The 57,148-nt window shown below is 53.3% G+C and carries 50 protein-coding genes and 3 pseudogenes (1 of these 53 only partly in view); 25 read left to right on the forward strand and 28 right to left on the reverse strand.

Annotated elements, in window-relative coordinates; genetic code table 11:
• From QJQ48_RS05220 to QJQ48_RS28360, 3 genes and pseudogenes are all read left to right on the forward strand, one after another.
• On the forward strand, positions 1–402 hold a 402-nt coding region (locus tag QJQ48_RS05220; protein WP_346290149.1), incomplete at its 5' end, for an anthrone oxygenase family protein.
• 58 nt (positions 403–460) lie between these two features.
• Positions 461–1,213: a DUF4386 domain-containing protein gene (locus tag QJQ48_RS05225; protein WP_346290150.1), complete on the forward strand. Its 753-nt coding sequence runs from the start codon at positions 461–463 to the stop codon at positions 1,211–1,213.
• Between the two features lie 263 nt (positions 1,214–1,476).
• Positions 1,477–2,168: pseudogene (locus QJQ48_RS28360) on the forward strand (IS110 family RNA-guided transposase); the annotation flags it as partial.
• Positions 2,169–2,220: 52 nt separating this feature from the next.
• Here the strand turns inward: QJQ48_RS28360 and QJQ48_RS28365 are convergent.
• Both QJQ48_RS28365 and QJQ48_RS05240 read right to left on the reverse strand, forming a co-directional pair.
• A pseudogene (locus tag QJQ48_RS28365) lies at positions 2,221–2,307 on the reverse strand (IS1 family transposase); the annotation flags it as partial.
• A gap of 17 nt (positions 2,308–2,324) precedes the next feature.
• Positions 2,325–3,869, reverse strand: a complete 1,545-nt coding sequence (locus tag QJQ48_RS05240) for a hypothetical protein (protein WP_346290152.1) — start codon at positions 3,867–3,869, stop codon at positions 2,325–2,327.
• Between the two features lie 797 nt (positions 3,870–4,666).
• On the opposite strand from QJQ48_RS05240, the pseudogene QJQ48_RS05245 reads away from it, so the two are divergent.
• The 3 genes and pseudogenes from QJQ48_RS05245 to QJQ48_RS05255 form a co-directional block, all read left to right on the forward strand.
• A pseudogene (locus QJQ48_RS05245) lies at positions 4,667–4,844 on the forward strand (phage integrase N-terminal SAM-like domain-containing protein); the annotation flags it as partial.
• Between the two features lie 475 nt (positions 4,845–5,319).
• Positions 5,320–5,565 carry a hypothetical protein gene (locus QJQ48_RS05250; protein ID WP_346290153.1) on the forward strand — a complete coding sequence of 82 codons (246 nt, stop codon included), beginning with the start codon at positions 5,320–5,322 and terminating at the stop codon, positions 5,563–5,565.
• A gap of 472 nt (positions 5,566–6,037) precedes the next feature.
• Positions 6,038–7,423, forward strand: coding sequence for an alkaline phosphatase family protein (locus tag QJQ48_RS05255; RefSeq protein WP_346290154.1), 1,386 nt, complete (start codon positions 6,038–6,040; stop codon positions 7,421–7,423).
• Between the two features lie 34 nt (positions 7,424–7,457).
• Here the strand turns inward: QJQ48_RS05255 and QJQ48_RS05260 are convergent, their stop codons facing one another.
• The 3 genes from QJQ48_RS05260 to QJQ48_RS05270 form a co-directional block, all read right to left on the reverse strand.
• Entirely contained in the window at positions 7,458–9,377 is a 1,920-nt protein-coding gene (locus tag QJQ48_RS05260; protein ID WP_346290155.1) for a GUN4 domain-containing protein, read from the reverse strand.
• 251 nt (positions 9,378–9,628) lie between these two features.
• Entirely contained in the window at positions 9,629–10,096 is a 468-nt protein-coding gene (locus QJQ48_RS05265; RefSeq protein WP_346290156.1) for a YaiI/YqxD family protein, read from the reverse strand.
• Positions 10,097–10,113: 17 nt separating this feature from the next.
• Complete coding sequence (locus QJQ48_RS05270) at positions 10,114–11,649, reverse strand: phosphomannomutase/phosphoglucomutase (RefSeq protein ID WP_346290157.1); 1,536 nt, start codon at positions 11,647–11,649, stop codon at positions 10,114–10,116.
• Between the two features lie 221 nt (positions 11,650–11,870).
• Between QJQ48_RS05270 and QJQ48_RS05275 the strand changes: the two genes are divergently transcribed.
• The 3 genes from QJQ48_RS05275 to QJQ48_RS05285 are packed head-to-tail and all read left to right on the forward strand — an operon-like array spanning position 11,871 to position 12,503.
• Positions 11,871–12,158: a YkvA family protein gene (locus tag QJQ48_RS05275; RefSeq protein WP_346290158.1), complete on the forward strand. Its 288-nt coding sequence runs from the start codon at positions 11,871–11,873 to the stop codon at positions 12,156–12,158.
• 15 nt (positions 12,159–12,173) lie between these two features.
• On the forward strand, positions 12,174–12,320 hold the full coding sequence (locus tag QJQ48_RS05280; RefSeq protein ID WP_346290159.1) for a hypothetical protein: 147 nt from the start codon (positions 12,174–12,176) through the stop codon (positions 12,318–12,320).
• A 21-nt stretch (positions 12,321–12,341) separates the two neighbouring features.
• A complete protein-coding gene (locus QJQ48_RS05285) occupies positions 12,342–12,503 on the forward strand; it encodes a hypothetical protein (protein WP_346290160.1) in 162 nt (53 codons plus the stop codon).
• Here QJQ48_RS05285 and QJQ48_RS05290 read toward each other — a convergent pair.
• From QJQ48_RS05290 to QJQ48_RS05300, 3 genes are all read right to left on the reverse strand, one after another.
• Entirely contained in the window at positions 12,488–14,320 is a 1,833-nt protein-coding gene (locus tag QJQ48_RS05290) for a peptide ABC transporter substrate-binding protein (protein WP_428843026.1), read from the reverse strand. The two genes, QJQ48_RS05285 and QJQ48_RS05290, sit on opposite strands and share 16 nt — an antisense overlap.
• A gap of 195 nt (positions 14,321–14,515) precedes the next feature.
• Complete coding sequence (locus QJQ48_RS05295) at positions 14,516–17,578, reverse strand: UPF0182 family protein (RefSeq protein WP_346290162.1); 3,063 nt, start codon at positions 17,576–17,578, stop codon at positions 14,516–14,518.
• Positions 17,579–17,649: 71 nt separating this feature from the next.
• Positions 17,650–18,474: a hypothetical protein gene (locus tag QJQ48_RS05300; RefSeq protein WP_346290163.1), complete on the reverse strand. Its 825-nt coding sequence runs from the start codon at positions 18,472–18,474 to the stop codon at positions 17,650–17,652.
• Positions 18,475–18,589: 115 nt separating this feature from the next.
• On the opposite strand from QJQ48_RS05300, the gene QJQ48_RS05305 reads away from it, so the two are divergent.
• The gene (locus QJQ48_RS05305) at positions 18,590–20,488 is read left to right on the forward strand and encodes a metallophosphoesterase family protein (RefSeq protein WP_346290164.1); all 1,899 of its coding nucleotides are present in this window, start codon (positions 18,590–18,592) and stop codon (positions 20,486–20,488) included.
• Here the strand turns inward: QJQ48_RS05305 and QJQ48_RS05310 are convergent.
• The 4 genes from QJQ48_RS05310 to QJQ48_RS05325 form a co-directional block, all read right to left on the reverse strand.
• Entirely contained in the window at positions 20,458–20,991 is a 534-nt protein-coding gene (locus QJQ48_RS05310) for a hypothetical protein (protein ID WP_346290165.1), read from the reverse strand. The genes QJQ48_RS05305 and QJQ48_RS05310 overlap by 31 nt on opposite strands.
• Before the next feature lie 196 nt (positions 20,992–21,187).
• On the reverse strand, positions 21,188–23,590 hold the full coding sequence (locus QJQ48_RS05315) for a CHASE2 domain-containing protein (RefSeq protein WP_346290166.1): 2,403 nt from the start codon (positions 23,588–23,590) through the stop codon (positions 21,188–21,190).
• Between the two features lie 53 nt (positions 23,591–23,643).
• Positions 23,644–24,909 carry a DUF1822 family protein gene (locus QJQ48_RS05320; RefSeq protein ID WP_346290167.1) on the reverse strand — a complete coding sequence of 422 codons (1,266 nt, stop codon included), beginning with the start codon at positions 24,907–24,909 and terminating at the stop codon, positions 23,644–23,646.
• A gap of 6 nt (positions 24,910–24,915) precedes the next feature.
• The gene (locus QJQ48_RS05325) at positions 24,916–26,253 is read right to left on the reverse strand and encodes a hypothetical protein (protein WP_346290168.1); all 1,338 of its coding nucleotides are present in this window, start codon (positions 26,251–26,253) and stop codon (positions 24,916–24,918) included.
• 424 nt (positions 26,254–26,677) lie between these two features.
• On the opposite strand from QJQ48_RS05325, the gene QJQ48_RS05330 reads away from it, so the two are divergent.
• Together QJQ48_RS05330 and QJQ48_RS05335 are read left to right on the forward strand one after the other, a co-directional pair.
• Positions 26,678–27,679 carry a sulfotransferase domain-containing protein gene (locus QJQ48_RS05330; protein ID WP_346290169.1) on the forward strand — a complete coding sequence of 334 codons (1,002 nt, stop codon included), beginning with the start codon at positions 26,678–26,680 and terminating at the stop codon, positions 27,677–27,679.
• 136 nt (positions 27,680–27,815) lie between these two features.
• Positions 27,816–29,261 carry a hypothetical protein gene (locus QJQ48_RS05335; protein WP_346290170.1) on the forward strand — a complete coding sequence of 482 codons (1,446 nt, stop codon included), beginning with the start codon at positions 27,816–27,818 and terminating at the stop codon, positions 29,259–29,261.
• A 41-nt stretch (positions 29,262–29,302) separates the two neighbouring features.
• Here the strand turns inward: QJQ48_RS05335 and QJQ48_RS05340 are convergent, their stop codons facing one another.
• The 4 genes from QJQ48_RS05340 to QJQ48_RS05355 all read right to left on the reverse strand — a co-directional run bounded on the left by QJQ48_RS05340 (position 29,303) and on the right by QJQ48_RS05355 (position 33,138).
• Positions 29,303–30,406 (reverse strand): protein kinase domain-containing protein, encoded by a 1,104-nt coding sequence (locus tag QJQ48_RS05340; RefSeq protein ID WP_346290171.1) that lies wholly within the window; start codon positions 30,404–30,406, stop codon positions 29,303–29,305.
• 78 nt (positions 30,407–30,484) lie between these two features.
• Positions 30,485–31,606, reverse strand: coding sequence for a sensor histidine kinase (locus QJQ48_RS05345; protein ID WP_346290172.1), 1,122 nt, complete (start codon positions 31,604–31,606; stop codon positions 30,485–30,487).
• Positions 31,607–31,659: 53 nt separating this feature from the next.
• On the reverse strand, positions 31,660–32,592 hold the full coding sequence (locus QJQ48_RS05350) for a cobalamin-binding protein (protein WP_346290173.1): 933 nt from the start codon (positions 32,590–32,592) through the stop codon (positions 31,660–31,662).
• A gap of 93 nt (positions 32,593–32,685) precedes the next feature.
• A complete protein-coding gene (locus tag QJQ48_RS05355; RefSeq protein ID WP_346290174.1) occupies positions 32,686–33,138 on the reverse strand; it encodes a DUF3531 family protein in 453 nt (150 codons plus the stop codon).
• A 305-nt stretch (positions 33,139–33,443) separates the two neighbouring features.
• On the opposite strand from QJQ48_RS05355, the gene QJQ48_RS05360 reads away from it, so the two are divergent.
• Together QJQ48_RS05360 and QJQ48_RS05365 are read left to right on the forward strand one after the other, a co-directional pair.
• Positions 33,444–34,208 (forward strand): ABC transporter ATP-binding protein, encoded by a 765-nt coding sequence (locus tag QJQ48_RS05360; RefSeq protein WP_346290175.1) that lies wholly within the window; start codon positions 33,444–33,446, stop codon positions 34,206–34,208.
• 21 nt (positions 34,209–34,229) lie between these two features.
• Positions 34,230–35,087: an inositol monophosphatase family protein gene (locus tag QJQ48_RS05365; protein ID WP_346290176.1), complete on the forward strand. Its 858-nt coding sequence runs from the start codon at positions 34,230–34,232 to the stop codon at positions 35,085–35,087.
• A gap of 124 nt (positions 35,088–35,211) precedes the next feature.
• Here the strand turns inward: QJQ48_RS05365 and QJQ48_RS05370 are convergent, their stop codons facing one another.
• Positions 35,212–35,775, reverse strand: a complete 564-nt coding sequence (locus tag QJQ48_RS05370) for a Uma2 family endonuclease (protein WP_346290177.1) — start codon at positions 35,773–35,775, stop codon at positions 35,212–35,214.
• Between the two features lie 51 nt (positions 35,776–35,826).
• Here QJQ48_RS05370 and QJQ48_RS05375 point away from each other — a divergent pair, with 51 nt between their 5' ends.
• Both QJQ48_RS05375 and QJQ48_RS05380 read left to right on the forward strand, forming a co-directional pair.
• Complete coding sequence (locus tag QJQ48_RS05375; RefSeq protein ID WP_346290178.1) at positions 35,827–36,003, forward strand: hypothetical protein; 177 nt, start codon at positions 35,827–35,829, stop codon at positions 36,001–36,003.
• Positions 36,003–36,668 carry an SDR family oxidoreductase gene (locus tag QJQ48_RS05380; protein ID WP_346290179.1) on the forward strand — a complete coding sequence of 222 codons (666 nt, stop codon included), beginning with the start codon at positions 36,003–36,005 and terminating at the stop codon, positions 36,666–36,668. Before QJQ48_RS05375 ends, QJQ48_RS05380 begins: the two co-directional genes overlap by 1 nt.
• Positions 36,669–36,704: 36 nt before the next feature.
• Here the strand turns inward: QJQ48_RS05380 and QJQ48_RS05385 are convergent, their stop codons facing one another.
• A complete protein-coding gene (locus tag QJQ48_RS05385; RefSeq protein WP_346290180.1) occupies positions 36,705–37,160 on the reverse strand; it encodes an EVE domain-containing protein in 456 nt (151 codons plus the stop codon).
• Positions 37,135–37,626, reverse strand: coding sequence for a tRNA (adenosine(37)-N6)-threonylcarbamoyltransferase complex ATPase subunit type 1 TsaE (gene tsaE, locus QJQ48_RS05390; RefSeq protein ID WP_346290181.1), 492 nt, complete (start codon positions 37,624–37,626; stop codon positions 37,135–37,137). Before tsaE ends, QJQ48_RS05385 begins: the two co-directional genes overlap by 26 nt.
• 110 nt (positions 37,627–37,736) lie before the next feature.
• On the opposite strand from tsaE, the gene QJQ48_RS05395 reads away from it, so the two are divergent.
• Both QJQ48_RS05395 and QJQ48_RS05400 read left to right on the forward strand, forming a co-directional pair.
• On the forward strand, positions 37,737–38,378 hold the full coding sequence (locus tag QJQ48_RS05395; RefSeq protein WP_346290182.1) for a nucleotide-binding protein: 642 nt from the start codon (positions 37,737–37,739) through the stop codon (positions 38,376–38,378).
• A 99-nt stretch (positions 38,379–38,477) separates the two neighbouring features.
• A complete protein-coding gene (locus tag QJQ48_RS05400) occupies positions 38,478–40,127 on the forward strand; it encodes a Ppx/GppA phosphatase family protein (RefSeq protein WP_346290183.1) in 1,650 nt (549 codons plus the stop codon).
• A 63-nt stretch (positions 40,128–40,190) separates the two neighbouring features.
• On the opposite strand, the gene QJQ48_RS05405 is transcribed toward QJQ48_RS05400, so the two are convergent.
• Positions 40,191–40,781: a chromophore lyase CpcT/CpeT gene (locus QJQ48_RS05405; RefSeq protein ID WP_346290184.1), complete on the reverse strand. Its 591-nt coding sequence runs from the start codon at positions 40,779–40,781 to the stop codon at positions 40,191–40,193.
• A 117-nt stretch (positions 40,782–40,898) separates the two neighbouring features.
• On the opposite strand from QJQ48_RS05405, the gene QJQ48_RS05410 reads away from it, so the two are divergent.
• From QJQ48_RS05410 to QJQ48_RS05420, 3 genes are all read left to right on the forward strand, one after another.
• Positions 40,899–41,453 (forward strand): phycobiliprotein lyase, encoded by a 555-nt coding sequence (locus QJQ48_RS05410; protein ID WP_346290185.1) that lies wholly within the window; start codon positions 40,899–40,901, stop codon positions 41,451–41,453.
• A gap of 164 nt (positions 41,454–41,617) precedes the next feature.
• Positions 41,618–41,755, forward strand: coding sequence for a hypothetical protein (locus QJQ48_RS05415; protein WP_346290186.1), 138 nt, complete (start codon positions 41,618–41,620; stop codon positions 41,753–41,755).
• Between the two features lie 116 nt (positions 41,756–41,871).
• Positions 41,872–43,248, forward strand: a complete 1,377-nt coding sequence (locus tag QJQ48_RS05420; RefSeq protein ID WP_346290187.1) for a PQQ-dependent sugar dehydrogenase — start codon at positions 41,872–41,874, stop codon at positions 43,246–43,248.
• Here QJQ48_RS05420 and QJQ48_RS05425 read toward each other — a convergent pair.
• The 3 genes from QJQ48_RS05425 to mnmA form a co-directional block, all read right to left on the reverse strand.
• Positions 43,245–45,563, reverse strand: coding sequence for a caspase family protein (locus QJQ48_RS05425; RefSeq protein WP_346290188.1), 2,319 nt, complete (start codon positions 45,561–45,563; stop codon positions 43,245–43,247). The genes QJQ48_RS05420 and QJQ48_RS05425 overlap by 4 nt on opposite strands.
• An 18-nt stretch (positions 45,564–45,581) precedes the next feature.
• Positions 45,582–46,760, reverse strand: coding sequence for a sulfate adenylyltransferase (gene sat, locus QJQ48_RS05430; RefSeq protein WP_346290189.1), 1,179 nt, complete (start codon positions 46,758–46,760; stop codon positions 45,582–45,584).
• Between the two features lie 160 nt (positions 46,761–46,920).
• Positions 46,921–47,991 (reverse strand): tRNA 2-thiouridine(34) synthase MnmA, encoded by a 1,071-nt coding sequence (gene mnmA, locus QJQ48_RS05435; protein WP_346290190.1) that lies wholly within the window; start codon positions 47,989–47,991, stop codon positions 46,921–46,923.
• Between the two features lie 126 nt (positions 47,992–48,117).
• On the opposite strand from mnmA, the gene QJQ48_RS05440 reads away from it, so the two are divergent.
• Complete coding sequence (locus QJQ48_RS05440; protein ID WP_346290191.1) at positions 48,118–49,017, forward strand: hypothetical protein; 900 nt, start codon at positions 48,118–48,120, stop codon at positions 49,015–49,017.
• 2 nt (positions 49,018–49,019) lie between these two features.
• A complete protein-coding gene (locus QJQ48_RS05445) occupies positions 49,020–50,615 on the forward strand; it encodes an NAD(P)H-hydrate dehydratase (RefSeq protein WP_346290192.1) in 1,596 nt (531 codons plus the stop codon).
• Between the two features lie 29 nt (positions 50,616–50,644).
• On the opposite strand, the gene QJQ48_RS05450 is transcribed toward QJQ48_RS05445, so the two are convergent.
• Positions 50,645–50,767, reverse strand: coding sequence for a hypothetical protein (locus tag QJQ48_RS05450; protein ID WP_346290193.1), 123 nt, complete (start codon positions 50,765–50,767; stop codon positions 50,645–50,647).
• A 145-nt stretch (positions 50,768–50,912) separates the two neighbouring features.
• Here QJQ48_RS05450 and QJQ48_RS05455 point away from each other — a divergent pair, with 145 nt between their 5' ends.
• Positions 50,913–52,301, forward strand: a complete 1,389-nt coding sequence (locus QJQ48_RS05455; protein ID WP_346290194.1) for a tetratricopeptide repeat protein — start codon at positions 50,913–50,915, stop codon at positions 52,299–52,301.
• 17 nt (positions 52,302–52,318) lie between these two features.
• Here the strand turns inward: QJQ48_RS05455 and pbpC are convergent, their stop codons facing one another.
• Positions 52,319–54,598, reverse strand: a complete 2,280-nt coding sequence (gene pbpC / locus QJQ48_RS05460) for a penicillin-binding protein 1C (protein WP_346290195.1) — start codon at positions 54,596–54,598, stop codon at positions 52,319–52,321.
• Between the two features lie 299 nt (positions 54,599–54,897).
• Complete coding sequence (locus QJQ48_RS05465; RefSeq protein ID WP_346290196.1) at positions 54,898–55,746, reverse strand: pentapeptide repeat-containing protein; 849 nt, start codon at positions 55,744–55,746, stop codon at positions 54,898–54,900.
• On the opposite strand from QJQ48_RS05465, the gene QJQ48_RS05470 reads away from it, so the two are divergent.
• The gene (locus tag QJQ48_RS05470) at positions 55,745–56,668 is read left to right on the forward strand and encodes a phosphodiester glycosidase family protein (RefSeq protein ID WP_346290197.1); all 924 of its coding nucleotides are present in this window, start codon (positions 55,745–55,747) and stop codon (positions 56,666–56,668) included. The two genes, QJQ48_RS05465 and QJQ48_RS05470, sit on opposite strands and share 2 nt — an antisense overlap.
• Here QJQ48_RS05470 and QJQ48_RS05475 read toward each other — a convergent pair.
• Entirely contained in the window at positions 56,655–56,846 is a 192-nt protein-coding gene (locus tag QJQ48_RS05475; RefSeq protein WP_346290198.1) for a hypothetical protein, read from the reverse strand. The two genes, QJQ48_RS05470 and QJQ48_RS05475, sit on opposite strands and share 14 nt — an antisense overlap.
• Positions 56,847–57,087: 241 nt before the next feature.
• A protein-coding gene (locus tag QJQ48_RS05480; RefSeq protein ID WP_346290199.1) for an MOSC domain-containing protein crosses the window boundary here: on the reverse strand, positions 57,088–57,148 show its final stretch. Its footprint extends 818 nt past the window's final position; 61 of the gene's 879 nt are visible here — the last part of the coding sequence; its start codon lies beyond the right edge, outside the window; it ends in the stop codon at positions 57,088–57,090.

Genomic DNA, 57,148 nt, shown 5'->3' on the forward strand with positions numbered 1-57,148 from the left:
GCGGTGAGTGCTTTTGTCCATCCCCAATTTCGTCGGTTAGACGATAAATGTCACGTAGCTGCATCGAAATCACTGGCGCTAATTTACGGTCGCATTATGCCATTTTGGTATGCCTTGACATTAGCGCTCACGATCGGAGTGGCTTTTACACTGCGCCAGAATCAACCGTCCTTCTTTTTTGCTGTGGTCGCAGCAATCCTGTGGTTTTCATTGATCCTTTTTTCCATCGTTAGATTAGTGCCGATCAACAATCAGATTGGTCAACTGAGATTAGAATCATTGCCCGATGATTGGAAAAATCTCAGACGGCGATGGGATCGACTTCACGCTATCCGAGTCGGTTTTCTCGTGATTGCACTTATTTGCCTAACGGTTGCTTGCCAACTTCCAGCACATTGTTAGCTCCAATATTTTATTTAGTGTCTTTCACCAACACGCATTCAATGGAGATAGTTTTCTTATGCGCCGCTTACAACTGATTCGGACTACGGGCATTTTATTGATCCTGCTGATCATCCTGTCAAATATCCCATACATGCTGCTGATTCAAACCTTCGGGTATGACGATATTCTGCGCGAGCCTGTTGATGTAGTGTTGACGAGGTTCCAAAGAGGGGGGACCGGGCTAATCCTCACCTGGTTCGGCTTTGGACTGTCAGCATTGCTGCTGATTCCGACCAGTTTTCTGCTGCATGTGGTGATGAAGCTGCCGACAAACCGCAATCCGTCGCCTTTTCTGCTGGTAACAATGCTAGCAGGGGCTTTGTCGGGTCTTTTGCAAGCGATCGGGTTGATGCGATGGGTGTTTGTAGTGCCGATGTTAGCCCATCTTTATACCGATCCCAATACTACTGTGATGACTCGCGAAGCCGTGGGCGTTGTTTATCAGGCCGTGCATCAGTACGGTGGAGTGGTAATTGGTGAGCATTTGGGGCAAACCCTACTCATAGGCTGGACGTTGGGGTTAGGGTGGGCGATGCGATCGTCGGTGCTATTTAAGTCCTGGGTTGCCTGGTGGGGCCTGTTCACCGTACCGCTGTTATTGATTGGACAAAGCGAACTGTTCGCCACTGTTATACCTGCAATGCCTGTGCTAGAAGCGACCCCCGTTGGCTTTATCCTGTGGGAAGTCTGGTTACTCATCGTTGGTGTTTCGCTACTGCGTGTACCGCAAAATAGGATTCTAGTTACATCAGTAGTTGAAAACCGTTAGATTCACTGGCAGAACCTTAGTCTAATCATTCAGCATTGAGTGTCAATTTGAGGGAGAGAAGTGCGATCGCGGATTTTGTAGGGTGCGTTGCTGAACAGCAAACGCACCATTTTGTCGAGCATCTTGGCAATTTTCAAGTGTGCATCGATTGATTATTGAAGGGATTTATTCGCCAAATTGGGGTGAATGCCCAGTTGAGTTTGGGCTGAATGGGCGATGGGAGTAATGGTGCGTTTGCTTGTCGCAACGCACCCTACAAAGTCCTGGTTCGCACCAAAAGTGATCGCGCCGATGCGAAGTTGATTGCTCAATTTTGCCGAGACCTCAAGCCTACGCTGTGGCAACCGTCAGAGGCTGAAGTTGTCACTTTACAAGCCTATACCCGTCGGCTCGATGCGCTGGAGCAAATGCTCACGCAAGAGAAAAACCGACTCAAGATTACTCCGGTGGAATTGAAGGCCGATATCGACGAGCACATTGCCTTTCTTAAGGAGCAAGTGACATCGGTAAAAAAGCGATGCTCGAACATATTGAGACCCATGACAGCTTGCAACATCAGCATCAGTTGCTCACCTCGATTGTGGGCATTGGCGATAGCAGTGCTGCTCGTGTCTTGGCTGAAATTGGTGCCATCCAACACTTCAGTTCGGCTCGGCAGTTGGCAGCCTTTGCCGGGTTGACTCCGCAAGAGCATGAATCGGGCACTTCTGTTCGAGGCAAAACTCGCTTGTGCAAGATTGGTAATCGACGCTTGCGTAAAACGCTCTACTTCCCGGCGTTGCATCTCATGCGACGTTGCCCACAGATGCAGCCGTTTTGTCAGCGCTTGCTGGCGGCAGGTAAGCCGAAGATGCAGGTCGTTGGCGCAGTCATGCATAAGCTGATTCGCATTATTTACGGCATTCTCAAATCGGGTCAGCCCTTTGACCCTGACAAATTACTTCCCTCTGCTTGACATGACTGTCTCAAAACAGTATCTACAAGATCCGCGATCGCACTGTCTCAAAACAGTATCTACAAAATCCGTGATCGCACTTACCTTTTCTCTTACCATTCTTACGGATGTGAGTGGCTCCACACTCTGGACATTGCATTGCAGATTACCTCTAATTCATCTTTTAATCATGCAACGCCAAAGAATCAATAAGTACTTATCTATTTTCACATCATTAATAAATGAATTCTCTAGAAAAGCTGATAGATCTTCTTCCGAACTGAACAAGGTTCCTAGAGTTGATACAGTACTCAAAAGTGCAAGTAGAATAGAAGCCTTCGCTCTTAGCACTGACAGTCCGCTTAAGTAAATGTTAAGGGGGGCAGAAATCTGAAGAGGATTCGGCATTGAAAAGCCCTTAAGCCACTCTATCAAGACTGATTCACTAAGCATAAACTGAAAAATTATCAGAGAAAACAGAAATACCAAAATAGGCAAAATAAAAATAAATAAAATTGATGAGAAAATAATCTTTCTGGAAATAACTTCAATATCGTTCTTCGTCAGTTTTTGTGAATTTAAATAAGTTAGATCTAGGTACTGATTAGTTGAGTCAGATATAACTAAAGGCTTCCAAAAGCTTGACTTTAGTGTTCTCATTTGAGATAAAAGCTCTTCCTTATTTACTTCAGTATCTAAATTCATCTCTGTTCGAAATCTTTCAAGTATTAGATTTTTACGAGAAAAAATGAACAGGAAAATTGGAAAGAAATAAATTATAAAAGCAACAAGAAGCATGTTTACAGGTCTTATCCCATTGACCATTTGCCAGCTATCAGAATTTAGAAAGGGTATTATGGCTGCCAAAAAAGTTAGCCCAAGAACATTAGATCTAATTTTGATGAAATTAGATCCCAGTATAGTTATACTAAGCATGCTTGAAAGAAAGAAGACACAAATTCTTTTTATTGGTCTGTTCAGCAACGCAACAACAAAAGCATAGTATATTCCTATCAAAATTAATAAAAGTCCTATCAAAGGATAGAACCTACAAATAATTATTCCTAGTGTCGTTAAAACGTATCCACGAATAGACCATATTAAAACCAAGTGAAAGTAGAAGACGATCCCCTTTAAAAAATCTTTTTTAAAGAAGAATATCTTTTCTGATTCTGTCTCAAAATCGTTTAACGAGTCGTCCCCTGTTTTCGTATAATCGATTAATAATATAGGTGTATAAGTCAAGATATAAGCCAAAAATATTATAGGTAAATATCTGCTGAATATTTCATGAAAATTTATTTCTACTAGCGAAGAGTTAAGTATGTCGCTCAGGCGACTTATATCGTATGTAAAGACTGTTTCGTCTAGTATATGTGTGTTTAGCCTAATCCAGCCCCACAAAAATGCTAGATCTAAAGAACTCCAAAAAAGTGATGGGATACTAAAAATACTCTTAGAGAATTCAAAAATTCTAAGAAGTTTAAAAGAAAGTATTTTTCTAAATATAGCAGATAAGTATCTGCTTGCTCTCTGTATAATTTTCCATACTTCGTTGATATATGAAGAGGCGAGGATATTTCTTGAAAAATTGCAAGAAATACGTTCAAGCAAGAAGTAGATAGCCGTATAGATTACCTTGCACGAATTTTGAAATAGTTGGACAACTATAATTTGAATTTTCTCATCTGCTAATCTCATTTTATCCTTAAACGAATCCATTGGATTCCTAAAATATCTCCGAACTATCTCGTCCATGAATATATCTTGAATGAACAGAGAAATTATAAGAGTAAAAGATAGAATTATAGAGGTGTCTAAATCTAATCTAATTAGCAAGTACAATATTGCTGCTATTAAACAAAAGTCAATTATGTATGAAAGCCATGTACTTCTGACTTTATCTTGATTAGCACTGACTAGAGTATTAAAGTTTCGCCAGTCCGGAAGCTTCAATGCCCTAACAGACATTAAATAATCAAGTTTCTCTCTAATTTCATCTTTTTTGGCTCTGTTCTTGTTCTCTGCTGAGTGAAGCTTATTCATTAATGATAAACCTGTATATATTTTCCATGCTTCTGCTGAATGGCAATCTGTGCTAATTGAGTTTTAAAGTTGTCAAAAATTCTTCAAGAAATTACTGACAACTGACAGATGATTCTCTTACGTCAGATACACTCAAGGCGCTGGTGCTAAGAACGGTAACAAGCATGAGAAACCATTAATAAAGACTTTTGAGTCAAACAAGCTATACGATGAAGGACGATCGCGCTACTGCAATGCTCTCTAACTATTATTAGAGGGAAAGTTTCCACCTAAGATCCCCATACGGGTAAATAGGTGGAATTATGTCTACCTAAAATTCCCATACGGGTAGATAGGTGGAATGATTCAGTATAATCATTCCTTTAGTTTCAGGTTAAATTTGCTTAGAGTTTATTCATCAGCTCTTTTCAGGCAGTCTACTCATGCAAGGAGAACCTCGTCCTAAGAAGCTACTCGACTAGGTTAAAAAGGCTATTCGTTTGAAGCATTATTCCTACCGCACGGAACAAACCTATGTGCAATAGATTCGCTGCTACATCTTGTTTCATGACAAGCGTCATCCCCAAGAGATGGATGTTCCTGTAAATAGAAGCCTTTCTCACCCATCTAGCGGTGCAAGAGCAGGTTGCAGCCTCTACTCAAAACCAGGCTTTTATACTCGCGTACTCAACCGAGGGGGACGCGGTCGAGAAGTCCTTTAGATGCATAGCTTCATGCCACTGTTGACGCCGATCGCCCAATGTCGTACACTCACCCATTAAGCTGTGGCAGTCCAAACGTTACAGCTTATTCACACAGACTCAAAAACTTAGCGCTCCCTAGAGGTGCTGGAAACACCGTCTAGAGAGCTAACCCCCAAACTGAAGGAGCAGTCTGGCGGCTAGTGGTGCAGTGTACCACCAGCCACCTCGATTTGCGTTGCAAGTTGTCGGGGTGGCTATGTTTTTGGTTCTGGGGATTAGGGAAAGGCAGAAGGAAAAAGGTAGAGGGCAGAAGGAAAAAGGCAGAAATTACAGAGTGAGGTGATAGAAGTTAAAAGCCTTTCACTTCATCGTTCTGCCTTCATCCTTCACCCTTTACTTCCGCCTTCCCCTCCCAGGCTCAAATTCACTCAAGGAGTACACTCATGTTTCAAGAAAATCATGGCAGCGATCGCCCTTCCCCCGCGATCGCCGTTCCCACCCGCGACCAAGCCAGCAGCGGCGATCACGTACGGCTGATGATGTTTGGCTCCCTGCCCTGCGTACGGCTAGAAATCCACCGGCTGCACGTACTGGGCTACGCCGAAGCCACGGCCTGGAGCCAGCCCATGCCCACCGATCGGCCTAACGAAGTGATGGTAATTCTGACCAAGCGCTGCTCCCTCTGCTAAGCCCGCCGTGGCTTGAAGCAGGCCGCCCAAGAATTCTCGCTCTTTCACTCGACCAGGGAGCGAGAAATAAGTAGGAGGATCAAATCAGGTCCAATTTGGTTTGCTGGGTCTTGACTTCGCTCAACCCTCTGCCTAATAACGGATCGAGCATTGAGCGGAATCGAAATGCGTCTAAACAATTAGACTGATTGACTTAACACCTCACTGCTGCCTGGGTTTAGCTGCGCCGTGGCTCGTTTTTTCTAAAACATAAAGCCTCAGTCGCCAAGCTGCGAGGATGCGTCATGATGAAACAATATAGCGATCGCCCTCTTTGTCAGGACACAGGTGGGTATTGCTAAACCGCTGAGGTTGCTGGGTTTTCTCCCTTCGGGAGACACTTCGTGAACGACTTCGCTCAACCCTCTGCCTAATAACGGATCGAGCATTGAGCGGAGTCGAAATGCGTCTCATAGATAATCAGACTTAACTTATGTCCCCTCGCCTGATCATTATTGGCCTCGACTGCATGGAACCGTCCCTGGTGTTTGACCGCTGGCGGTCAGACCTGCCCAACCTGTCGCGGCTGATGGCCCAGGGCAGCTACGGGCAGTTAGAGAGCAGCATTCCCGCCATTACCGTACCCGCTTGGAGCTGCATGACCGGCGGCCGAGATCCGGGTGAGCTGGGAATTTACGGCTTTCGCAACCGTCAGAACCGGGGCTATGACTCAATGGCAATCTCGGATGGTCGGGCAGTGCGGGTGCCGCGCCTGTGGGACATTTTGGGCGAAGCGGGTTGGAAGGTGGCGGTGCTGGGGGTTCCGGGGACCTCTCCCCCCTATCCGGTCAACGGTTCACTGGTGTCGTGCTTTTTGACTCCCAACACCGAAGCCACTTTTACCCATCCGCCGGAGCTAGCCGGACAAATCCTCGACTGGATGCCCGACTTTCTGCTAGATGTACCCCACTTCCGCTCCGAAGACAAACAGCGCATTCTCGACAATATCTACACCCTCTGCGACCAGCGATTTCTGTTAGCCCAAAAGCTGATTGCCCAAGACAACCCCGACTTTTTGATGCTGGTAGACATGGGCGTCGATCGCATTCATCACTCTTTCTGGAAGCCGATGGACGCCAACCATCCCCAGCACGAGCCAGGTTCCCCCTTTGCCAACGCCATTCACGACTACTACTGCCATGTGGATCAGCAGGTGGGGCAGCTTTTGGCCCAGTGCGGCCCAGAGACGGCTGTTCTGGTCGTCTCTGACCACGGAGCCCAGCCGCTGATGGGAGGAATTTGCCTGAATGAGTGGCTGATTGCCGAGGGCTATCTAGTGCTAAAAGAAACGCCAACAGCGCTTCAGCCCTTAGATCAAGTTGAAGTGGACTGGAGCCAGACGAAGGCTTGGGGCGCAGGTGGCTATTACGGACGGATTTTTCTCAACGTCAAGGGGCGGGAGCCGCAGGGCACCGTGCCGATGGCCGAGTATGAAAGCACCCGCCATGAAATTATCGAAAAGCTCTCTGTCCTGCCTGGCCCGGCAGGAGAATCTTTGAACATTGAGATCTTTCGACCGCAGCAGATTTATCAAAAAGTGCGCGGCCTGGCCCCGGATCTAATTGCCTACTTTGACAGGCTGGCTTGGCGCTCAGTGGGCAGCGTGGGCAGCGGCGCTTTCTACACCACTGACAACGACACTGGCCCGGACGATGCCAATCACGCCCAGTACGGCCTGATGATTTTCCACGATCCGCAGCAGCCCCAGGACGGTCAGGTACTCTCAGAGGCGCAGATTTATGACATTTTGCCGACGCTGCTGGGCCGCTATCACCTCGCAGCCCCGGCAGGACTGCGGGGGAAAGTCCTGCCAGTATAGTTGGCGCCGCGCAGAGCGGCTCAGCCCACCACGTCTAAAGCTGCTCAGGCTGCCAGATCCGCAGCGTTGGCCCGTAGGTCACCAGAAACTGGTTGTCGGGCGTGAAGCTGAAGCTAGATACGCCTGGAACAGCCGTCACCACTTCACCGCTGGAGATATCCCACAGCTTCAGCCCTGCGGTGGGAGCCTCCTGCCCGGTCGGGGGCAGAATGGCGCTGGTTGCCAGCGATCGCCCGTCTGGACTCACCGCCAGCTCTCCTAGGCTGAGCGAACTGGCTTGGGGCTGAGCCACAAAGTTGACCGTCTCAAAAACGCGGGTGAGCTGAGGCGACTGCAGATTCCACAGGCGTACCGTATTGTCTGCGCTATTGCTAGCCAGCGTCTGCCCGTCCGGCAAAAACGCCAGCGATCGCACGGGGGCCTGATGGCCCCGCAGGGTCAGCATTCGTGCCCCGTTGACCGCATTCCAGAGCTTGACGCTGTTATCGGCATCGCTAGTGGCTAGAATCAGGCCGTTGGGGCTAAACGCTACCGGCATGGGCTGAGCGACCGGGCTGCCAGCGTCCATGAATGTGCGAATAAGCTGCCCGGTGGCCGGACTCCAGAGCTGCACTTTGTTGGCCCAGGTGACGCTGACTAAACGGCGGCTATCGGGGCTAAACTGCAGCCTTTGGGGAATGGCCTGAGACGGCTCTAGGCTGAGGCTGTGCAAGAGCTGGCCGGTCTGCAGGTTCCACAGCCGGATGGTTTGGTCGGAGCTGGCGCTGGCCAGGGTGCGACCGTCTGGGCTGATAGCGATCGCGTGCACCGCGTACTGATGACCCGATAAGGTGCGCAGCGCAGCGCCCGTTTGGGCATTCCACAGCTTCACCGTCCCGTCAGACAGGCCCGCTGCCACCAGCCGGGCATCGGGCGTGAAGGCGATCGCGTTAGCCACGTCTCCCACCATATTGACTGGCTCAGTCGATGGCTCCTGGGGCGTTCCCGTGTAGGAAAAAGCTTCAGTTGCCTGACCTGCTACCAGGCGAGCAATCATCTCACCCGTAGCCAGGTTCCACAGCGTCAGCGTACTGTTGTTTTCCAAGCTGCAGGAGCGCTCATAGCTGTAGCTGCTAATGGCTAGGAGCTGGCTGTCAGGGCTGACGGCCTGCGCCTGGGTATGGACCGGGCAGACGGTGCCGGGATATAGGGTGGTGAGATCAATTTCCTGGTGGAGCTGGGGCGTTTGCCAGTCGCTGTAGCTGATGGGTGCTGCCACGGTCAGGGCCAGCTTAACCTGATGGTACAGGCCGGGCAGGTAGCGGTTGAAGCGCTCCCCCTGCAGGTACATGGCATCAATGGTGCAGCTGCCGCAGCCCGAACCGTGACCGCTGGCAATATCAGATACCGTTTGCCAGTCGATGCCTGTCCAGGGTAGGTGGCCGACTGGGGCCTGTAGGCTAAAGGTCAGCTCTGGCTCGACTAACCAGTCCGGGGCAATAAAGCCATAGTCGCTGCCTGTAGTGCGGGTCCAGCCGACGCGATCGCCAAAGGTTTTGACCGCCCCATTTGGGTTGCCCATCTGCTGCGCGGCAATCTCCTGCCAAAGGCGCTGCTGCGCGCTGAAGCCAAAGCGACCGCCGCTGGCCTCTGACCAGAGCTGATCTAGCTGGCGAATCACCTCAGCGGGAATGGCGCTGGACTGGGGCGCGCCGTATAAGTCGCCGTCGGCGTGAACCCACTGCTGCAGAATTCGGCGGGTTTCAGCGTCCGCGCCCTGCCAATCTTGAATCGTCAGGTAGCTCTGAAGCTGGTCGTAGCTGCCGCCAAACTCGCCAATCGGTTCTAGCCTAGCGGGTACAGACGGACTTTGCTCGGTGTGAGGGGATGTTTGGGCGATCGCCGCAGGCGAGAGGGCAGCGACGGACAGACCCAAACCAATCAAGCCAAGCCAAGAAATTTGATTGATACGCATAGTGACTCCGAGGCAGAGCCTCACAAAAAGAGACCAGTGCTGAGCACTGGTGCGGGGGGATGAGAGCGAATAGTTTAATTTTGCGGGCAGCTCAGACAGCAAAAGTTTGGGTTGCGAAAACGGATACGTTTGCTGCTGGGGGCCTCTCCTCTGGGGCGAATAAACCTGAGACGATTGGCGATCGCGCCGCATAATTACCCACCTAGCTACACTGGCCTTGTTGGCAATTCCGGCAGCTTTGGCATCAATTTCTAGCCGCCCGGTTCGGAAGTGGGTCGGTGTTTGACCAAAAAGCGATCGAGCTGGTTGGCAAAGGCTTCGCGATCGCGCTGGCTGAAGGCTGGCGGCCCGCCCGTTTCCACGCCGCTGCTGCGCAGATCCTCCATGAAGTTGCGCAGCGACAGCCGCTCGCGGATATTTCCCTGATCGAAGAGGACGCCGCGTGGACTGAGGGCATAGGCTCCCTGAGCGATCGCCTCTGCCGCCAGCGGAATATCAGCCGTAATCACCAAGTCTCCCGGCTCAAGCTGGGCCACAATGTAGCTATCGGCCCGGTTAAAGCCAGCACGAACCAGCACCGTCTCGATATAGGCCGAAGCGGGCACCTGTAGGGGCTGATTGGCCACCAGCGTTGTCAACACCTGTACCCGCTTAGCCGCCCGAAACAGAATCTCCTTAATCACATTGGGGCAGGCATCGGCATCAACCCAAATTTGCATAGTCCGTTAGCCAAAAACTAAGACAAAAACTGGCGGAGCTGGCTTAAATCCAGCAGCTCAAATTTTTGAAAGAAATCTAAAAGCCGCGCTGCTATCAAAGCCACGCCTTCTTCGACATTAGATTCCACATTCAGCGGCAATACCGGGTCGTGGAGGGAAAGCCGCAGCAGAAACCAGCCGTCCTCAGCCGCAGACTGACAGGAAATGCGAATGCCTTCGTAATTGTTGGGCACCACTTGCCAGTCAGGTTGCTTAGCCGCATAGGCTTCTAGCTGCTCAATCACTTGCTGACCGTAAGTTTTGAAGTCCTCAGCCGCCATCTTCAGCCGAAATTCTTCGCTTTCGGCAGGCTCCTGCAGCTTGGCAATCAGGTCAGTCAGCGACTTGCCCGCTAGCTGCGCCTTCGCCAGTTCTGCCAGCAGCTTGCTCACCAAATAAGCGCCGTCATCGAGAAAATAGTTCTCCTTCATCGCCCCGTGACCCGAAGTTTCGATCGCCAGCCAGGATTCCTGCCCCGTCTGGTTCAGCCGCACTGACTCGTTGATCACGTTTTTATAGCCCCGCTTGAAGCGGTGATGGACGCCCCCTAGCTCAGCCTCGATAAACTGGGTGAGGCCGTCAGCGGTAATCGAATCGGTGACGATGGTAGAGCCGGGATGCTCCTGCAAAACTACGGCTGAAATTAGGGCAATCAGGCGGTTGCGATTGAGTTCTCGGCCTGAGGCGTCTACAGCCGCGCCGCGATCGACATCGGTGTCAAAAATAATGCCGAAATCCGCCTGATTATCTGTCACGGCCTGACAGATGGCCGCCATAGCCGCCTTGTCTTCGGGATTGGGGACGTGGTTGGGGAAGGTGCCATCCGGCTCTAAAAACTGGCTGCCGGTGGTATCGGCTCCCAACGGTACTAAAACCTGGCTGGCATAGAAGCCGCCCGCGCCGTTGCCCGCGTCTAGGACAATTTTGAGTCCCTGTAGCGGCTGCTCAAAATTGTCGGGATGGTTCACCGTTTGGCGAATTTTAGTAACGAGCTGATCGGCATAGACGGAGATAAAGTCACGCGGCTCGATGGGGCCTTTGGCCGAGGCTGTGACCGGCTCGCCCTGCTCCGCCAGCGCCAAGATCTCGCTGATGTCGGGCTTGCCTAAGCCTCCCTGAGCGGTGAAAAACTTCAGTCCGTTGCGGTTGAATGGCAGGTGGCTAGCGGTGAGCATAATCGCCCCGTCGCAGTCAAAGCCGGAGGTGACGGTGCTCATGAACATGGCGGGCGTCGAGGCCAGGCCAAAGTCATAGACCTGACTCCCCGCGATCGCCATGCCGTCCATCACCGCCTGCATCAGGGCTGGCCCCGACAGGCGACTGTCTCGCCCCACCGAGATGGTCAGCTCTGAAGCCGCTTTGTCCAGCTTTGACGATAACCAGGCGACAAAAGCCTGACCGAGCTGCTGGGCGATCGCGGGGGTGAGGTTAACCGCTTCGTCCGCTACGCCCTCCAGCGCCACGCCGCGAATATCAGATCCGTTTTGCAGCTTCTTCCAGTCAAAGCTTTGCATATCAGCTCCCTTGCCTCTGCTGAAGGATGGTCCCTACTCCGGTTTATCATAAGCCCCGCCGCCCTCGCCCCGGCAGTAATTAAGGCTACCAAGCCCCAAATCTGTGGGGCCGATGCCAGGTGGGAGCAACCGTCCCCTAGGCGCGGGGTTTCTACACTCGTTGTTTAAAAGAATAACCCCCATAATAAAAATGAAAGAAATATGAAACACAGGTACCCCTGATGCAAAATTTGGTTGAGGCTTTTTATAAGTGGTATCGCAACACCCTGCGCAATACCCGCTATCGCTGGCTGATTGTCTTCGGCACGCTGCTCTATCTGATCAGCCCCATTGATATCTCACCCGACTTCATTCCGGTGATTGGCTGGATCGACGACGGCATTTTGATTACGCTGCTGGTGTCTGAGGTGTCTCAGATAGCGATGGAGTTTCTCAATCAGCGTAACCAGCGAGTCTCCAACCAGACGAGCAGTCAGTTTGAAAAGCCTGTGATCGAGGTGGTGGATTAGCCAGAAATTAGGAGCATGACACCTCAATTAGACAAGCTGAGCGATCGCTTTTTACAGGCGATCGCTTTTTTCTATGTCCGAAAACTTCCGCAGATCCGCTGTAGACAATTGCATACCTCTCTGGCCGCCAGCAGTACAACTCGGCAGAGGCTTAAAGCCTAACAGCGTTTCAACGGTGTGATTATGACACTCACTCGGACTCCTATTCGCCTAAGTCGCCTTCTCTGGGCCATCCTGATTACCTTCGTCATTGCCGATACATACCCCCACCCAAAGCTTTCCAGCGGCGCGATTGAGTCGGCTGTAGGCGCTTTACAAACGGCTCTGCATCAGGATTCTGATTGAGTCTCGGAGGTTTCGGTTTCTGCCGGTGTGGCTGGCGGCTGCGAGCGTCGCCAGCGGGCAATATCCCAGGTGCTGGTGTCCCAAGGGGTAGGGCTAAGTCCGGTGAGGGTCTGGCTGACACCATTGGCGATCGCCCGCCGCACCACCGGAATCACGGCTACGTCCTGAGCCAGTAGCTCATCCATTTGCCGAAATAGGTCTGCCCGCTTCTGCGGATCGAGTTCCTGGCTGGCCGCTTCCCAGAGGGCGTCATATTCGGGGTTGCAGTAGCGGGCGTTGTTAGGTTCCTGCCAGTTATTTTCCTGGGTGGCGATCGCGTCGCAAGTCCACCAGCCCATGTAAATTCCCGGATCGGGGCTATCGTTGCCGATGTTGTAGGCTTGCAAATCAGCGTAGAAATGGTTAATGCTGTCGGTCTGGGCCGGATCGGCAGAGAAGAAGTCGTCCACCCGGACTCGCTTGATATCGACGCCGATGCCAATGGCTTCTAGGTTGGCTTTGACAATCGCCTGAGTTTTCTGGCGGACTGGATTCACCGATGTTTGAAACACCACGTTCATTTCAACCCCGTCTTTGTCGCGGGTGCCGTTGTCGTTGGTGTCTGTCCAGCCCGCCTCTTCAAGCAGGGCCGCCGCCCGGTTGAGATTGTAGGTGGCGTTAATTTGCTCAGACACGTAGGGATCGGGGGCTACGAGTAGCTGTGTGGTCGGCTGTCCGGTTTTGCCGTAGAGTTCCTCGGCAATCATCTGGCGATCGATGGCATAGTTGATCGCCTGTCTCACCTGGCGATCGCTAAGGAAAGGGTGGGGATTCTCAACGCTCGATCGCTCGCCGCTGCTGGTTTCCTGGTTGGGGTCAGTCAGGTTGAGCATGATGCGCTCCACCGAGGAGCCAAAGGTGGTCAGCACCTCACCGCTGCCCTCAGCTTCTAGCTCCGTCAGGGTCTCCGCTTCCACCTGCAGATTATGGGCAAAGTCGGCCTCCCCTGTTTTCAATACCGCCCGCGCCGCCGCATAGGGAGCGATGCCGCCAAAAATATCCACCGTCTCAAAGTAGGGCTGCTCTCCCCAATACTGAGGATTGCGCTTGAAGACCAAATGCCCCGCTTCAAAAGATTCAACCTGGTAGGGGCCAGTGCCCACAGGCTCAAAGTTGGCGGGCGCTTCCCTGGCATTCAAACCGTTATAGTCCGCAAAGACGTGCTGGGGCAAAATCACGCCGTTCTGCCCGGTAAACGGAATTGACCAGGCAGGGGTAGGCTGAGCAAAGGTAATTTTGACGGTGTGATCGTCGATCGCTTCTACCGCCTCCACCCCTTCATAGTACTGGGCCGTGGCCGCCGCCACTTCTGGATTTTTAATCAGCTCATAGGTAAACGCCACGTCTGCTGCCGTCAGCGGTTCGCCGTCCGCCCAGTTGACATCCTGCCGCAGCTTCCAGGTGACGGAGCGGCCATCTTCAGCCACGCCGCCGTTTTCCAGGCTAGGTACTTCAGCCGCCAAAATCGGTGTGAGCTGTCCGGCTGCGTCATAGCTGGCCAGCGGCTCGTAGACAATTCGCGCTACCTCAAAGTCCTGAAACCCTGTCGCCAAATGAGGATTCAGCGAGGCGGGAATGCGGGTATACAGCAGCCGCAGCGTCTTGCTATTGGCAGTATCGCTCACCGGTACTGCCGGGGTGGAAGCGGTGGGGGTTGATTCTGTCGCTGTCTGGGTGCTACAGCTTGTCACCAGTAGGCCAGCGGCGATCGCCCCCCATAGCCGTCTGCCAAATGCCTTGTTATTCCGTCGTTGCAAGCTTTTTTGTCTATCCCACATATCCATGACTGACACCCATTCTGTAGCGCCGTTACTACGTTAGCTTGTTTAGAAGTCGACTGGGCAAACAGCATGTTCCCAGAAAAAACCGAGATTTCTTCCGGATTCGGTACCTATTGGGCGCAATAAAGAAGTGGTAGATGCACCCTGAGATGAATCCCCGGCACTGGCTGGGGATTTTTTTTGGCCACATTTCTAGCTGGCCGCATCAAGCGGCACCGATTCAGTATCAGGACTATCAGACTCACCGGGCACAGTTGGCTCCAGCGGCGCTAGCTCATCGAGGGCCGGGCTTTCTCCCAGTTCGCGTAAAATTGGCGGAGCGCTGGGCTGTCCGGCATTGGCTCCAAACACCGCGCCCAACGATTCTTCTAAAGTTTCGGCCATCGCAATCCGGTTCTGATAGACCACAATGACGCGGGCTAGGGTTGGCAGGCGGTTCTGTTCTGCCTCCAGGTACAGTGGCTCGACATACAGCAGCGACTGCTCAATGGGAATCACCAGCAGATTCCCCTGATTGGCCCGCGACCCCTGGGTATTCCAGAGGGAGATGCGCTGGGAGATTTCTGGGTCTTGGTTAATGCGGGCCTCAATCTGCTCAGGCCCAAAGACCAGCTCCTGTTTGGGGAAGCGGTAGAGCAGCATGCGCCCGTAGCGATCGCCGTCTGAGCTCGCCGCTAGCCAGGCCACTAGGTTGTTGCGTTGGGCCGGGGTAAAGGGGCGCAGCAGAATGAACTCTACCGTCTCCTGAGCCGGTAGCCGCATAATCAGATAGTAAGGATCTACGGTTTGTGGTTCGTTGGCGTAGATTTCGTTGGGAGCACGCCACTGATCTTCACGGTTGTAGAACACCTGCGGATCGGTCATGTGGTAGGTCATGAGCTGATCCGACTGCACCTGGTAAAAATCTTGGGGATAGCGAATATGCTGCCGTAGGGCAGGGGGCATATCGTCTAAAGCCTGAAACATATCGGGGAAAATTTTGTTCCAGGTTTGAATAATCGGATCGCGGGCATCGGCTACATAGAAATTGACCGAGCCGTGATAGGCATCGATGACGACTTTGACTGAGTTGCGGATATAGTCAAAGTCGTAGCTGCCGGGGTCAGAGTAGGGATAGCGATCGCTGGTGGTGTAGGCATCAATCACCCAGTAGAGATAGTTGGGATCGCTGGAGACATTGTCAGCCTGGGGCACTTTTTCCAAGTCCGTCTGCTCCACGTCAGCAATTACCAGATAGGGGTCGGTGTCATAGCGCAAGAAGGGCGCAATGGTCCTGACGCGCTCATTGATGTTGCGGCGAAAGAGCAGCTGTGTTTCTGGGGTGAAGTTAGCCGTAAACAGCATTTGCCAATCGCTGAGATGCTTGGCAAACAGGAGGCGTCGCCAGCGATCGCCTAAATTGATCCCGGCCCGACCGTCATAGGTGTTATAAACATTGTCGCTGCCGCTGGGATAGTCCAGCTCCTCCACGCGGGTGCGGGTCATAACGTAGTTGTCAGTCAGTTCGCCAAAATACAGGCGCGGTTCCCCTACCGGAATGCTGCGGCGGATGACTTCGCTGCTGGGCACATGGGCAATGTCTTTGATGAAGTAGTCGGGCAGGCCGCTGGGGGCGGCGGTATTGACCGGACTCATGGTGAAGCCGTAGCCGTGGGTGTAGATCAAATGCTGGTTGACCCAGGTTTGGGCTTCAGCGGGAACCTGCTCATAGTTGAGTTCCCTGGCCGAAATCAGCACCTGACGCAGATCGGTAGTGCCGTCGTCTTGAATCAGGGCATAGCGATCGACATCGGCATCTAAAAACTCGTAGTAGAGACGAATCTGCTGCAGTTGGCGGTTGGTTTCCAGCAGCGGGCGAGTGTCCCAAACGCGAATATTATTGATGGTCTGACTATTTTGCTGCAGGTCGGCTAGCGTCAGAGCATAGTCGGGATTAAACGGCTCTACCTGGATAGTGTCTAAGTCAAAAGCTGAGCGGGTTAGCGCGATCGATCGCTCAATGTAAGGCCGCTCCCGCACCAGCTCGTTGGGCTGCACCACCAAGCGCTGCACCACCATTGGCGCCACCATGCCTCCCAGCACCACCAGCAGCCCGTAGAAGCCCAGTCCCCAAAACAGCAGCCGCAGCGTAGGCGGACGCTTGGAGAGCTTGGGTAAGGTTGCCTGAGAGCGGTGTCCTAAATCCCCCAGCCACTTCACTAAGCTATTGGCCCGCACCGACCAGAACGCTGTGCGCCACAGCATCACCCAGGCCAGACAAAAGGCGACGAGACTCAGGCCGGTGTTGACGGGCAGGTTGACGTGAACATCGGTGTAGCCAGCCCCGTAAATGATGCCCTGATCTGAGTAGAGGAGCTGATAGCGGCTGAGCCAGTGCCCAAAGCTGGTGGCTAAAAGGAGACTCCCGGCTAGGCCGTAGAGATGGCGCTGCTGGACGGGTAAAAACCGATAAAATCGCCCTTGGCTGAGACTTTCACCGGAGAGCAGATAGATCAGCGTGACTGAAATTAAAGCAAAAAACAAAACGCCAGCCAGCCAAAACTCTAGCAGCTCGGCTACAGGCAGGCGAAAAATATAAAAGCCAATATCGCGGCCAAACAGCGGCTCGCTTTGTCCAAAGGCTGTCGGCTGCAGGGCAGGCAGCACCTTCAGCCACTGGCCTGATAAGACCAAAGCAAACCCTAGGCTCATCAAAACGGCGGCGATCGCGCTTAGAACCTGCGGCAAAATCACAAAGCCCACCGCCACCAGAGCGATCAGGATTGCCTGCCAAGGTGCGGCTATTAGCTGATTTCCGAGGGTCTGCACTGCTTCCGGTTTAATCCACAGGGGGACAGGCAGGCTGCGGTTATAGACCGTGTTGCTCGGCTGCCAGTAGCTCGTCACAACCTGAGCATGGTAGAGAAGCTGCACTGCCATCAGCAAGCCCAGTCCAAAAGTAATCAGCAGCAGCCAGCGCAGCCCAATTCCCTGACGGGAGCGGCGATCGCCTTCAACTTTGACATAGGCCCAACGCTGAGTCAGCCACAGGTTGCCGCCCAATATGCCCAGGCTGCTGAGGAAAAAGAAGAGTCCCAGACTAACCTGAGTTCTCAGCCGCAGCCAAAACACAGAGAGATAGTCAACTTCTTGAAACCACAGCCCCTCAGCCCCGAAAAAGGTGGCGATATCGAAGACTAGCAGCGTTGCCACAATCAGCGTGGCCCATTTGAGATAAGACGCCTGACGCTTAGGCAATTTGCGATCGCGCACCATAGGGACTTCACAGCAAAGGGAATGCCTGTATTCTATCGAGCCATCCAGCGCTCAAGAGCGTGTTTGCTCTCTTATTCGGCGGGTGGGGTGCAGGCTGCCGCGTCGTACTGCACCTGGACTTCTAGAGAATAGGCTTTGACTGCGTCTCCGGTTGGAAACGATCGCTCTTTGGCTTCTGCTAAAGCTTTTTGATTGAGAATGTCATAGCCCGTACTTTTGAGCAGAGTCGGTTCCTCTGCCAGTTCCCCAGTCGGCTTAATCACGACGCCAACTGAAGCCAGGACAGGTTCTGGGGTCAGGCAAGTTTCTAGCGCGTAGGGAAAGATCAGCGGTTCAGAGAGGCGATCGGGCCAGGGTTGAATAGCACTATACCGACTGATGAGATCTTCTATCCAAATTGACAGGACATTGACTGCTTCTGAATCTGTTGTTACCGCCTCGCTGTAGTTGTAGAAATCTGCGTCCTGAAGCTTGTCTTCTAGAGACAAGTCTGCCGTCGTTGCGGCGCTATCGTCAGGGTTGGATGTGTCAGTGGTGGCGTCAGTGTTGTCCGTCGTCTCTTGGGTAACTTCGGGGACTTCAGGTTCTACTCGAGGGGGAACCGGGGGCTCAGTTGGTTTTGGCGCAGTGGCAGCAGGTGGCGGCGGTGGAGCCGGTTTGGCCGCGGGCGGCGGTGGCGGCGCCGGCTGGGGAGAGGGCGCAGGGGAGTCTGCAAGGGAACTGGCCGCAGGCAGCCGGGTCACGCTGATGGTTTCTGGATCGGGTTCAGGAACTGGAATCTCAGCTTTTTCAGCCGGCATAGGCAGCGCTAGCAGCAGGCCATGCAGCCCCAGCGAAAGCAATAACATGGGGCGCAGAAACAAAGATAGAGACTGCCAGCGACGCTGTTTTGCCAAAGCAAGGGTTAGAAATACAAGAAAAGAATGGGTCTGAGTTTTCCTAAAGTCAATTTTAGATGGCCCGGTTTAGGGGTAGCTTAGGCAATAGACACTTTAGCGGCTGGCTGCGGCAATGAGTAAGCGAGAAGACACAACTTTAATTGTGGCGGGCATTTTGCTGATCTTAGCCACGGGTTTGTTTATTACATTAGATTCGGGAATCTCAAATTTATTGCAGCGGCAAAGACCTATTTCCGGAGGTACTCCCTTGCTGAGCGATCCGTTTTTGCAATATCCAACTGCCTCCTCAGTGCGGGTCGTCTGGTTCACCGAGTTTGAGGGGATGAACCATATTGTGGCCTACGGGGATACGGCTCAGTCCGTCACCTTTGCTGAGCTTGATGGTTTAGCAACCGACGATTTGGCCAACACCGTCCCGGCCAACACCACTCAGCTAGAGCGCCTGCGAGAAGACGCCGACTCTCAGCTAGCTGATACCGCCGCAGACGAACTTGACCAGCCCGTTGGCCGATCGATTTGGCGGCATGAAGCGGAAATTCCAGGACTGAATCCGGGAAATCGGGTACCCTATCAGGTCTTGAGCGCCGAAGCCGGCGGAGAGCTTCATAAAAGCCGCCTGTTTTCCCTAGCGGCTACGCCCCCCTCTGATCAGCCGCTGCAGATTTTGCTCACTTCAGACCATCAGCTCATGCCCATGACGCCTGCCAACCTGCAAAAGGTGGTCGAAACAGTGGGGCCGGTGGATGCAGTGTTTCACGCAGGAGATCTGGTTAACGTACCCGATCGCGCTTCGGAGTGGTTTGATGATGCGCGGGGCAACGCTTTTTTTCCTAGCCTGCAGGGACGAGCCAGCTATGCCCTAGAGCGAAACGGTACCACGACGGTTTATCAGGGCGGCGAAATTATTCAGCACGCGCCCCTGTTTCCCACGGCGGGCAACCATGAGGTAATGGGCCGCTACTCCAGCTTTGACAGCTTGGACAGTCAGTTTAATGACCCGGTGCCTTGGTCAGTTGCCAATCAGCTTTACAATCAGCACGCCCAGGTGTTTAATCCTGCTGCCGATCCTCAGGTAAAGGCCCGCTGGCTGAAGAACAACTCCTTCAACACCGATACCTACGAAGCCCTCTTTACACTGCCTCAAAGCCCTATTCCTGGAGAAGCTGAAACGACCAGCCGCTACTATGCCACTACCTTTGGCAATGTTCGCTTAGTCACCCTGTTTGTCACCAATATTTGGCGATCGCCCGGCCTAGGCCCCAAAACCCGCGGACGCTACCGCGAAAGCGCCGCTGACCTCTCCACGCCGAATCAGTGGGGCCACGGACAGCACATTTTTATGGGCATCAATCAGGGCAGTCCCCAGTATCAGTGGCTGGCTCAAGAGCTAGCTAGCCCCGCCTTTCAGCAGGCGCAGTACAAAGTGGTCATGCTGCACCACCCGCCCCACAGCTTAGGCGGCAACATTGTGCCGCCCTTTACCGAGCCGGTGCCTGTATACGACACCGCTGCTGACGGCAGCCTCAAGGCCATCCGCTACGAGTATCCCAAAGACCAGGACTATATCATCCGCGATCTGCTGCCGCTGCTGGAGCAGGCAGGGGTACAGCTCGTTTTCTATGGTCACGATCACGTGTGGAATCGCTTTGTTAGTCCTCAGGGAACGCATTTTCTAGAAAGCGCCAACGTGGGCAATACCTATAACGCTCACTGGGGGGACAATCCGAGAGAGGTGCCTCAACGCCAAGAGTCTGACTTGGGAGACTTTCAGGCAGATAATTATGTACCCTTGGGCGATCCCTATGGCCTAGAACCGATTTTGCCCTCTGTTGCCCCGCTGACCCGTGAGGATGGTACCCCTCTGCCCTACATCGCCAGCAATGACATCACGGCCTTTAGCATTCTAGACACGGCTGAGGGGACGGTGACTAGCTACTATTTTGATACCCGCGAACCAGACTCAGACGCGGTGAAATTCGATCAGTTTTCGCTGGCATCTCCGGGTGCCTGAGCCGCAGCGGCGGTTTGAGACTGGCAAATTTCAGCGACTAAGGCTTCTCGCGTTTCGATCAGAACTGCTGACGGATTTTCGACCGAAAAGATTTCCTGCAGCGCATCGGCTAGCAAATCTTCAGCTAGGAAATAACGGGTACGCTCTAGAGCGATCGCTTCGGCATCGGCATCCTGAATTTTCAGAATGGCGGTGAGCGTATCTAATTCTGCACTAATGCGATCGCGTTCTTCTCCGCCCAGCACTTGAAAAGTTCGCCAAAACATTGGTTCTTCTGAACCTGATTGAAAGTAGAACAGCCAGTTGTAAGCCTCACCAGGTTGTAATGCCTCGCCAGTGTAGCTTACCTGAAATAATCCTGGTTCTACGATTTCTGCAGGCTCACGCCAGAGAACAGTTGATTCAGTCACTGAGCGGACACCTGCGACCTTAGCTTGACTAGACCATAAAAGCAACGGATGCAAATTCCAAACAATGGTATGTTCGCGAGCTTGAAGCGTCACAAGACACGAATTAGCAGGTCGAGGTCCACCAGGTCCACCTCGACCAGAATCTTGTGGAGGATTTCTTCGGAAAATGTCTAAGATACCTCGCCATTCAACTTCAGGTTCAGCTTCTATGACTTGAACACTAGCTGCATGAGTGCTGAAACTGATGTTTGACAGGAACCAAAACAAGATGAGCCACAAAGAGGATACTTTAACCATGAGAGTTCTCCAGTTTCGCAAAAGAGATATATGTAAAAACTGTTAGCGTTGGCAGCAGCCACGGCACCACGACAAGTCCTGAGATATAGAGCTGTAGGCTTAACCAGCCATAGGCGATCGCGGTCAAAGCCAAGCCGCTCCACAACCAGGATCGATGACAGCGCGGTAATATCACCAGCACAGTGGCTTTACCAATGACCGCCGCTAGCAATATCAATCCAGCATTAGGAATAGGCGTCACTAGATGATGAGTCAAAAAATGATGAGTCATATAAGCATGAGCTTCTCCGCCCGTAAAGCCACGACTGTATTCCTCTGACTGATTGCGCCAAAAGGCGATCGCTCTAGGTGTTTCAACATTGTCTTCGCCAGCAAGGGTGACGCCAGCCTCGTCATACCCACCTGCAATAACCATCACCACGGTGTTTTCTAGTGAGGCTAAGCCCAACATTCTTAACACCGACTGAGGAGACTCCAAAAGCTGCCAAGCAGGAACTGTCAAATATATTTGTTCGGGTGGAATGGAAAAATCTAAAAGCGGTTGCAGCCATCGCAGTCCCAAGCGATAAGAGAATGCAGTGAGTGGATGTAGCCAAATACGCTCCGAATGGAACCCTGGTAGGTTGGCTCGCAGGTAGTCTCCAACCTGACTTTGCAATTGCTGCTGGCTAACTAAATCAGGCTGCGGAGTCGGAAATCCGCGCTGTAGTTGGCGATTTAGCTGATACGCTGTGGCTAGTAGATGACTGAAAGGCAGCGGTTGATTATCTCTGCGCCAAATGGGTAATACGTGCCAATAGGGCAACCAGATGTTGCCTTGCAAACTCCAACGCATATCAGCTACCTCTGGCCAAACTGTCAGCCATTGGCCTTGGTGATTGCGTTTCGCGCCTAAAACAAACCAGGTTGAGTCTTGCCTAATTGCGTTACGTAAAGCCTGATTGAGCTGTTTATCGTGTAATTCCTGCGGGCGATCCAGCAGGTAGTCAATGCCTACTACTTGAGCGTTCAGCTCTGTTAGCTGAGTTACTAGTTGCGCTAGGTAGTCGCGCCGCATTGGCAGAGGGTTACTAATACGAGCCTTTTGCAGAGAAATATCGTCAATTTGGATCAGTACCAGCTTGGTAGGTGTTGCAACTTCTGCCTGAGCAGTCAAATTTCGGTAAAGGGCTTGGACGTAAACTCGCTGATCTAACAGCCAATCGTGTACAGGGGTAAGTAAGCTGACCGCAACTAAAACCCCAACGCTGATCGCTTCTCTGTGAGTTGGCAGCCAGCGCTTTAACCGCTGTTTCAGGCCAGAGGGGGGGATTTGAAAGAGCTGGGAGTCAGGGTGGCGAAACAGGGACGGAATGAGATAGGCCGAGGGATAGGTGAGGTGCTTCTCCGACTTGAGATAGCGACAGGCTTTTAGCAGAGCCTCATGGGCATCAAAATGCTGGGCTAACCCCTGCAAAAACTGCACCAAAAACGCCACCGCCACTTGGTTATGCACCCGCTCCCGCATGATGGCAACCTGACTTAGACCCAAATTGACCAAAGAATCAGCAATATCCAGACCGCTACAGGAGTTGAACAGGGCAAACTGCAAACCGCGATCGCGGGCCGTCTCTAGATATTGAGTGAGTTCCTTCAGCGATAGGGACACCTGAGGCGCAATCAGAATCTCGCCTCCCACCTGTTTGGCTTCATCGCTGTGACCCACAAAAAACAGCAGATCCCAGCCTTGCGCATCCGCGATCGCCGCTGCTACCTGCTCTTTCAGGACACCCGCTGGTTTACCCGCCTCGCCGCCAGCAAACCTCACCTCAGCCATCGCCTGAAGCGATTTCAGGGCCGCGCGATCGCCCGTTAGATCTATCCCCGTGTCCTCTCCTAAAATCACTAAAATTCGAGCCTTGCCGCGCCGGAACGAATGACGCGGTGGCGTTTCTGCCCGGATATTTGCGGGCGATCGCGTAATCCGCAGCGGTGTAGATGCCCCGAACTCGGCGCCAATTTCCCAGGTTTCCCAGGGCAGGCGAGCAACCTCAATCGGCTCACAGGTCAGAAATAAATCAACTGCTGGCGCAGCAGCTTCGCTTGGTATCAAGGCGCTGCGGAGACTAAACAAGTCCTCCTGTCGCAGCCAGCGATGAAACTCTGAAAGCAGCTTGGCCTCAGCCTGACCGAGCTGGCTGTGCCAGTTGACCGGAGCCGTCAGCCTACCCACCGCCCCCGGACGCCCGCGCAGAGCATGGCGGTAATATCCCAAATAAGCCCGCTGCCACGCCTGATAGAGAGAGCTGAGCTGAGTCGGATAGGGCAGCACCACCGTTAGCCGCTGCCCCCGGCCCCAGGCAAGGTCAAACAGGCAAGACTGCTCAATTTTGCGCACCGTGAGATGATAAGCCATGTTTACTTCTCCCTCATCCTCCTCATTCTCCCTGTCTCCCTCGCCCTGCTGTTTTAAGCCTCAAGCGCCAACCCAAACGGCGGCAGGTGTAGCTGCGGGCCAGACGGCAAAGCCACAGTGGCCTGAAAAGTTTCGTGCCAATGGCCGAAAACCTGGGCATAGAGGTAAAAGCTAGCAGCCTGATCGGATAGAGTTTGCTCTGCCAGGAGTGTCTCCTGGTCGCGGACTTGCAGGACGGTGCCCACAGGCAGGGGATCTTCAGAGGCAGAGCCGAGAAAGAGCATCAGCGACCACTCTGGCTGGCTGGGGTCGTCATAGATTGTCCACGTCAGGGCATAGAGGCGGAGAAGCAGCCCCCCCAACTGTAGATCCGTGAAGGCCGCTCTGGCCCTAGAGGGGACAGCGATATCGTTCGTTTCTAGATCGCTGAGAATTGTTTCAAACTCTTCAGTGGGCGATCGCAGTGCTCGCACTGGCTCCGGCAGCAGCGTCCAGGCAAACTGCTGGGCCAGATCGTCGAGCTGATCTTGTAGCCAGTGCGCCACGTTGAGGAAAGGTTGAGCGGCGCCAGCAGAGGCAGCGACAGGGTAAGAGGCGTCTGGCAGAGACGCAATAGGCTCGGTTGCTGTAGCGGCGGCTGACAGTAAGGAGGCCGGATTTGCGTGGCGCAGGAACAGCAGCAGCGTACTGGAAGACGTGGTGAACCAGCTCAGGGGGAGCTGGTAGCGATCGCCCACTAGCGGCATCGTCGGCTGCGCCTGCAGGCGGGCCATGAGCTGGTCATGACGCAAGATAGCCGCGATCGCCACCTGACGCTGTTCTTCCTGCACTTCAACCAGTACATAGAAATGACTTTTGGCTGCGGTCACGGCGGCCCGTGGCAGCAGCACTACTTCGTCACTGAGGCTACCACTGACCAGCAGCGACAGGTGAAACTCGTGATCAAAATTGCCTAGAGATGGCGCAGGATCGGTGGATGATGCCACCAGCCCAATCTGACAGACCGCCCTTTCATAGGGCGCAGCCAGAGACTCACAATTAGAGCGCAGATCGGTAGCCGTTGTGCCCAGCCATTGCTGCCAGCCAGCAACTGCGAGAGCTAGCAGATAAGCCCGCCAGTGCTGGGCCGCATCCGCAATTGACTCTGTAGCGCTAATAGCCCAGCTCATTTGGTCATCGTTTAAAGAAACCGAGGTGGGGGACAGCGGCTCAAAGTCGGCAAAAGGGGTATCCGTCATGACGTTTGACTCCGGTGGGGTGAAGAGGGTAGAAGCAGTCGAAAGCGGCATAATTCGTACCTGATGGAAAGATGAAGCCATCTACAGCTAAAGGCTGCAGTCCAGATAGTGACAAACTTGCTGATCAAAGCGATTGGTGGGAACGCTGCGCTGAGGATTTTGAGCTTCTGCCTGGGATTGCTCAATGGCAGCGTCAATCTCTTCGGCCAAAAGCTTTTCTAGGACACGATCGAGAGCGCACAGGCGATCGGGTTCTAAATGGGTTTCGGCTAGGGCGAGAGTTTGCTGGCGGAGCTGAGTTAGCCAATAGTGGCGAACATTGGTACGAAAAGCTTTCATTTGAATCAGGCGAGTAACCTGTACCTGGTTTTTATAGCCAATTTGGGGGGCGATCGCTCCCATGCTGATGCCCTGACAGACAAATAGGCGCAGGGCCACAAGAAACACCTGATCTCGGGGCGGTTTTTTGCATTGGAGGCGAGCCACCTCGGTTTCTATTGCCTGGGCGATCGCCTGCTCTAGACAGGTTGCCGACGCTTGCTGATAGCGGGTCAAAAAATCTGCCTGTAGCTGCTCGCTTTCGGAGGTTTCTAGCGCTTGAGGCTCTGCGATCGCGTCAGCATCTAAAGACTCAGTGGGGAAATAGCGATTGCGCACATAGGTGCGATACTGGCGCAGGAGCAGAGCGATTTCCTGCAGTCTTGACAGTACCGTATCGGGCGATATGGTGGCGTCCATGCGAGCCAGCTGATCTAGTGTTGGCGGCAAACAGGACTGACCACGACAGGTACGAAGCTGACGCTGGCGATCGCGGCGGTAGACAGCGTGATAGCGCTCTAGCAGCCGCGCAGCCTGCTGAATCTCGGCGGCTGTCCGCTGATGAAACTCGCTCAAAACGCGCTGAATCTGCTCTGGGCTGGTGTCATTGAGAATGGCCCAGTCGCTGACCCGATAAAGGTTGTGTTCGTGCAGCAGCCGATCTAAGGCCGGATGGTGCTTAACCAACCGCGTCGTCCAGGTTGCCAGTCCGGCCTTGGCCGGATCGTAAGTCTTTAAAATTTCCATTGACAGGGGCTGATAGTCTCCTAGAGAACCGCCTGTGTCATCTAGCACGAGCGGGTAGAGATCTTCTGCCGTGAAGCCGTGAGCCTCACCAAACTGACGCACGAGCTGTAGGCAGGCTTTGCGGATAATCTGAGACACAAAGCAGCGCAGACACAGTAGCGCCGAGTCGGCGGCGGCCTCACCTTGCTGCCAGATTTGCCAAAGCGCTTTTTGCAAAGGGCGATCGCTGATGATAGTTGCTTCTGGCAGATGGGGAAATTGGGCATATAGCCAGTCTTTAGCGGCTGTCTGCTTAACGATGCGGCAGCTACCACTGCTTTGAAGCTGCACCAGTTGCCAGTAATAGGAAGCTGCACTCATGAAATCAAACTCAGCACTCGAACAATCATTAACCGCGTTCCGGCGTTCTGCCCGTTAATAATTCTGAACCTGGGGAACTTATTCACGCCGCCGCTGAAATCTGAGTTAAACGAAGTCATAAGTCTGCCAAGACTATGACGATTTTGGCTAAATGCGGCCTGCGGCCTGCACGCTCAGCATTGGGCTATGCACAAGTTAGTCTGCTGTGCAGTTTTCTACCGCCATAACTGTTCTGAACTTAAAGATGATAGTTTTTTTAGTAAAGAGATACTTGACAGTATGGCTTTTGAACAGGTTTTTTAGTATTTGAGAATCAATTAGTCTGTAACCGTTTTTGATCTTATTCAACAGATTGGTTTAGATTAACGCTGAAACTCGGTTTTTCCATCTAAAATATTTAGAATGTTCTATTCGTAAGATCGCCATGCAAGCTGCTGGAGATTACGTCAAAGCAATTGTAGGTCCGGCGCGTTCTGGAACAACCTGGATTGGCACCGTAATTAATAGTCATCCAGACGTTGTTTATCGCTTTGAACCCTTCAATAGACTTCGGCACTGTGACTCGAAAATATCTGAGCTGAGCTATGCCCTCAAATCAGGAAAAATAACTGAGTCTCAGGCTATAGAAATACATACAGCTTTGCTCAAGGCGCATCCTTTGAGCGACAAACCTCCTTTCTTTAATCAAAAGTCTTATCCTCTTTTCTCGGTAGGCAAAAACAAAGCCTGGGTATTATCTCGTCTGCTTTCTAGCTTTTCAGGCTTGTATAAGGTAGCCTATTCGCCCCGTAAGTTAGTCCCCGTCATCTTTAAAGAAGTTACCTTTGTCGAGCAATTCAATGCCCTGCTGAAAAATACTTCAGTTCCAGTTGTTTACGTCGTTAGACATCCCTGTGCAACGGTTCTTTCCGACTTCAAGGGCCAGATCAAGCAGAAAATGCCTACGGGTAGGCAAACTGTTTTAAAGACTTTACTTAAAAGACACAGCCCTGATTTATTCGAGCAGTATAAAAATCGACTGGAAAAGCTTACTCAAATTGAAAAAACTGCCTTGCTTTGGCGGATTGAAGTAGAAAGCTGCGTTAGTGCTGCAAAACACTCTTCACAAGGTCTCATTATCAGCTATGAGCGCTTTGCCGAAGACGCTTATACCTATGCCAATCAAATTTTTGAACACTTTGGTCTAGATTTTGCTCAGGAAACTGGGCAATTCCTAGATAGAATTTATAGCATTAATTCACCTGCCGATATCCCTCACCGTAGTCGAGAATGGGGCAATAAGTTTTTTACAATCTATCGCAATCCAAAAACGCAAAAGGATGCCTGGAAGGCGGCAATTTCAGCCGAAGATCGCAAAAAGATTGAGGCAATTGTAACCGATAGCGAGGTTTTTGACTTTTGCGCTGCCTTAAGCGGTTGGACATAGAGAATGGGTGATGAGAGGCGGTCTATTTTAGCGATTCAGCCACTATGCACCGTCATAAATTACCCGGTTGTGTACTGTAAAATGCTTGATGCCTTCGCCATAGTGAAGAAGCCTAAATGATTTATTGGAGGCTTCTATGGAACCCCGCTGGCAGCATCTTGTTCCAGAACTAGTTGATCGCCACCGCGTCATCGATATTGACCGTTTTACCTGGTTTAAGCGGCCCGCTATTGTCAAAATTGCTATTTATGCTGAAGGCTCAATTCGCTTTGACGGCGGCCCGTTTGACGGTCTGCAGCGAGTAATTGCTGCCCTCAACTCTGACCCCTGGCCCTGGGTCAAGTTTGAAACCACGCTGATTCATCGCGGCCCTGACCCCAGCGCTGATATGCAAAACACGACGCTGGATGACGTAGATTTAGACCAGTATGATGAACTGTGGCTGTTTGGCATTGCCAGCGGCAATTTGCTATCGCCAGCAGAAATCAGCGCTGTGAATGCCTTCATGGATGAGGGCGGTGGGGTACTGCATACTGGCGATCATGCTTCTTTGGGGCAAGGCATTGCTGGCGCTATTAAGCGAGCCGGCGAAATGCGCCAGTATCCTGCCCCTCCTGCTTCTGCTCCCACCTGGAATAGCACTTTGCGTCCGGGGGTTGATGGCGTCTACACCTTTCCTGATCAAAGTGACGATTTTCCACAAGCTATTCGCCTGAAATACTTTTACCAGTGGAGCTATCAGCCCAGCCTGGTGCTGAAAAAGTATCCCCACCCGGTTTTATGCGGTGCAGATGGGCCGATTCGTATTTTTCCGGATCACCAGCATGAGGGAGAGGCGATCGCGCCCACGAGCTATCCCAGCAGCATTTGGCCCTCTAAAAATGGCTTTCAGCCTCAGGTAGAAGTGGTGGCCTGGGGCAGAATTCAAGACCCTTCCGCGGACGTAGGGCGCGAAGTAGGGTTAGTGAGTGCCTATGATGGCCATCGCGCCGATGTCGGACGCATTATTGCTGACAGTACCTGGCACCACTGGTTCGACATCAACCTGAATGGATTTTCAGCCGCTCGCCTTGATTCGATTGAGCGCTACTTCCTCAATGTAGCCGCCTGGCTAGCGCCCAAAGCCAAGCAATCTCAGATGCGCAACGGCGTGGTTATTTTTGCTAGCTGGCGGGCACCTCTGGTGGAACTGGACTTTACCTTGCTGACACCCTGGGTGCTGGGGGGAATTGCCCGCGACGCGCTGGGACAGTATGCGCCTCAGTGTATCGTCAATCAGTGGCTCATTGATCTGATCGTGCCAGAGCTACAGCGGGAAATTGAAATTCCCATTCCCACACCGGGGCCGCTGCAAATGCTAGAGCTGCCGCTGCCGATCGCAGATCTGATTTTAGCCAGCGCTATCACGCCAGTGCTAGAGCGCAATCGCAAGCTGCGATTCCCGGAGGAAGCGACTGACCTAGATTTGGTTGATAAAGCCTTCTTTGAGTCGGTGCCGCGAACGGCTGAAATTGTGGCTCAGCAGACCAAGATGGTTTCGCGGTTAGATCGAATTGTCGAACTGATGAAAAGCCGCCAATAGTCAGTCTGTCGTCGGGGCGCGATCGCGTCCCGACCACGTCCCTACAGCGGAAAGCTCATGCTGTTAGAAAGGCCGTGCCGAGGTTTAGTTGATTCCTTAGCCTTGCGGCGCGATCGCCAACTGCGAATGGCTGCCGCCCGCTTTTGAATTGGGGTGAGGTAGCTATCCATAGGCGTCACTGCCTCCATTTCAAAACTGGAGTTGGCCCGTGGCTGGGTATTGAGACAGTCTGACAAACTGCTGTAATACGGCTCAAGCTGTAAGGCACGCTCCACCTCTTCTACTTGCTGATAGCGATCGCGAACATCTGGCTTCAGCATCTTGGCTAAAACAGAGGCAAAGTGAGGGCCGATATCCACCGATTTTTGCCAGTGCAGTTCACCCGTTTTAGCGTTGCCGTCAAATTCAATTGGGGACTTGCCTGTGAGCAAAAAGAGACAGGTGACACCCAGGGCATAGATGTCACTGGCATAGGTTGGCCGTAGGGCTAGCTGTTCGGGCGGAGCAAAGCCCATCGTGCCGACAAACTGAGTTGTCGGAGCCCGGTAGCCCGACTCATCGGCTTCGGCAATACATTCTCGAACCGCCCCAAAGTCGATTAGTACTAAGCGCTGATAGTCCCGGCAGCGAATAATATTCGGCGGTTTGATGTCGCGGTGAATTACCCGGTGGTGGTGAATGTAGCGCACAACCGGCAGAATCTCCTGTAGAAACTGCTTCACCTTGGGCTCGCTCAGAATCCCCGACCGCCGCACCTCTTTAGCCAGCGTATCCCCCTGCACAAACTCCTGCACCAAAAAAAATTCGCCCTTGATCATGAAATAGTCAAGCAGCATTGGCACCTGGGAGTGGCTGCCTAACTGCGACAGGATACGGGCTTCTCGCTTAAAGCGGACTTTGGCTCGCTCTAGAGATAAAGGGTTTCTGACCTTGGGTGAAAGCTGCTTGATCACGCACAGCGGCGAGCCGGGCAGAGCCGCATCCTGAGCTAAAAAAGTTACCCCAAAGCCACCACGCCCTAGCACTCGCAAGATACGGTAGCGATCGCGAAAAAGCTGACCTGATCGACAAAGATTTCTAAGCTGACTCTTGCGGTTGGCAGAGGATTGAAAGTCGGACAGCTGGGGTGGAGAAGATTTCTGCATTACTACCGAAGCTTAGAAGGCCAGATTAAAATGCCCCCCTTAACTATAACCAAAACAACGGCATTCTTACGATCGCCGCTAGATAGGCTTGGCATTTTTTAGCTTAGGAGCAGTCGGCAACCAAAAGCGAAACTGGCTGCCCTGTCCGAGCTGACTCTCTACCGTAATCTCACCGCCCTGGAGCTGCACCAAGCGCTGACAGATGGCTAGGCCAATGCCTGTACCGCCGGAATGGCGATCGCGGGAGCGATCGGCCCGCCAGAATCGCTCAAACACATGAGGTAAGTCCGCAGCGGCAATCCCTTCCCCAGTATCGCTGACCGCCACCCAAATTCGCTCTGACTCAGCCCAGCCGCTCACCGTGATCGTGCCCTTGGCGGTGTAGCGCAGGGCGTTGCTGAGCAAGTTCACCAAAATTTGCTCCACCCGCTCCGGATCGGCCTTGACGGCGGGCAGCGTCGGCGGACAGTCTAGCCATAGATTGAGTGCCTGTTCATCTGAAATCTGATTGCTGAAGCGCTGCACGAGGTTTTGCAGCAGCGGGGCTAAATCAAACTGCTGTTTGTGAATCGGTAAATAGCCGGCTTCTAACTTAGAGAGTTCCTGCAGATCGTTGACCAGTCGTTGCAGGCGTACGGTTTCTCGCGTCAGGCGCTGATAGATCTCGGTCGAGGGATCTAGGGTGCCATCAGCTAAACCTTCTAGATAGCCGCGCACGATGGTTAAAGGCGTCCGCAGTTCGTGGGTCAGATCGCTGACGAGATCTCGGCGTCGCTGCTCTACCCCCTCAATCTCTGTTGCCATGCGGTTGAAGCTGGCTGCGAGCTGATTCAGCTCTGGAATATCGGAACTAGGCACTCGCTCCTCAAAGTGTCCGGCTGCAAACTTTTCGGTGACGGCTTCAAGCTGCAGCAGGGGACGGACGATCCGGCGCGACATCCAGTAGCTCAGGGCCACCGCCGTCGTACCTCCCATGACAATCGACCAGAACATACCCCGCGTCCAGGCAAACTCAAAGCCCTTGAGCAGCTGCGTTTTCATCTGCTGGATGCGGAAGCCGCGTCCCTCAATCCGCTCTAGGGAAACCACAAACAGCCGAGGCGCGTAGAGCCAGCCCAGTCCGGCTAGGGTTGCAATGCCAATGCCCATCACCAGCAGGTAGGAGAAAAATAGACGACCGCGAAGACTCAGTTTGGGCATGATGGACAGGCCAGTTGAAACAAATCTATGATGACGCAAAATTTTGCGGGCACTCAGAGCTTTTGCCAAGCCCGTCCCCGATAGCCGAAGTCAAACAGGTCGGGGTGAAAAATCTCAGCCAGAATTTCTAAGGAATCTACCAGACGCGGGCCAGGGCGATTGAAATACTGGTTGCCGTCAGTGAGATAAACCCGCTGGGTATTGACGGCCTTGAGGCGTTCCCACTCTGGCTTTTGCGTCAGGGGCAAGATTTCTTGGCGGGTTTTGTCTAGGTCATAGCCGCAGGGCATAACGACGATGATGTCAGGATCGGCGGCGACGAGGTCTGACCATTGCAGCCAGGGGGAGTGCTCCCCCACCGTTCCAAAGAGACAGTCTCCTCCCGCCAGCTCGACTAGCTCAGGTATCCAGTTGCCTGCCGCCATGAGCGGCTGGGGCCATTCGATACAGGCTACAGTGGGACGCTCTGCTATAAAGGTGGCTTTATCCTGACAGCACTGAATCCGGGCCTGTAGGGAGGCGATCGCCTGCTCTGCTTTTTCCTGGGCGGCGTCTCCGCCTAGCGCCTGAGCAACCTGGCGAATATTCTGCCAGAGATCGGCCAGTACCGCTGGCTCTAGGGAAATTACCTGGGGCTGGCCGTGGGTAAGCTGGGCGATCGCCGCTTCCACATCTGACAGACTAACCGCGCAGACCTCACACTGGGCTTGGGTCAAGATATGCGTAGGTTGCAGGGAATCCAGCAGCTCAACCTTGACGTTATAAACACTCAGGGCCGACTGCAGCACCTGCATGACGTTGTCGTGAATTTCCTGACTCGTTCCCACTGGCTCAAACTTGGGTTCGGTGCAGACCGGGCGATCTTGAATCTCTGGCGGATAGTCGCACTCATGGGAGCGGCCTACAATCGCCTGAGACCAGCCCAGCAGGTCAACAATTTCGGTGGCGCTGGGAATTAGGGAAATAATGCGAGGCGTGGCAGACATGGCAGCAGCGGTTTAAGGTGGACTCTTTGCTGCCCAGTAAACCGAAAATTAGGCCCTTTGGCGTCCTGAGATAGTCAGATTTATCTCCCTGTTTTAAGCATCGGCATCGTAGAAGGCGGGCTGTCCACTGCCCGGAACCGGCCAGTCTTCATTTTCGCCGCCAACGATTAGCCGCTCTAGATAGACATAATCCTTGCTGAACTGCTGCAGCGTGTTGATTAACACGTCTAGGGCGATCGCGTCTGTTGTCCCCAGATCGAACCAGCAGCGCGCCCAAACTCCCTGAAACTGCACTTCCCCCATGTTGTGCATCACTGACATCAGGGCTTCGTCTGCCGTATCGTCTTCATATTCTAAATAGCTAATTTCTAGCCCGGTTTCCTGCACCTGTAGGTTCTCAGCGTTAAAGCCGCCCAGCTTGCCGATAAAAAACCAGGAGTTAAACACTTCCTCAATATACTGGCACTCTGTCTGGGAAGGAACGGTGCTGAGTTCGAGCCAAATCCACAGATTAAAAAAGTCACACTCGCGGAACTGCACCTGCATAGTCAATTCAGATCCCAAAACGTAACGGCGGCAATACAGAGGCTTTGCTCAGCGTGATTAGCATAGCACTGTGACTGGATTCCGGCTGAAACTTTGTTGAGCTTGGGCAGTGCTTGTCTAACCGCGCTGTGATTTTTAGGGGTGTTAGACCCCTCCCAACCTGTCCTTGCCAAGGGGAGGTGCCGCAGGCGGTAGGATGCCGATAGGTAGCGCTAGTTCACAAAGCTGGTATGAGTCCGTATTGCTGTTAACTTGTCACCTCTGAGAGTCTGCCTAACCTGAGTCAGGTGTGTTATCGTCTCACCATGTTTTCTCCACCCCTAATCACCCTCAATCAGGTCAGCAAGGTCTATCCCAACGGTACGGTGGCCCTGCAGGATGTCAATTTGCAGGTGCGACAGGGCGAGTTTGTCAGTCTGGTAGGGCCTTCTGGCTGTGGCAAGAGTACGGTGCTGAAACTGATGGCTGGGCTAGGAAAAACTAGCCGTGGCGATATTCATTGGCGGCGAGGAGAGGCAGAGCCGGAGCTAGCCTTTGTCTTTCAGGATGCTGCGCTGATGCCCTGGGCCACGGTGATGGACAACGTGCATCTGCCGCTCAAGCTTAAGGGGCGATCGCTCACCGCCGCCCGCGCCGATATCTATCAGGCACTACACCTGGTCGATTTAGCCGGAATTGACCAGCGCTATCCCCGTCAGCTCTCCGGCGGTATGAAAATGCGCGTATCCATCGCCCGCGCTCTGGTGACCCATCCCAATGTGCTGCTGATGGACGAGCCGTTTGGTGCCTTAGACGAAATGACCCGCAGCAAGCTCAACAGCGATCTGTTGCGCCTGTGGGAGCAGTATCACTGGACAGTTGTTTTTGTTACTCATAATATTTACGAGGCAGTCTATCTGTCTAATCGGGTGGTGGTGATGGCCGCTCAGCCGGGCCGAGTCGTGGCCGACATTGCCATTGATGCGCCCTATCCCCGCGATCAGACATTTCGCACCTCTCACTTGTTTAGTGACTACTGCCGTGAAGTTTTAACCCAGCTTTCCCTAGCCGAAACCGACGCGATCGCCTAGCTGCTCTCAAGCTTAACCCCTATGTCAGACCAGCCTACCCCCCGCCACATTTTAGAAGTGCTGCTGCCCCACCTGCGGGTCGCCGCCGCCTACGCCCAGCAGATTCAAACTCAGATCGCCGCCCATCCCGACAAAGACTACGGCGATAACTTTTTTGCGACAGCCCTTACCGATGCTGACCTGTCGATTCAGACCTTTGTGGAAGTGGCGCTGCTGGGGCTGTTTCCCCAAGTACGTTTTTATGGCGAAGAGTATGAGAAGACTTACAACACTAAGTATTTCCGGGCAATCGACTTAGGGCCGCAGGGAGATTATTTAATCACCCTCGATCCGATTGATGGCACTCGGTTTTACTTAGATGGTCATCCCAACTATCAAATTATTCTCAGTATCCTCAATGCTGATGACTTTGAAGCGGTCTTAGCCATCAATCCGGCCCAAAATACCTACTACTATGCTCTACGGGGAGAAGGAGCCTTTCAGGGAACGCTGCTGGACACGCTGGATCAGTGTCAGCCGCTGCGGCTAGCGGCCAAGCCGGATACGATACTGCTCGGCTGGCAGATGGGAAAGGTGGCAGCTCAGTTGGGCGATCGCTATCGGGTGATCAGCGTCAAAACCGACTACGCCAAAGACGCGCCAATTCCCAATGTTAACGGATTGCTGAGCGGCGATCTTACCGGGGCGATTCTCTCCGCAGGCAAGTTTATTGACGGCGCTGCCCTCGCCTTTATCGCTAGGGAGGCCGGATATTGGGTTACAACTCATGATGGCTCAGCTCTACCCCCCCTGCACGCCTGCCAGGACTACCAGTGGCCGGGACTGGTGATTGCCTCCAGCGAGACAGTGCACCGCGATCTGGTCGCGGCTTTATCGTAAGTTGGTGAATAATAAACAAACAATCCGGTAAGGGGGCTGTCAGGCATAGCCGTAATGTATTGTTCTGCGAAGCTCTGAGGTGGGGCTTGCTGAGAGAATTAAGGTGCTGCCCAGGGCGATCGCCTTAGAGCAGAAGCCAAGCAAATAATTCTGCCACCGTCAGCTTTAAATCGCTTGCAAACGAAGGCACTGGCAGTAAAATCTGAGACTGATCAAAGACCTCAATTTCCTGCTTGGAGCGATAAACCAAAACAGCTTTTTCATCAGGATCGATCAACCATCCCATCTGCGTCCCGTGTTTTAAGCAGTGCAGAATATTCTTAGTTACCTTGGTCTGACTTTGACCTGGAGATAAAATTTCAATTACCCAGTCTGGAGCCAGCAAAAATGAGTTGGCAATTTCTCCCTTTTCATCGCAGGGAATTCGCTGCCAGGTAAAGACAGCAATGTCAGGCACAGTAGACTGACCACCAAAGGTGCAGCGCAGCTCAGGAAAGGCACAGGCAATTTTTGCGGCTTTGACCACACCATTAATAGCTGGAACGAATTCGCCTTGTAGCCTACTGTGTTTTCCTTGAGGCATCGGCTTTTGGCTAATTCGACCATCAATATATTCGCTGGCAGGCTCAGTTTCAGGCAGTTCTAAAAATTTCTCCAGCGTCAGTCTCTGGAATTGTGCTTGTACCACTTTAAAAGTTTCTCCAACCTGGCTGAGTCTGCTCTTATCATACCGAGTCGATTGTCCCAGCAGACAGACAGCTATCTGCGGCCAAAAACTCAAACGTCCCTGATTGAATTTGCCCGCGATCGCATCCCATATCCGGCTGGGTTTGCTGTATCTGCAGAGGGAATTTTTAAGCCGCTGCTGCCTCTAGAATGGGGAGCGGATAAAGACAGGAGCAAGGAAATTAACTGATGGCAACTTGTTTGGTAACGGGCGCGAATCGCGGTATTGGCTATGAGTATTGCCGTCAGCTTAAGGAGCGGGGGGATACGGTAATTGCTGTTTGCCGCTCGGCCTCTGATGAGTTGCAGAATTTGGGTATCCGGGTAGAAGCCGGAATAGACATCACCTCTGAGCAGGCTGTAGCCGAGCTGTCCCAGCGGCTCAAAGGCACCGAGATTGACATTTTGATTAATAATGCTGGCATTCTAGAGCGCGTCACTTTGGACGATTTAGACTTTGAAAGCATTCGCAAACAGTTTGAGGTCAATGCGCTCGGAACGCTACGGCTCACCCAAGCGCTTTTGCCGCACCTGCACTCAGGCTCCAAGGTCGTCATCATGACCAGCCGTATGGGATCGATTGAAGACAATACTTCTGGCGGTTCCTATGGCTATCGCATGTCTAAAGTCGCGGTTTCTATGGCGGGCAAGTCTTTGTCCCATGATCTAAAGCCAGAAGGGATTGCCGTGGGTATTTTGCATCCTGGCTTGGTCAGCACTCGCATGACCGGGCATACCAGCAGCGGTATTTCCCCGGCGGAGTCGGTGCAAAATTTGCTACAGCGCATCGACGAGCTGAGCTTGGAGAATACAGGTACTTTCTGGCACGCCAAAGGTGAGGTGCTGCCTTGGTAGTTCCTTTCGGCTGCGCTCAAGGAACATCTTTGAAGATTATGATTGGGCGATCGCCAAAATCTTTTCCGCCACAGTCTTAGCTACAGGCATCACCGATAGGCGATTGCCTCGCTTTACCACCAGCAGATCTTCCGGGCTGAAAGCTGCTTTGAGCGTCTCTAAGGGAATGTAGGCGGCAAATGTTTCCAGGTAGCCGACCTTCACCGTCTGCCAGCGGGGATTTTCAGGGGTTGACTTGTCATCGTAGTAAGGACTGTCGGCGTCAAACTGGCTGGGATCGTTTATGTTGGCCGTTACGATTTCCATCAGCCCCGCTATCCCGGGCGGTTTGGTATTGGAGTGATAGAAAAAAGCGCGATCGCCCACCTGCATCTCTCGTAAAAAGTTGCGAGCTTGATAGTTACGCACCCCATCCCAAATCTCAGTTTGATCTTGCTGTAAATCGGTGATGCTGTAGACATCCGGTTCAGACTTCATCAGCCAGTAGTTCATGACAGGTTTCTAAAAGGTGAGCTTGGGCTGGCGTGGAGGGCTGGAGTATGGCTTGGCGTCCCTGGTCGGTATAGCCGAGATGGATAGTCAGCGGCTCCTCCGGCTGATAATTTAGCTTTTCTGACCATTCAATCGCCACAATTCCCGGATCCACCTCCACCCCCGTCCAGTAAGTCTCCAAGTAAAGCGAGTCTACCCCGGCTCCATCGAGCCGATAGAGGTCTATGTGGTAAAGCGGTACCCGCCCGGTCAGATACTCATTCACTAGGGTAAACGTGGGACTATCAATCGTTTCGGCAATCCCCAGTCCGGCCCCCAGCCCCTGCACCAAAGTTGTCTTACCGCTGCCTAAGTTACCCCGCAGCAGCAGCACCGTCCCCGCTGGCAGCGATCGCCCCAGCCACTGTCCCAGCCTGCTTGTCGCTTCCGCATCCAACAACTCCAGCCGCACACCTTTCAACCTCATCTTCCCCATCTCCCTCATCTCCCCCAACAAACCCATCCACCCTCTCCCCCATTTCCCCAACAAGCATCTACCCTCTCCCCCATTTTCCCCTTTCGACATACCCTAATGACATGATTATTACGGTTGCCAGCTTTAAGGGAGGCGTTGGCAAAACAACGACTGCAATTCATTTGGCTGCCTTTTTTCAGGGGCAGGCAGAAACGTTGCTGATTGATGCCGATCCCAACCGCTCAGCCCTTAACTGGGCCAGTCGCGGTGAGCTACCCTTTGAAGTGTTAAACGAGTGGCAGGCCGGACAGAGCAGTCGCGCCTATGGACATGTCGTGATTGATACCCCTGCTCGCCCGGTTCCTGAGGACTTAGTCGCCCTAGCCAGTAGCTGTGATCTGCTAATTTTGCCCACCACGCCGGACATTTTAGCCTTAGATGCCTTAGTGCTGACCGTAGAGTGCCTGAATCAAATTCAAATGCGTGGCTACCGCATCCTGCTGACGGCGATTCCCCCCAAGCCCAGCAAAGCAGGGACAGAAGTGAGAACCTTGCTAAAAGAGGTGAGTCTGCCGGTTTTAGAAGCGGGGATTCGGCGGGTGGCGGCGTTTCAGAAGGCGGCTTTAGCGGGAGTGCCCGTCTACGCGATCAAAGATCCAAGGGCCGAGCTGGGCTGGCAAGATTATGAAGCGGTGGGTAAAGAGATTCTGCGGGATTTCAGTCAAACTCTCTCTACAGAGGATGGTGATCTGCCTGGTTTCTAGGTAAGGTCTGTAAAAGTTTGACATCGGGATTGAGCAAGTCCGCTGCCTAGCTCCACTACCCGATGTAGGATTGGTAACAGCAAAGAACTCAGCCGACTTATGGTAGATACTGCTCCTCGCTTTGCCCCGCAAGCGTTTGATCTGACAGACTTCGCGCCAGCTCTCGATCGCGATCGCCTTCTTGCCGCCATTGACGTGGGGACGAACTCTATCCACATGGTAGTGGTCAAAATTCAGCCCGCTATTCCCGCTTTCACAATCATTGATAAAGAAAAAGATACCGTTCGCCTGGGTGACTTCTGCGAAAAGACCGGCAACCTCACGGAAGAAGCGATGCAGCGGGGCATTTCTGCTCTGAAGCGCTGCATGGCGATCGCCCAGAGTTTAAGGGCTGATGACATTGTGGCAGTGGCCACCAGCGCTGTACGGGAAGCGGGCAATGGCCGTGAGTTCCTAGAGCGGGTTGAGAAAGAAGTGGGCCTAGATATTAACCTGATTGCGGGCACTGAAGAAGCCCGCCGGATTTATTTAGGCGTCCTGTCTGGCATGGAGCTGCAGAATCAGCCCCACGCCATTATTGATATTGGCGGCGGCTCAACCGAAATCATTTTAGGCAACGGTCAGCCCCATCGTTTTCTCAGCAGCACCAAGGTGGGCGCAGTCCGTCTCACTGCGCAGTTTGTCCACACTGACCCCATCAGCGATCAGGAGTATACCTATCTGTGTGCCTACATTCGCGGCATGTTAGAGCGTCCGGTAGATGAGCTGAAGACTCATCTCAAACCGGAGGAGACACTTAGATCTATTGGCACTTCCGGCACGATTGAGTGCCTAGCCGCGATCGCGGCGGACGACAAGCTTGGCTTCATCCCCGATCCGCTCAATGGCTATCAGATGACGCTGGCGGAGCTGCGAAAAATTGTCGATCGCCTGCGACAGATGAACTACAAAGAGCGACTGTCGCTGCCGGAGATCTCCGATCGCCGGGCTGAGATCATTGTGGCGGGTGCCATCATTCTGCAAGAGGCGATGGATCTGCTAGGGGTTGAGTCGATTACCATCTGCGAGCGGGCTTTGCGAGAAGGGGTCGTGGTTGACTGGATGCTGACCCACAGTTTAATTGAAGATCGGCTGCAGTATCAGGGGTCGGTGCGGCAGCGCAGCGTGATTAAAATTGCCCACAAATACCACGTAGATATGCCTCACAGCGAACGGGTAGCCCAGTTTGCCTTAGCGCTGTTTGACCACCTGAAAGATAAGCTCCACAGCTGGGGTTTTGCCGAGCGGCAGCTCCTCTGGGCTGCTGCCATTTTGCACAACAGCGGTCACTTTATCAGCCATTCCTCCCACCACAAGCACTCATACTATTTGGTGCGCAATGGGGAACTGCTGGGCTACACCGAAGCCGAAATTGAAATTATCGCCAACCTAGCCCGCTACCATCGCAAAAGCTTTCCTAAAAAGAAGCACGACAATTACCGCAACTTGCCCACCAAACATGCGCGGCAGGTTGTGGAAGAACTCAGCCCAATTCTGCGCCTTGCCGTTGCCCTCGATCGCCGCCGAATTGGCGCGATCGCTGAGATGAACTGCCACTACGACTCAGAGGCCAAGCAGCTCGTGTTAAAGCTGACTCCGGCTAACCCGCATGACAACTGTGAAATTGAGCTGTGGAATCTGGAATATAAGAAGGACAGCTTTGAGGCGGAATTTGGCGTCGAGGTCATGGCTAGCCTGGTTGCAGCTTAAAGGTGCGGCATTGCAGCACTCAGTAGAGGGCATAACAGGCATAACAGGCTATGTTCCCTAACGTTATCCGCTCACTTCGTCGGCAAAGCTCTGCCTGCGCACAAACTGAAATGGCCCCGCGATTGAGCCCCAAACATGTTCATGGGTTTCTGGATCACGGCCTCGATCCCAGCTTCTAAACCAGTCGTTGTTAATTTCAAACTCACTGTCGAGGTAGGTCTTTTTGCCCTTGCGCTCCACAAAGCAGCCCTGGCCGGGTTCAACGGCACCCTTAAAGCTATTGCCTGTCCACTCAACATGCATGTTGCAGCGGGGCATTAGTTCTACGTGATCTGCCGTTAGCTTGGAGAGCCTTTCGCGATCGCGGGAGGCCCCAAAAAACTGCTCCTGATCGCGCACTGTGTAGTTTTCAATCTCAATGCGATCGCCGTTGACTAAAAGCTTCAATACCCTGGCGCGGTACGGACTGCTTAAATCGTAATCATATGCCTGCTCTAGATAGAGGCTATGACCAGAGAGTAAATCCTGCGGCAGTGGCCGCATACAGACGCGAATATGGGCAAACAGAGGCGGATTGTCAAATGCCTGCTGCTGATTACTAAAATCTGCCGCCATCCAGCGGGCCAGCGTAACAATATCTGTGGCGTGAGTCATGATCTTGAAACAACGCTGTTTAAGTTTGCCTATTGTAAATTGCGCCCACGACTTTGCAAATTCTTTGGTAAACCAATGTGTAGAGAATAATTCACTATTTTTTGTAGGCCCCCCTTCATGGATCTTGCTAAATTCCACTACTTTTTTGAGTGCTGTGTGGGTGACTGGAGCATTGAGCGCACCTATCACTATCTGACCCATCAGGAGGTAGAGCGCTCCCACACGGAATTTCAGGTGGCCCCGATTCCGCCCGCCCTGAAGCAGAAGGTCTTAGAAGATAATCAGTACCCCCTCACCGATACTGTGGAGAACCTGCCGGGGTTTCAGCTCGCTTTTCAAACCGTCTCAGAACATGGAGAGGAAGTATCTCAAGAGCTGCGAGCGCTATTTGTACCTAAGCAGCAGCAGGGATCTAGCCTAGAGGGGGACTATTTGCGCGATCGCGCCTATGAGGAAGACAGGCCCATTGTTTCCCACTTTCGCTATGACACGGAAACTCAAGAACTAGTCATGACAACCCATTACACCAAGGTGGTTGCCGTAGACTCTATTACCCTGATCAATCCCGATCTGCGCATCCGCCGCATTTTCAACTACCGCCGCCCCCCGGAAAATGCGCCCTTAGACACTTTAGTGCTGGTAGGCTTCGGCGTAGAGCAAAAGGTTAGCTAGGTGACTTGAGCCATTCAGCCGTAGCTTAACTAAGAAGACCTCGTTATTCATCTTCCCCTCCCTAACGTCCGCACTCTCTCTTGTCAACTCGTAGCCGTTATGAGTACACTTGAATAAGTCGTACTCAATATGAGTTATTGGTTTTGTCAGGAGGATATAGGGCCATGAACGTAGCTAAACGGCCAGGACAGCCTCGACGCTTCACCTGGATGGAACTAGGAGCGATCGCTCTCCTATTCATCGGTATCAGAGTCGTTTCTAATCATTTCGCTAATCAACTTTTAGCCCATTTCGTCTGCTAGCAGAAAAGAGCATTTGGTAATGGGATCAAGGTTTAAGAATGTGAACCAAAATCCGCAACAGACAATCTGAAATTACTGTAGCAAGATAAAGAAGAAGGCACTCACCGCGACTGAGCATGACGCTGAAACAAATTTTTCCGCTTTTGGGACTACTGCTGCTAGCAGGTTGTACCACGCCACAGACCAACGCTAACTCAGCAGAACCTGAGTCTAGGACTTCCCAAAATCAAAACTCAACGACGGATTCAGCCGCGTCTACTCAAACAGCATCTCCCCAAACAGAGGCAACCCTACCCGATCGCCTCGTTCCCACCGAGTCCTTCACCCCAGAACCAATTCAAATTGCGCTATCAGACTTGCCCCAGCCCTACGCTTCTCAGAGCGCCCGCAAGTCGCCTAACGTGATTCCCATCCCTGAAAATCCGACCTTACAGGTGCCAGAAGGGTTTGTGGTTAACGTGTTTGCAGAAAACCTCGATCGCCCCCGCTGGCTGGCTCTAACGCCCGAAGGGGACGTATTGGTGACAGAAACCCGGCAGAATCGGATTCGACTGCTGAGCGATCGCAACAATGACGGCGTAGCTGAAGTCAAAGAAACCTTTGCCGATGCCGGTAACGGTTTGAATATTCCCTTCGGTATGGCCTTCGCCGAGGGCTACTTTTTCTTAGGCAATACCGACGCTGTCCTGCGGTTTCCCTATGCAGCCGGACAGCAGCAGCTCAGCGACCAAGGAGAAAAAATTGCTGATTTGCCAGGGGGCGGCTACAACCAACACTGGACCCGCAACGTGGTGGTATCTCCCGATGCGCAAAAGCTGTTTGTTTCAGTAGGATCGCGCTCCAATGTCAGCGAAGAACCGCTGCCCCGCGCCTCAGTGCAGGTGATGAACCTGGATGGCTCCGATCAGCAGACCTTTGCCTCCGGCTTGCGCAATCCGGTGGGGTTAGATTTTCATCCGATTACAGGAAATCTCTACACCACCGTCAATGAGCGCGACGGCTTAGGGGATGACTTGGTACCCGACTACCTGACCCAGATTCAGTCAGGCGAATTTTTTGGCTGGCCCTATGCCTACCTGACCCCAAACAATCTCGATCCTCGCCAAACCCAGGGCGATCGCAGCCGCGATCCGCAGAAAGCCGCTCAGACTAAAACCCCAGACGTACTGTTTCAGTCGCACTCTGCCGCTTTGGGCCTGCAGTTTTACGACAGCAACACTTTTCCGGAGTCCTACCGCAACGGGGCGTTCGTGGCGATGCGTGGTTCCTGGAATCGCAGTCAGGGTACGGGCTACAAGGTAGTCTATGTTCCCTTTGAAGAAAATCGGCCTGTGGGCTACTACGAAGATTTTCTGAAGGGCTTTCTGGTCAATCCTAGCGGCCCGGATACCTGGGGACGCCCTGTGGGCTTGATAGCCCTGCCAGACGGCAGCCTGCTGGTTACCGAAGAGATGAACAATCGCATTTACCGTATTCAGTACGTCGGTAGCTAAACGACTTCGTACACGAAATTCAGCGTGGCCCAGGCGTTCATGTTTAAGGCATAGCTGTCCCCTTGGCTGTTACTGTCACCTGCAGCCGAGGCGCTGGCATGGTGCAAGTCGGTAAGGACAGCGCGAGCGGCCTCAAGTGGTTCAACTAGCGGGTTTACCCGACCACTGTTGCCGGAAGTCTTAGCTTCTGCGGCCAGCAGGTTGAACATCTGCTTCAGGGGTTCAACACTGACGATAATGTAGGTTTCTACCCAATCACTGGTAAGGTCGGCAATCCAGTCGGTGCCTGACTGAGGAATGAAGCGCACGTCGCCCGGTGGAATTTCGTTATTTTCTAAAACAGCTTCTAGCAAAGCGCCGCTGGCCTGATTAATGGTGGAGGCTTTGGGAAAAAGAGCTAAGGCCCGTCCCCGTCCGTCAAAGCTCACCATCGAAAAGTACAGTGGGCGATCGCCAAAGTTAGACAGACGATAGCGAATGCGGCTGCCCATCGGAATTCTCACGAGCCGCTCACCTCGCGTAAACAGCGGCGCTAAGCGACTCTTGGGTAAAGGGGTAGGCGATCGCAGGGTTTCGCGCTGGGCCAAAATGCGCTCTTGTGGCTCCAGCATCTCTAAGCTCACCCGCACCGGTAGGCGAGAAGCCCCCTGATTTTCGCTCAGCCGCAAAAGCTTAGCCGCCAGCATAGCTTCTAAGTGAGGCGTTAGACGTCCTAAGGCTGTTTTGATTGCTTCTTCCGGCTTGACGACGGTGCCAGGTACCAGCTCCCGGCTGGGTGAGAAAATACCGTAGCCGCCCTTGTTAGACAACTCTTCTTTCAGCGGTACCACGTCACCCTGATTGAGATCCTGGCTGATCAGCGCTGCTGTCAGCGTTGAGCCAGAAACCGTTACTAAACGGCCAAACAGACAGTCTGCAGGCTGCTCTCCAGCCGTCACGGAAGATACAAAAGGAATTCCAGATAGGGCGCTGGTAGCATCAACGCGCTCGATTCGCTCTAGGCTGTTGTCCAGCGCCACCACCAAATCAACGTTATGAGGCAGCACCCGCAAATCCTCATAGACCTGCTGACCCACTTTTACTGAGATTGCTTGAGGCTTGAGCGGCGCAACCTGGGCGGTCAGCCCATTGCGAGACTGTACCTTTAGCTTGAGGCTATCGGGCACCTCTGACAGCGTCCCTGGGCTGTTTGGCTCCAAGGTCAGACTCAGACGAGAACCGCTGCCGTAATGCTCTAGCACAGGCGCAGGTAGGCCCCCTAGCCAGACCTTAAAGCTGCGGCGATCGTCTGCAGCACCGATGATCACACCTTCGGCGGCTGTCGCTGCTTCGGGCTTGAGGTTATAGATTGTGGCGGCTTCTTCTGCCTGTTGCCCGCGAATTTGAGGTCGCTGCTCTAGTCCCGTCCACTGATGCATGGTTTCGGCTGTCCGGCTGAGAGCAAACTGCAGAGTGCGGGCGGGCTCTAGTTCCCATAGCTGCTGAGTCAAGGCGTAGGTGAAGACCCCGGCGCTAAATCCCTGCCAGCGCCCTTCCACGGCAATTTGATTTGAAGCTGCCGCGGCTAGGACGGTGCCGGGCAGCCCTTTTTGGCTAGAGGCTTCACTGCCCTTGATGCGGCTGCGGGCTAAGCCCAAAGACTCGTGCAAGTTTTGCAGCGCCGGATCGAGTTCCCCCGTAGGCACGTTAGGCCGCGATCGCAGGCGCAAATTACCCCAGAGCAGGCGGCCGATATCAGAAAATCCGGCATCAATGACGCTGGTAAACTGGCGAGTTTTGGTGGCTCCAATTAGCAGCTTCAGCGTTTCTTCGGTTAAATCTTGAATTTGCGGCTTGGATTCCGTTGGCAAATAGCCATCAATGGGCACCAAGCTGCTTTGCATATACTTAGGCTCGGAAGCCAGCTTAAAACGGCTACCATAGCCGCTAAAGTGAAAGACCACCACATCTCCCGGCTTGGCCTGTTCAATCAGGTGGGATTGAAAAGCCTCAATAATGCCCTGACGGGTCGCTTGCTGATCTGTCAGGGTGACAATGTCGCTGGGCTGAAATCCATAGCGGCTAGCTAGTAGCTCTTGCTGCAGCCGGACATCCGTTAGACAGCCTCGCAGCGCGATCGCCTGATCGGAGGTCGAGTCACAAACTGCAGCCGGATACTGGTTAATCCCCACTAGCAAAGCTAATTTGCGGCGAGTTGGCTGAGCTAGCGCTTGCTGGTAGCGCCCAGCCCAGCCCAACAAACTAGCCTCACTTAAGCCCAATGCTCCTAGCAAAAGGCCAGTTCGCTGTAATAAATCTCGTCGCTTTAGACCCACAGAAGGTGACTATCCTCCCTAAACTTCCTGAGGCACCTGCATTGCCCGCGCTAGCTCAGCAGCTACTTCCGGTCGAGAAAACTCTGCTGGAGGCAGCTCGCCCCGCCGCAGCATTTCTCGCACCTTGGTACCCGATAGATGAATTCGTTCTTCTGGCTTGCTAGGACTGGTTTTGGTAGTAGCCATTGTGCTGGTTCGAGTGCAGTAAAATGCGTGCTCAAACTTCATAGGCATAATACCGAGTTCTTGCGGCTCAAATTCATTAAAAATATGCTGAGCGTCATAAGTACCGTAATAGTCACCGACTCCAGCATGATCCCGACCCACAATAAAATGGGTACAGCCGTAATTTTTACGAATCAAAGCGTGGAAAATGGCCTCTCTAGGTCCAGCGTATCGCATTGCTGACGGATTAATGGCCAGAATGACCCGATCCTGGGGAAAGTAATGCTCCATCATGATTTCATAACAGCGCATCCGCACGTCGGCTGGAATATCATCCTTTTTGGTAGCGCCTACCAGGGGATGTAAAAAGAGGCCGTCTACGGTTTCCAAGGCACACTTTTGAATATACTCGTGGGCGCGGTGGATGGGGTTGCGGGTCTGAAACCCGACAACAGTTTTCCAGCCCTTCTCAGCAAACATAGCCCGTGATTCAGCCGGATCGATCTGATATTTGGGAAATAGGGGATGGGGATCGCGCTCTAGCAGCCAGACTGGCCCTGCCAGGTTGACTGGCCCCTGCTCATAGATTACTTTGACGCCGGGATGCTTATCTTCGCTGGTGCGATAGACATTGACGGCCTCGTGTTCCTTATCATAAGCATACTTTTCGGTGAGTTCCAACACGCCGATGAAGCGGCCGGTGGCATCGTCTAACCGGATAAGACTGCCAATCTCTAGCGGTTCCGCCACTGCTTCAGTGACAGAGAGCGTTACAGGCACAGACCACGGCAACCCGTTGGCTAACCGCATATCGGTGACAACCGGGTCGTAGTCGGCCTTTTCCATGAAGCCGATTAGGGGGCTAAATCCACCAATAGCAATCATGGCCAGGTCAGAGGCAGCCCGATCGTCTAAGGTGACGCGCGGCAGGTGCTCAGCCTTGTCTAAAAACGTCTGTTTCTGCTCAGCATTGGCAATGCGATTGATTAAAGTACCACCGTGGGGAGCGATCCCCGCTTTCGTGTTACTCAAGATACCGTCCTCTTCTGCTAATTAACTGCAATCCACATCGGGTTAGCTGCAACAGCTTAACCCGCTAAGACTCACGAAATATGTCAGGTAGCCCTAATTGATTGAGTCTGTACGGCTCACCGAGTCAGTCACTTTTCTCAGGGGCGACAGTGCGGCTAAATTAAGCCTCAAAGGGTTCAATCAGCCCGCCGCCCAGCAGCCTATCACCGTCGTACCAAACAGCCGCCTGTCCTGGGGTGACGCCAAACTGGGAGTCATCAAACACCAAGCGGACAGGGGCCGCATCAGCTTCAGCCGATAGCGGCACAACGGTAGCCGGTACTGCCGGAGAACGATAGCGAATTTGCACCATAACGCGGATAGGACTGGCGGGTGCCGCAATCGACACCCAGTTGACCTGCCTCACGGTGCATTCGGACTGGTGAGCGCTGGAGCGATCGCCCACAATCACCTGATTGCGAGCGACATCGAGGGCAACAACGTACAGCGGATGGGGAGCAGCGATCCCCAAACCTTTGCGTTGCCCAATAGTGTAGTGATGAATCCCTTCATGCTGGCCGAGGACTTGCCCCGATGTGTTGACAATATCACCTGCCTTGGGTGCTAGGTATTTGTCGAGAAAGTCCCGCATAGAGCCGTGATGCTCAATCAGACAGAGATCTTGGCTTTCTGGCTTTTCTGCCGTATGCAAATTTAACTCAGCCGCAATTTGGCGGGTTTGGGCTTTAGTTTGTTCGCCGAGGGGAAAAAGGGAACCGGCTAGGAGGTCTTGCGGCAGATCGTAGAGAAAGTAAGATTGATCTTTACTGCGATCGACCGCGCGATGCAGCTCGTATCGGCCCGTATCGGCATTGTGAAGGATGCGGGCGTAGTGGCCGGTGGCAATTTTATCGGCTGCCAGTTCGGTGCGGGCGTACTGCAGCATCGGCCCAAACTTGACGGCCCGGTTGCACTGAGAACAGGGCAGAGGAGTGACGCCAGAGCCGTAACCAGACACTAGATAGTCAATAATGCTTTTCTCGAAAACGTCTCGGCTATCGACAATATGATGGGGTACGCCCAGATCTTCACAAAGCTGAGCCGCATCTACCATGCCTTCAGAACAGCACTGCCCTTTACCCTTCATCAGCCACAGCGTCAGGCCAATAACCTCATGCCCCTGGTGATGTAAGGTTGCTGCTGCGACTGAACTGTCAACGCCGCCGGATAGGCCAACTACAATTTTGCCCATGATGCACTACAGATCTTAGAAATTTTTGCAAAATTGTCCACCATCTAGGCTAACATTTCCGCATACAAACCTTAGTGAACCTGAGATAAGCTTCTGATCGGTTTTTTGAAGTTAGTGTAGGTCTCGATGGAGTCTGAATTTGGCATGAACCCCGAGAACGCCTTTTTCTACAGACATCTATTACAGAATTTAGTTTCCAGTTCAGCCAATTTTCCTCGGTTGACCGGAATCGCTATTTCAAAAAGATGGCTTGCCGTTCTCTTGACTGCCGGCGGTTTGCTAGTCCCTGCCCTAGCCGCTCAGGCAGTCCCTCAAAACAATGACAGCATACAGCAGCTAGCCCAAGGATTGCCTCCGCTACCGGGTACGGCGGCTATGCCTCCGTCTTTTGGTGAGAATGCTGCGATCGCTCCTGCTAGTCGATACATGGTTTATGTCAACGGCAGCAGTCCGCTGCTATTAGAGCAGATTCAGCAAATCGAGCCGGATGCTTTTCGGCGGCAGTATGACGGCAGAACCGTAATTCAAACCGGAGCCTTTAGCTACTCCCAAAATGCTCAGGCTCAGGTAGCTGCCCTTGCGGAATGGGGCATTGGCGCTGAAATTGCCGAAGTCGATCGCCCGCCCGCAGCGGCTAGTTTTGCCTCGCCGCCGCCTTTCATCAGCAGCAACAATAGCAGTAGCCAGTCCGTTCCCCTCCCCGTAGTGGCTGTGCCCAATGACAGCGTTGAGTTTGGCGAATCTCCGCTGCCACCGCCACCGGGTTCGGTAGAGGCGGTCAGCTTCAATCCTGGCGTCAGCGATCGCGGCTACTATGTCGTGGTGCCCACTTCTGCTGCCGAGTTGTCTTCAACTGCATCAGGGGTCAGCCAGTTGGGCCTTAACAGCAGTCAGGTCCTCACCCGCACGTCCCCCAGAGGCCCCCACGTAGCGATTGGCCCTTTTAGCGATCGCGATTTAGCCCAGCAGTGGAATCGCTACCTGCGCAGCTACGGTTACAATGCCAGGGTGCATTTTGACCGCTAGTTATGACTGCTTATAGTCCCTCATCCGCTCCGCGCAGCGAAATTCAGCCTTTTCTGGTCACGGCTGACGAGATGCAGCAGATTGAGAGCCGCATCTTTGAGGCGGGTATGCCGGTCGCGGCGCTGATGGAGAAGGTAGCTGGGCATATCACTCAGGCACTGGTAGCGCAGTATCCGCGATCGCGCTTTGCCCGCGTTGGTATTTTAGTCGGGCCTGGGCATAACGGTGGCGACGCGCTGGTGGTGGGGCGAGAGCTGCATTTTCAGGGATATGAGGTCAAAATTTTTCAACCCCTATCAAAGCTGAAAAAGCTGACAGATCACCACGCCCAATATGCCTGGAACTTGGGCATTTCCTTTGCTGAAACCGTTACCGATTTGCAAGATTGCGACCTGATCGTAGACGGGCTGTTCGGCTTTGGCCTGGGTCGGCCTCTAGAAAATGACCTAGCCGCTGCCGTCAATCAAATTAACCACTGGCCCATACCAGTTTTAAGCATTGATTTGCCCTCTGGCATTGCCACCGATAGCGGTGAGGTGATGGGAACGGCCATCCGGGCGGCGACGACCTGCTGCTTGGGCCTGTGGAAACGGGCCTTCGTGCAGGACGCTGCTTTGGACTTCATCGGCCAGCCGTGGCTGATTGACTTTGATATTCCGCTGGCAGATATTTGGGCGGTGCTAGGCGACAAGCCGCAGGTGCAGCGGCTGTTGCAGGCAGAGGCGATCGCCCGTTTGCCCCTGCCTCGTCCGGCTGCTTCCCATAAATATAAAGCGGGGCACTTGCTGTTGATTTGTGGTTCCCGCCGCTACCAGGGGGCTGCCATTCTCTCTGGGCTAGGGGCTAAGGCCAGCGGCGTGGGGATGCTTTCGATCGCGGTGCCCGAAACCCTCAGAGCTACGATGGTGGCTACGCATCCGGAGGCGCTGATTATCGGCTGCCCGGAAGCCGAAGGCGGCGCGATCGCCCAGCTACCAGACAATATTGAACTCAGCTCATTTCAAGCCGTTGCCATTGGCCCTGGTTTAACGCGGGAGGCTCAGCCGTTAGTGAAAAGCTGTTTGGAGAGCGCTCGCCCGCTGCTGCTAGATGCCGATGGATTGAATTGTTTAGCTGAGCTAAATCCGATTGAGCGGCTCGGCCAGCGATCGGTGCCTACGGTGCTAACACCTCATCCGGGGGAATTTAAGCGGCTGTTTCCCGACATAAGGGCACAGGGAGCTGATGCCGGGGAGGCGGCCCAAATGGCGGCGCAGCAAACCGGGGCAGTCATTTTACTGAAAGGCGCGAGAACGGCGATCGCCCATCCTGACGGGCAGCTTTGGTTTAATCCTGAAAGTACGTCTGCCCTAGCACGAGGCGGCAGCGGCGACGTGCTGACGGGACTGGTAGGCGGCCTGATGGCCCAGCACCTAGCCGCAATGGGCGCGGAGGATGAGCTGCAGGCAGTTTTGGCTGCGGCGCTGGGCGGAGCGTGGTGGCACGCCCAGGCGGGCATAGCGGCGGCCCAGGAGAAAACGGAGCTGGGAGTAGATCCGACGACGTTGGCGACTTATTTAACGCCGACGCTGAGCCGTTTTCTCAAGCAAAGCGTCTAGGGCCAGCGCTGAATTTTTGCAGTAGCGGGTTAGAACAGGGTCAAAATCAGCGGCAGCAGGTTTTGGCAGGCGGTGGCAAGGGTGGAGGCGGCGGTGAGGGGGTCAGCGATCGCTTTGAGGGTTGTCGTGGCCCGTTTGGCGAGGCGCTGCATGGCGTTTTCTTGCGGGTTGCTGCCTGCTTTGGCCAGCTTGCTGACTTCGCCGGGATCTTCAATTTTTGGGTTGAGATAAAATTCTACCTCAAGGCAATTTCATTTTTTGCTCGATGAGCAAAGTCATTTCAATTCCGAAAATGCTATGTCAATTGAACAGAAGATTGAAGAATTTCGGCAAAAGGATCGCCATTCAATCAAACAGCTCTCCAAAGTTAAAAGAAACCGAAAAGCTTTAGAGATTAGACAGCAATTAGCAGCTAATGAAACCTTGCCAGAGCAAAAATTTAGGCTGTATTACGAGCTAGGATGGATTCATTTTGAAAATGGCAAAATTGAAAGTTTAATAAAAGCTTGGCAAAAATCTTGCGAAATTGATGTCACTGATCTTCAAGATCTCTACTTAAAGGGTGATCTTCTCAATCTCTTTGAGCGTTACGAGGAGTCAATTACCAGCTATGACAGTGCTCTTCAGATGGAACCAGGCGATGATGTTACCTGGCATAATCGAGGTCTTTCACTCGATGAATTGAACCGCCATGAAGAGGCGATTGCCAGCTATGACCAGGCTCTTAAATTAGATCCAGAAGCTGATAGTACCTGGAACAGCCGAGGTATATCGCTTGATAAGGTGGGTCGTCATAAAGAGGCAATTACCAGCTACGACCGTGCCCTTGAAATTAATCCAGACAATGATTTAGCTTGGTGCAACCGAGGACTATCACTCACCGATCTAAATTGCTACAAAGAGGCGATCGCCAGCTATGACCGTGCTCTCAAGCTAAACCCAAATTATTATAAGGCTTGGTGTAATCGAGGTGTTTCTCTTAGCGCATTAGGCTTCTATGAGGAGGCGATCGCCAGCTATGACCGCGCTCTCGAACTCGACCCCAATAAAAATATTGCTTGGTATAACCGGGGTCTAGCACTTTATAGATTGGATCGCCATGAAGAGGCGATCGCCAGCTATGACTGTGCCCTCAGAATTAATTCAGACAATAATGCGGCCTGGTATAACCGGGGGCTGTCGCTTAGTAAATTAGGTCGACACGAGGAAGCGATCGCCAGCTATGATAATGCCCTTGAACTTGTCTCAAATGATGATGAAACTTGGCAGAGTCGAGGAATTTCGCTGAATAAATTGAGCCGTCACGAGGAAGCAATCGCCGCTTTTGATCAGGCGCTTGAAATTGATCAAAATCGCCATGTGGCCTGGTATCTCCGAGGTTATTCAATTCATCATTTAGGCCGCTATGAAGAGGCGATCGCTAGCTATGAGCGTGCTATTGAGCTAAATTCTGTTACTTACTTCTATTGGTATTATCATTACCTTGCGCTTAATCGGTTGAAGCGCTCTCAAGATGCTGCTAATTCTCTCAGAAAATCATTTCAATTAAATTCAGAAGAAACAATTAATTTGTATTTTGATGGATTTATCAAAAAATATCCTTTGTTTAAAGGTGTTTTTGTCTTCATGAAAAAAACCGCTATAAAAGTTGCTCTAATCTTTCTGGATGACCCAGATGATAAATAAGTTTTACCTGAATGAACTTAGGGTCTATCGCTACGCAGCGAAAATCCCCGCTGTGGGGGCTGCTCCTCCGCAAGCTGCACCTGGAACTGAACCCGATCGTGCTTTTGGCCGCTAGCGACCTCCAACGTCCACGTCCCCACCTGCATCGGCCAAAACAGCGTATTTGTCTCGGTAGTTTCTAGGGGCTGACCGTTGAGCGTCCAGGTGACAGGCTGATCTGCCGGAGCGGCAATCTTCAGCGCCAGCCGCTGAGCGCTCTCAGTCGTAGACAAGACAAAATAGTCATCCGGGCGGGGCGAGAGAATGCGCAATTCTTCCGAGTTCACCCTAGACGCCAGGTTTGCCTGTCCTGGAGCAGACGGATCTAAGCCATCATTTTCATAGGTCACCAGATCTGTTGGGTAAAAATACTCTTCCACCACGGCCTCACAGTCTGCAGTGGGTCGCAGGCTAGTGGTGGCGCAGATGGGCCGCTTCACCAGTTCCGCAGGTGGATCAAAAGCGGCAGGCTCTCGATCTTCATGCAGATGCAGCAAAATTCGCTGCCACAGAGGCGCCGCCCCCGTGACGCCAGAAACCTGCCGCATCGGTGCGCCGCTGAAGTTGCCCACCCAGGTGGCCACCGTGTAGTCGCGGGTAAAGCCCACCGTCCAGGTGTCGCGGAAGTCAGAAGAGGTGCCCGTTTTCACCGCCGCTGGAAACGGCAGAGACAGAACTGAATCGACCCCAAAAGCTAGCGCCCGGGCATGGCGATCGCTCAGCATATCCGTCATCAGCGCTGCGCTCACGGTTGGCTTACCTGACGGCTCACAGGTCTGCCCGCCCATCACCGTCACCAGCGGACACTCAGCTAGATCGGGGCGAGCCAGATGCCAGTAGGCGCGGGCCAGTTCCCACAGACTCACCTCGCCGCTGCCCAAAGCCAGTCCGAGGCCGTAGTGCTGGGGCGATCGCGTCAGATGCTCAAACCCCAGCTCTCGCAAGCGTTCTAAAAAGGCGTCCACTCCCACCTGCTCCAGCGCTCGCACCGCTGGTACATTCAGCGAATTCGCCAGGGCCAACCGCAGCCGCACCGGGCCTTGAAAGGTTTCGTCATAGTCCGTGGGGCTGTAAAGCTGGGCCTTGGGAATTGGGTAGTGGGTGGGTACGTCCGCCAGAATCGAGTTGGGCCGCAGGGTGCCCGTTTCTAGGGCGAGTTGATAGAGAAAGGGCTTGAGGGTGGAACCGGGCTGACGCAGGGCCTGCACGCCGTCATTGCGATTGGCCGGGCGATCGCCAAAGTAGCTGGGTGACCCCACATAGGCCAGCACCTCACCCGTAGCATTCTCAATTACCAGCACAGCAGCATGGTTAACGTGGTGAGTCACTAGCGCCTGCACCACCTGCTGTACCTGCGCGGCCACAAACTGCTGCAGGGGCCGATCGAGCGTCGTGCGCACCTGACTAGGAGATTGGGCCGGCAGGTTTTCAGCCAGCCAAAAGACAAAGTGAGGCGCTGTGAGAAGGTCTGATGTCGGCAACTGCAGCTTTACGTCTTCGCCATAGACGCGATCGCGCTGAGCCTGAGTCAGATAGCCCTCAGCCACCATGCGGTCGAGCACGTAAGCCTGTCGCCGCTTCAGCGCCTGCCAGTGGTAATGGGGATGGAGCTGATTGGGGGCATTGGGGATGGCCGCTAGCAGACTGGCCTGGGCTACACTCAGATCCGCCGCCGGAGTGCCAAAGTAGACCTGGGCTGCCGCTTCTACCCCGTAGACATTGCCCCCCATGGGTAAACGGTTGACGTAGGCCGTGAGAATTTCGGCCTTGCTCATGCCTGCCGTCAGCCGCCAAGCCCGCCAAACTTCCTGGATTTTGCTCGGCAGCGATCGCGGTGCTGGCTGCAGCATACGCGCTAGCTGCAGCGTAATTGTTGAGGCCCCGCTGACAATCTGCCGCGCCTGAGCCGCCTCCAGTAAGGCCCGACCCACTGCCTGCAGGTCAACGGCTCCATGCTGATAGAATCGCTGGTCTTCAGCAGCAATGATGGCCTGAATAAAATTGGCTGAAACCTGATCTAGCGGTACGCTAGCCGTCTGCTCCTGGGTGCGAGTCAGCACCGTCCCCAGGGGCAGCCCCCGGCGATCGCTAAACGACAGCGCCTGATCGTCTTGTGCTAAATCGCTGGCGCGGATAGGGGCCAGATAGGGCAGCGATCGCAGCGTTAGACCCAGCAGCAGTAACAGCAGCAGCCCTTGAAGCTGCCGTCTGCGGCTTATCTGTTTGACCCAGCGCTGAACTTGAGCAATCAGATCCATGTTGAAATTTCAGTCCAGTTCAAAAGCACAACTGCTCTAAAGCGCAAATAGAGCAATCACAATAAAGGCTGCCAAAATCAGCACGATATACACGAACGTTTCAGGAATCTCCATCAGCCAAATCCTACAGGGATGATTCAGGGCAAGATACAAAGCTATGGTATTGCTGAACTCAAGGTATGAATCTGCCACTTGTGAGTGGGAGCCGCTTGCTTGCGCTTCCATTCATAGCCAAAATCAGCCGCGCCCAGGATGGTTCCGTTATCAGTTTCCGGTAGGAGATTGGCCCGGCCAAGCCGCTACCGTCCCAGCACTCTATAAATATCCTCAGAGCTTATTCCGATCGCTCCTGAAAAATCCGCCTCGCCTGGCTTAATTTCTGTAAACTGAGCCTCTAAAAGGTTAGCCCGGTGAAAACAGGTAGCTGCAACTTGGCTGACTGCTTGGTAAACGCTCGCCCCGTTGACCAGAGTGCAGGCAATAAACCCTAAACATAGCAAAGCCCAGAGCAGCCCTTGCCCCCCGCCCCCCGTGGTCAGATAGCTGCTAGCCGTTGTTCCCGCTAAAAAAGCCAGTCCGTATGCGGTAATGGTGTTAAAGCTGCCAACTATAACCTGGCTGCTGCGAGAAAAGGCTAGCTGTAGGCTGCCTCCTACCAGCGCCGCGATCGCGGCTGCTCCACTGGCTATGATCGGATCTTCATTGGCTGCCATACCGCCATAGAAAAAGCCCACCAGTGCCCACGCTGCTGCCGCTGCCAGTCCCAGGGCTAGCTGCTTCAGCCAGCCAGCAGGCAGCAGCCTAGCCCCACTCCAAAGCCCCCCTGCGATCGCCAATGCTAGCCACAGCGCTACCACAAACGGCCAGGCTGTCTGCTCTGGAGTTATGCCTAAAGCACCAAAAACTAGCTGCTCCAGCGCTCGCACCATAATCCCAGCCGCCAATAAGGCAATAGCGCTGGCAACAATCAGCTTCAGCGGCGATCGCCCTAGGCGGACTGCGTGAAAATGGGCGGCCCGCAGTTGCGCCCGCGTAAAATCCGCGCCCCGCAGGTCACAATAGCTAAAACTAGCCGCTCTCAAATCCTGTTTGCGAAAAGAGCGATTCTGTAATGTCTGCTGAAAAAACTGCCGCGATCGCCTAGCCATGAAGAATCCGTTCTACTCACTCTCAAACGACTCTCTAACCGTTGCTAAAGCGATCGGCTGCGGGCTAGGCGCTAGTTTATTGCTACTGCCTATTCTGGCCTATGGCTGGCGGCAGGCTCAGCGCCCTGATCGCTCCGAGGCGGCTCAGGTCCTGTTTCAAGGTATCACCTACCAGCGTCAGGTCAGAATTTCCCCTCGCCCCAATGTGGTGCATATCGTTCAGGTTGATCTAAGCCAGTCCAATATTCGGCCCTTCGTCACCCCTGCCGATCCGGTTGAGGGAGATCACGCCGCTGCCCGCACCACCTCAGAATTTGTAGAGCAGTTTCAGCTCCAAATTGCTATCAACGGCCACTTTTTTCACCCCTTTCGAGAAGAAACCCCCTGGAACTATTTCCCTCACAGCGGTGAACTGGCCCGTCCGGTAGGGCTAGCCGTTGCTGCCGGAGAAAGTTATGCCCCTGCTAGCGACGACTTTCCGGCCCTCTGTTTTTTGTCCAAACAAGCTGTGATCAGAGCTGACGGTACCTGTCCGGCTGAAACCACCGAGGCGATCGCTGGCACACCGATTGTGCTTCAGCAGGGGCAGCCTGCCATACCCGCTGACTTTGCCGAGAAGCCCTACGCGCGGGCGGCGGTTGGCCTTGATCGCAACGGCCAAACCCTGTGGTTAGTGGTCATTGACGGCAAACAGCCCCGCTACAGCGAAGGCATGACTCTGGCAGAAGTAGCGGCAATTTTGCAAGAGCTGGGGGCTGAGACAGCGCTCAACCTCGACGGTGGCGGCTCTACCACCTTGGTCACGACAGCTAACGGTCTGCCGCAGATCCTCAATGCTCCCATTCACACCAAATGGCCGATGCGAGAGCGACCCGTTGCAACTCAGCTTGGCTTTTATGCCAATTCGGTTACCGCTGAGTAGCCCGGACAACCAGCACGTACATGGCTGAATCCCGCAGATTACTCAATTTGTAAGCCTGCAGATCTCGGTTCGCAGATTTGTGAATATGAGAGAGGCCTAAAAGCGTCACCGTCCAGGCAGCCGTAATGGCGGCTAGATTTCGGACAATGCGTTTTCGACAAATGGCACAGTGCAACATAGGCTGTCTTCCGAGTACGCTAAGTGGAGGTGGGCAAACCGTTAGCAAGAATGCCAACTAAACTTAATGTGCCCGCAGTTTAAGACGGCAGAGATAATTGATATAGCTCCCAGCGACGGAGTCTGTCTCCGCCATTAGGCTGAATCTGCCGACAGATTCTGAAGCACTCCTAAGAGAATTGGCAGCATTGTAGGCTATAACCCCAGGCTTATTTTAAGCGTCATAAAAATTAGCGCTGTATTTAATCATCTATTTCTGTGAAAATGCGATCGCCTACCTGTAGCCACCGCTCAGTGGCATCG

Origin of the sequence: Sphaerothrix gracilis Ecp01, assembly GCF_030405905.1 — a bacterium.
Classification (GTDB): Bacteria; Cyanobacteriota; Cyanobacteriia; order Phormidesmidales; family Phormidesmidaceae; genus Sphaerothrix; species Sphaerothrix gracilis.

Bases quoted from the DNA above. Each gene is read 5' to 3' on its own strand.
- QJQ48_RS05330 (WP_346290169.1), top strand. From the start codon at position 26,678: ATGCAAGCTGCTGGAGATTACGTCAAAGCAATTGTAGGTCCGGCGCGT.
- QJQ48_RS05360 (WP_346290175.1), top strand. From the start codon at position 33,444: ATGTTTTCTCCACCCCTAATCACCCTCAATCAGGTCAGCAAGGTCTAT.
- QJQ48_RS05350 (WP_346290173.1), bottom strand. From the start codon at position 32,592: ATGTCTGCCACGCCTCGCATTATTTCCCTAATTCCCAGCGCCACCGAA.
- QJQ48_RS05405 (WP_346290184.1), bottom strand. From the start codon at position 40,781: ATGACTCACGCCACAGATATTGTTACGCTGGCCCGCTGGATGGCGGCA.
- QJQ48_RS05315 (WP_346290166.1), bottom strand. From the start codon at position 23,590: ATGGCTTATCATCTCACGGTGCGCAAAATTGAGCAGTCTTGCCTGTTT.
- QJQ48_RS05290 (WP_428843026.1), bottom strand. From the start codon at position 14,320: ATGTGGGATAGACAAAAAAGCTTGCAACGACGGAATAACAAGGCATTT.
- QJQ48_RS05440 (WP_346290191.1), top strand. From the start codon at position 48,118: ATGGAGTCTGAATTTGGCATGAACCCCGAGAACGCCTTTTTCTACAGA.
- pbpC (WP_346290195.1), bottom strand. From the start codon at position 54,598: ATGGATCTGATTGCTCAAGTTCAGCGCTGGGTCAAACAGATAAGCCGC.
- QJQ48_RS05260 (WP_346290155.1), bottom strand. From the start codon at position 9,377: ATGCGTATCAATCAAATTTCTTGGCTTGGCTTGATTGGTTTGGGTCTG.
- QJQ48_RS05380 (WP_346290179.1), top strand. From the start codon at position 36,003: ATGGCAACTTGTTTGGTAACGGGCGCGAATCGCGGTATTGGCTATGAG.
- QJQ48_RS05395 (WP_346290182.1), top strand. From the start codon at position 37,737: ATGATTATTACGGTTGCCAGCTTTAAGGGAGGCGTTGGCAAAACAACG.
- QJQ48_RS05250 (WP_346290153.1), top strand. From the start codon at position 5,320: ATGTTTCAAGAAAATCATGGCAGCGATCGCCCTTCCCCCGCGATCGCC.
- QJQ48_RS05265 (WP_346290156.1), bottom strand. From the start codon at position 10,096: ATGCAAATTTGGGTTGATGCCGATGCCTGCCCCAATGTGATTAAGGAG.
- QJQ48_RS05465 (WP_346290196.1), bottom strand. From the start codon at position 55,746: ATGGCTAGGCGATCGCGGCAGTTTTTTCAGCAGACATTACAGAATCGC.
- QJQ48_RS05355 (WP_346290174.1), bottom strand. From the start codon at position 33,138: ATGCAGGTGCAGTTCCGCGAGTGTGACTTTTTTAATCTGTGGATTTGG.
- QJQ48_RS05470 (WP_346290197.1), top strand. From the start codon at position 55,745: ATGAAGAATCCGTTCTACTCACTCTCAAACGACTCTCTAACCGTTGCT.
- QJQ48_RS05280 (WP_346290159.1), top strand. From the start codon at position 12,174: ATGACACCTCAATTAGACAAGCTGAGCGATCGCTTTTTACAGGCGATC.
- QJQ48_RS05270 (WP_346290157.1), bottom strand. From the start codon at position 11,649: ATGCAAAGCTTTGACTGGAAGAAGCTGCAAAACGGATCTGATATTCGC.
- QJQ48_RS05365 (WP_346290176.1), top strand. From the start codon at position 34,230: ATGTCAGACCAGCCTACCCCCCGCCACATTTTAGAAGTGCTGCTGCCC.
- QJQ48_RS05305 (WP_346290164.1), top strand. From the start codon at position 18,590: ATGAGTAAGCGAGAAGACACAACTTTAATTGTGGCGGGCATTTTGCTG.
- QJQ48_RS05415 (WP_346290186.1), top strand. From the start codon at position 41,618: ATGAACGTAGCTAAACGGCCAGGACAGCCTCGACGCTTCACCTGGATG.
- QJQ48_RS05275 (WP_346290158.1), top strand. From the start codon at position 11,871: ATGCAAAATTTGGTTGAGGCTTTTTATAAGTGGTATCGCAACACCCTG.
- QJQ48_RS05320 (WP_346290167.1), bottom strand. From the start codon at position 24,909: ATGGCTTCATCTTTCCATCAGGTACGAATTATGCCGCTTTCGACTGCT.
- QJQ48_RS05410 (WP_346290185.1), top strand. From the start codon at position 40,899: ATGGATCTTGCTAAATTCCACTACTTTTTTGAGTGCTGTGTGGGTGAC.
- QJQ48_RS05340 (WP_346290171.1), bottom strand. From the start codon at position 30,406: ATGCAGAAATCTTCTCCACCCCAGCTGTCCGACTTTCAATCCTCTGCC.
- QJQ48_RS05345 (WP_346290172.1), bottom strand. From the start codon at position 31,606: ATGCCCAAACTGAGTCTTCGCGGTCGTCTATTTTTCTCCTACCTGCTG.
- tsaE (WP_346290181.1), bottom strand. From the start codon at position 37,626: ATGAGGTTGAAAGGTGTGCGGCTGGAGTTGTTGGATGCGGAAGCGACA.
- QJQ48_RS05420 (WP_346290187.1), top strand. From the start codon at position 41,872: ATGACGCTGAAACAAATTTTTCCGCTTTTGGGACTACTGCTGCTAGCA.
- QJQ48_RS05285 (WP_346290160.1), top strand. From the start codon at position 12,342: ATGACACTCACTCGGACTCCTATTCGCCTAAGTCGCCTTCTCTGGGCC.
- QJQ48_RS05450 (WP_346290193.1), bottom strand. From the start codon at position 50,767: ATGCAGCGCCTCGCCAAACGGGCCACGACAACCCTCAAAGCGATCGCT.
- QJQ48_RS05475 (WP_346290198.1), bottom strand. From the start codon at position 56,846: ATGTTGCACTGTGCCATTTGTCGAAAACGCATTGTCCGAAATCTAGCC.
- QJQ48_RS05455 (WP_346290194.1), top strand. From the start codon at position 50,913: ATGTCAATTGAACAGAAGATTGAAGAATTTCGGCAAAAGGATCGCCAT.
- QJQ48_RS05240 (WP_346290152.1), bottom strand. From the start codon at position 3,869: ATGGATTCGTTTAAGGATAAAATGAGATTAGCAGATGAGAAAATTCAA.
- mnmA (WP_346290190.1), bottom strand. From the start codon at position 47,991: ATGGGCAAAATTGTAGTTGGCCTATCCGGCGGCGTTGACAGTTCAGTC.
- QJQ48_RS05325 (WP_346290168.1), bottom strand. From the start codon at position 26,253: ATGAGTGCAGCTTCCTATTACTGGCAACTGGTGCAGCTTCAAAGCAGT.
- QJQ48_RS05255 (WP_346290154.1), top strand. From the start codon at position 6,038: ATGTCCCCTCGCCTGATCATTATTGGCCTCGACTGCATGGAACCGTCC.
- QJQ48_RS05335 (WP_346290170.1), top strand. From the start codon at position 27,816: ATGGAACCCCGCTGGCAGCATCTTGTTCCAGAACTAGTTGATCGCCAC.
- QJQ48_RS05400 (WP_346290183.1), top strand. From the start codon at position 38,478: ATGGTAGATACTGCTCCTCGCTTTGCCCCGCAAGCGTTTGATCTGACA.
- QJQ48_RS05295 (WP_346290162.1), bottom strand. From the start codon at position 17,578: ATGGTGCGCGATCGCAAATTGCCTAAGCGTCAGGCGTCTTATCTCAAA.
- QJQ48_RS05445 (WP_346290192.1), top strand. From the start codon at position 49,020: ATGACTGCTTATAGTCCCTCATCCGCTCCGCGCAGCGAAATTCAGCCT.
- QJQ48_RS05385 (WP_346290180.1), bottom strand. From the start codon at position 37,160: ATGAACTACTGGCTGATGAAGTCTGAACCGGATGTCTACAGCATCACC.
- QJQ48_RS05225 (WP_346290150.1), top strand. From the start codon at position 461: ATGCGCCGCTTACAACTGATTCGGACTACGGGCATTTTATTGATCCTG.